The sequence below is a fragment of the Vreelandella nanhaiensis genome, assembly GCF_003990185.1.
Classification (GTDB): domain Bacteria; phylum Pseudomonadota; class Gammaproteobacteria; order Pseudomonadales; family Halomonadaceae; genus Vreelandella; species Vreelandella nanhaiensis.
This window is the reverse complement of sequence record NZ_RZHF01000008.1, coordinates 57,498-114,521: the sequence shown is the minus strand read 5'-3', so window position 1 is coordinate 114,521 and position 57,024 is coordinate 57,498. Positions and strand designations below refer to the sequence as shown.

The window sequence follows — 57,024 nt, the reverse complement described above, 5'->3', positions numbered from 1 at the left end:
CCCGGTTGATCCTATTGGTGATGAAGTGGTTGGCCCTGCTGGTCCGACCACAGCCACCCGTATGGATAAATTTACCCGCACCATGCTCGAACAGACGGGCCTTCTGGGAATGGTTGGTAAAGCAGAACGCGGTTTGGAAGCTATTGAAGCCATTCGTGATAACGAAGCCGTTTATTTAATGGCGGTGGGCGGCTCGGCTTACCTTGTGGCACAGGCAATTAAAAAATCTCGTGTGGTGGGTTTTGAGGACCTGGGCATGGAAGCCATTTATGAGTTTGAAGTTGAAGATATGCCGGTGACGGTAGCAGTTGATAGTCTTGGAACATCAGTGCACCAAACTGGGCCCGCGAAGTGGAAAGAGATCATTGCTCAAACGGCGTAACGGCGTTTGTGCTGTGAGATGAACCCACAGAAGCCCCGCCAATACGGGGCTTTTGTGTATTTTTATCAGTCACAAACGCTGTTGGAATATTAATACGCTTGATGGGGAGTGGGTATGGCCTCTTGGTTGCTAGGGACGGGCATTATGCTGATACACCTTCTGGGGATTGTATCGGCCATTATGGCGCTGATGTCGAGTCGGACATCGCAAGGCGCCATCGCATGGATTATCTCGCTTTTCACCTTTCCTTATGTGGCATTACCTGCCTATTGGTTTTTTGGGCGGCCGCGTTTTTACGGCTATGTGATGGCCAGAGGAGAGCGCGACAATGTGCTTAGGCGTGTATTAGCCCGCTACCAGGAGAGCGCACGGCCATTCCTGGCGCCTCCTGTGAATTCTGATATTCAGGCAGTTGAACAGCTGGCCATGATGCCGTTGACGCGAGGCAATAACGCCACACTGTTAATTGACGGTGAAGCCACCTTCATGAGTCTGTTCGAAGGTATTGACAGGGCAGAGCACTACTTGTTGCTGCAATTCTTTATTGTCCGTGATGATGCACTTGGCCGTAGACTTCATCAGCACCTTTTAAAAGCTGCTCGCCGTGGTGTGCGTGTGTATTTTTTGTATGACGAAGTGGGTAGCCGCAAACTTAACGAAGGCTATTTGAAAGAGCTGGCCGCTGAAGATGTTGCCGTTAGTCCGTTTCGCTCTTCACGTGGATTTAAACATCGGTTTCAACTGAATTTTCGCAACCACCGTAAAATTGCCGTGATTGATGGCAAGCAAGGGTGGCTGGGCGGGTTCAATGTAGGCGTAGAATACCTGGGGCAGGACCCAAGACATGGCCCTTGGCGGGATACTCATTTGATGCTGGAAGGGCCTAGCGTACTAGGTCTGCAGGAAGCATTCTGGCAGGACTGGCACTGGGCAACGGGTGAGGTGGCTAGCCTGAATTGGCGGACCGAAAGCCATTCCGATATTGATCATCATGTCGTTATCGTGCCATCAGGACCAGCGGATAAACAAGATACCGCCAGTCTGTTAATTCAGCAGCTGATTCACAGCGCAACCCATCGATTATGGGTAACCAGCCCTTATTTTGTGCCGGATCAGGGGGTTCAGGACGCATTACGGCTAGCTGCCATGCGTGGGCTTGACGTTCGAGTCATGATTCCTGAGCGCCCTGATCATCTGCTGGTGTTTCTCTCAGCCTTTTCATTCTTGCCTGATATGTTAAAAGCAGGAGTAAAAATATACCGTTATCTTCCTGGGTTTCTACATCAAAAAGTGATCCTGATCGACAATGAAGCAGCGACAGTAGGTACGGTAAACTTAGATAATCGTTCGTTCAGGCTGAACTTTGAAATTACTGCGTTTATTCCCAGCCCTGCTTTTGCAGAACAGGTATATCAAATGTTGGAAGAGGATTTCGCTCAGTGCCGCCGCATTACTATTGATGAAATCCAGCAGCGGCCTTTATGGAAAAAAGTGATATCCCGGGCGGCTTATTTAATGTCACCTATACAGTAAGTAAAGTTAACCGAATAAAGCATAGTTAAATTAGTAGGCAGAGGAGTGTGGGGTGAATCTTGAAACAAAATGGCTTGAAGATTTTGTTGCGCTTGCAAATACACGCAGCTTTTCTGCATCCGCCCGTCAGCGTCATGTCACGCAGCCAGCATTTAGTCGACGCATTCGAGCATTAGAACAAGCCGTTGGGGTAACACTTGTAGACCGCTCCACCACACCCGTAGGACTTACCTCGGAAGGGCAGCTGTTCTTGGTAACCGCGCGCAATCTGGTCGAGCAGCTCAATGAATCGTTGGGCCATTTGCGCGGGCTTTCGATCGCCAATGAGGCACTTGATATTGTGGCTGCCCACTCGCTGGCACTGAGTTTTTTCCCTCCTTGGATATCGCGTTTACAAAAAGGTCTTGGTGAGCTGCCTACTCGCTTGGTAGCCATGAATGTCGGGGAAGCTATTCATGTACTGCGCGAGGGTAATTGCGACCTCATGCTTGCCTATTACGATCCCTTCGCCACCATGCAGCTGGATGCTGAAGTGTTTCCCTCATTTTCGATAGGCAAGGTTAAGATGCTGCCGGTTTCACTTCCTGATGAAACAGGTAAGCCGTGTTTTTCGCTGCAAAACGATACTTCGATTCCTTATCTGGCCTATACCCAAGGTGCATTTTTAGGTCGCAGCGTACGTATGCTGCTTAAAAACGACCCATTACGGATGAAATTACGCACCGTTTATGAAACCGCCATGGCGGAAGGCTTGAAAGGCATGGTGCTTCAGGGTATTGGGGCCGCATGGATCCCGGATTTCTGTATCCGAGAGGAGCTTAAAAGTGGGCGCTTGGTAAGAGCAGGGGATGAAAGCTGGGATATACCGCTTGAAATTCGCCTTTACCGCTGTTCTTTGGTACATAAGCCTGGCGTTGAGAAGCTCTGGCGGCAAATGATGAAGCTTCCACGAGATTTTTTACAAGCATGATCGCTAGGGCTAAGTACCAAAGTCGGCGGGCAAGCCCAGAAAGTTCTGAATGATAAAAAAATGATCTTCAAACAAGCTCTCGGGTTCCAGATCTGCCAATGCAACCCAGCGTGCATGGTCACCGCCCTTGGCTGGCTTAAGGCGCGGCAACTGCTGATCCGGCCGTAATGCAAAGTAAAAAGCTTCTGCGAGCGTGCGGCCCCGCCAACTGCGGTGGGGCTCGTCGAAAAGCCGCTGTCCGCGCAGTGAGCCTTTTAGCACCGGTTCGGGTACTTTTAGGCGCAGCCGCTCTCTCAGCTCGCGCATACACGCATCCAGTAAACGCTCATGAGGATTGATAAATCCGCCCGGAAGTGCGAATAGCCCTTTTCCTGGAGCCGCATTACGCCGCACCAAAAGCACATGACCTGACTGAACGACAACCGCATTTACGGTAACAAAGATCGGGGGATAGGGCGCCTGAGCCCAGGCTCGGTGATACTGCTCAAGTAGTTGCTGCTCTTCAAGCAGCTGAGTATAAGCATCACCTTGGCAAAAATTACTGACGCTATCAACTACGCTCGGGGGTAAGTTGTGGTATGCCCCAGTACTCAAATAGTCATCGGCTGAGCTGGTCGAGCGAAACAGCCTCTCACGGATCTGGCTGGCCGATATTCCCTCCACCAAGGGAACGCTAACGGACTCCCACTGGGGAAAAAGCGCCAAATAGTAGCTGGATTGCCCCCGGCTTGCGCCAATCAGACCAATCCTTGGCAACCTTGCACTGGTAGGCACTGCCAAGTCGCGCACTTTACGCTGTACATCTCTTACCCATACATCGTCATTATATAATGCATCAAGTAGCGGCGTTATTTCCAACCGCTGATTGTCGGAATCATCAAACCCCGAGCGAATCATTGCTTGGCGCTCTTCAAACCTCCAGGGATTACGCAGTGAACGCGCCTGCCACGCCGAGCCAACCAGTACAATCACCTGCCGTGCCTGTTTAAGTGCCTCGCGGATAACGGCTAAATGGCCCAGGTGAGCAGGCTGAAAGCGTCCAATAAATACCAAACAGTCAAAGGCATAGGTAGGCATAGAGCGTTTAGCATCAAAAGCCATGGTACTTCCTTGGGCGTTTGGTTAATAAAAAACTATTATGAATGGGGAGGTTATAGCGTGCAATGTGATCAATACTGCGCACTGCGCTCGCATTCAATATGCTGATAAGCTGATTCATATACAGAAATCGTTAAATTAACTCAAGGGAATGAATATGATTAAAAGCGCCCTCACGTTTTGGCGAAAGGTAATACAGGATGCAATAGCGCTCTGGCTTGAGCGCAATGCATTTAGCTATGCTGGCTCGCTGGCTTTTTATACGTTGTTCTCGCTGGCCCCCACGATCATTATTGCTGTGACGGTGATTGGTGTTGTACTAGGGGAAGACGCAGCGCAAGGGCAAATTGTTGCTCAATTACAAGGCTCACTAGGCGTTGACGTGGCTTCTGCTATTGAAGATGCGGTTGCCCAATCACGAATCGAAGAATCGGGTTTACTGCCAACCTTATTGGGTTTTGGTGCGCTTTTAATCGGTGCCACAACAGTTTTTGCACAAATGCAGTTTTCGCTGAACACCATCTGGGGAGTGACCGCTAAACCTACCAGCAACAGCATGTTTATATTTATTAAAACCCGGTTGCTATCGCTCACCGTTGTGCTTTCTATTGGCTTTATTTTGCTGGTTTCACTCGTGTTGGGCGTGGTATTGCGGAGTATGCTCCAAATGGCCAACGATATTGTTCCATTGGCGAGCTATTTCACGACAACTCTGGAATCGCTTATTTCATTAGGTGTTGTAACCCTGTTGTTTGCAACCATTTTCAAGGTATTGCCAGATGTAGTACTGCGCTGGCAAGACGTATTTATTGGCGCTGTTGTCACCGCCGTATTGTTTACTATCGGTCGCAACGTGATTGCGGTTTATCTGGCCTATACCGCGACTGCATCGACGTACGGCGCAGCTGGGTCGGTCGTCATGGTATTGCTGTGGGTTTATTACTCATCTCTTATTTTATTATTTGGTGCAGCGTTTACACGCTCTCTTCTATTGTGTCGAGGCAGAAAGCTTATTCCTCGCAATAGCGCCGTGCTGGTCAAACAGGAGTTGCTGGAGATTGAACCACGTGGACCCAAGCACCATACGCACCAAGATTCAGGTGAGCTGTGATGACAAGCTACTATCTACGTGCATTGGTAACAGGAAAAGTGCAGGGCGTAGGCTACCGCCGCGCCACACAGAAACAGGCCCTACAAGCCAATATAACCGGTTATGCCAAAAACCTTGCTGATGGGCGGGTTGAAGTGTTGATGTGCGGCGATAGAGAGAAGGTTAAAACACTAAGCGAATGGCTGTGGCAGGGGCCCGCGAATGCGCGGGTCACCCATGTTGAGTACGAAACGCTAGCCCAAGACCATGCGCCAGATACCTTTTCTACTCAGTAGTTGCGCTCTGCTTTTCCCACTCGGCAATATTATTGGCAGTTAGTGCAATAATGTTCTGGCGTGCTTCCGGCGTTATCCAGGCATTATGTGGCGTCACGATAAGATTAAGCGGCTCTGACAAGGCATCAAGCAACGGGTGGCCATCACGAGGAGGTTCTACGGGCAGTACATCAACAGCTAAGCCGCCGATAGTGCCCTGGCGCAGCGCCTCAAGGGCTGCGGTTTCATCGATAATGCCCCCGCGAGCGCAGTTGACCACTAGAAGTGATGATTTGGCAGCCGCTAAACGTTGGCGATTAATAAGATGCTGAGTATCAGCATTTAACGGGCAATGCAGGCTGATAATATCGGCCCCGGGCAGTAGAGCATCTAATGGGGGGCGAGAATCATTCGCCTCATTGCCGGGTCGGGCCGCAAACGTGACCTGCATGCCAAATGCCTCTGCCAAGCGGGCCACTTCCGTGCCCAACTCGCCCTGGCCAACCATCACCAACCGTTTGCCAGCCAGCTGCAGCGTCGGGTGGTCCTGCAGGCAAAAGAAGTCGCTACGTTGCCAAGCGCCGTTTGCCACCTCACGCTGATACTGCGGCAACCTATTTGCCAATGTCAGCATCAGCATTAACGTATGCTGGGAAACGCTTGCAGTGCCATAGGCAGTCACGTTCTTGACGCTGATGTTAAGTGCCTTGGCAGCGTCTAGGTCAATATTGTTAAGACCTGTCGCCATCACGCATATCAAGCGAAGCGAGGGCAGCTGTTGCAGGGTTTCTGCGTCGAGTACGACCTTGTTAACTAGAGCAATGTCAGCATTAGCCAAGCGCTCTTTAGCTTGCTGGGTAGAGCTTTGATCAAATACATCAAGTTGGGTAACCGCATCACGAATTGCGCTTAAATCGATCTGCGGACCGAGGCTTTTAGCATCTAGCATCACTGCATGAGGCATTTTGTTCTCTCCAATGACTGCCGAGCAGCAGTTAGCCTTGCTCGGCAGGGGGCACAAAAGGGTATAATATTGCCGCTTGATCAACCGCAGCCTTGGATTTTATCTCGGCAGGCCACATATTCGCAGCTGGCTGCGTTTATATACGCCAATATCCTGTCGTCGTTGAGCTTTTCAGGAGTTATCAACATGCCTATCTATGAATATGAGTGCAAGGCCTGCGGCCATCGCATGGAAAAATTGCAGAAAATTAGCGCAGACCCGCTAAAAGAGTGTCCTGCATGTAACCAGAATGATCTGGAGCGGCTAGTATCCGCAGCTGGCTTCCGCCTTGCAGGCGGTGGTTGGTATGAAACCGATTTCAAAACGGGAAGTAAGAAGAACCTGGCAGCTGATGCAAACGGAACATCTTCCAGTACCAGCGCCAAAAGTGACACTACTTCCAAGTCAAAAGGCGCCGCAGCCTAAGTTGCGGCTGTCTGAGCCTATAATGGCTCGTGACACCTTATTTGCCACGTAACAGAACAGGATTTGACATGCGCAGCCATTATTGCGGCCAGCTAAACGAGACATTGGTAGATCAAACGATCACCGTTTGCGGATGGGTACACCGTCGTCGCGATCACGGTGGGGTAATTTTCCTCGATATGCGCGACCGCGATGGCATCGCTCAGTTTGTGGTAGACCCCGATACTGCCGATGCGTTTGCTAATGCCGACCGCGCTCGCGGTGAGTATGTCCTGCGTATTACCGGCCGTGTAAGACTGCGCCCTGAAGGCACCCAGAATCCCAATATGCCGACAGGCATGATTGAGGTGCTGGCGAAAGAGGTAGAAGTACTTAACACTGCGGCAACACCGCCGTTCCAGCTTGATGAGCATGGCAAGGTAGGCGAAGAAGTGCGCTTGAAGCACCGCTACATCGACCTGCGTCGTCCTGACATGATCGAAAAGCTGCGCCTGCGCTCACGTATTTCCCACAGCGTTCGCGCGTTTTTAGAAAACCAAGGTTTTCTGGATATTGAAACGCCCATTCTTACCCGGGCCACCCCAGAAGGCGCCCGTGACTACTTGGTGCCTAGCCGTACTCATGCTGGCAGTTTCTTTGCACTGCCGCAGTCGCCGCAGCTTTTCAAGCAGCTGTTAATGGTGGCGGGTTTCGATCGTTACTATCAGATCGCCAAATGTTTCCGTGATGAAGACCTGCGCGCCGACCGTCAGCCTGAGTTTACTCAGATTGATATCGAAGCCTCTTTCGTGGAAGAAGACGACATCATGGGCATTACCGAAGCCATGATCCGTCAGCTGTTCCAGGAAGTGCTGAATGTCGAACTTCCGGAATTCCCACGCATGACCTGGCAAGAAGCCATGGACCGCTTTGGCTCAGATAAGCCGGATCTACGCATTCCGCTTGAACTGACCGACGTTGATGACCTTATGCAACAGGTCGATTTCAAGGTCTTCTCTGGCCCCGCCAGTGCTGAAGATGGTCGGGTAGCTGCGCTTAAAGTACCGGGTGGTGCCAAGCTTTCGCGCAAGGAGATCGATGAATACACCAAGTTCGTGGGTATCTACGGCGCCAAGGGGTTGGCCTGGATCAAGGTCAATGAGCGTGCCAAAGGACTTGACGGGCTTCAGTCGCCTATCGTCAAGTTCATGGAAAACATCGTTGAAGAGCTTCTTGACCGTCTGGGTGCAGAAGATGGCGATATCATCTTCTTCGGAGCGGATAAAACGCGTATCGTCAACGAAGCTATTGGCGCGTTACGCGTTAAGCTGGGTGCAGATCTGGATCTGTACACCCAAGCCTGGGCGCCGCTATGGGTTGTCGACTTCCCGATGTTCGAAGCCGATGATAACGGTCGCTTGAGTCCGCTGCACCATCCATTTACTGCACCATCCTGTACGCCGGAAGAGCTCAAGGCCGATCCAGCGAAGGCGCTTTCACGCGCTTACGATATGGTGCTTAACGGTACTGAGCTTGGTGGCGGTTCCATCCGTATCCATAATCAGAACATGCAGAGCACCGTGTTTGAGATTCTGGGCATCGGTGAAGAAGAAGCGCAGGAAAAATTTGGCTTCCTGCTGGATGCGCTTCAGTACGGCGCGCCGCCCCATGGCGGCCTGGCATTCGGCCTGGATCGTCTAGTCATGCTGATGGTTGGTGCCAAGACTATCCGTGAAGTTATCGCTTTCCCGAAAACCCAGAGCGCGGCCTGCTTGATGACCGACGCGCCAGGCGAAGTCAGCCCAGATCAGCTGAAAGATCTAAATATTCGCTTACGCCAGAAAGTGAAGCCTGAGGCGGCAACCGAGTAACACGTCGACGACTGATCGGATAGCCGCAGAGCCCAATGGCTATCTGACACTCCATCGCTCAAAAACACCGACGCCGAAGCGTCGGTGTTTTTGTTTAAGAAAGAGAGTATAAGCGTCATGGATCGAGCACAAACAGGATTGCCGGTGCGAATTCTCGGGATAGACCCAGGCTCACGTATTACCGGCTACGGTGTTATTGACCTGAAGGGCGGCAAGCCAAGCTACGTTGCCAGCGGTTGTATCCGCACTTCGGATGGCCCCCTTGAGCAGCGTTTGGCACAGATTTATGCTGGGTTGAGTGAGGTTGTCGGGTTGTATTCGCCTACGGATACGGCCATTGAGCGCGTTTTCGTGTCGAAAAATGTCGACTCGGCGCTCAAGCTTGGCCAGGCGCGGGGAGCAGCACTGGTATGCATGGCAAACCATGGATTGAGCGTTGCCGAATATGCCGCGCGGCGTATCAAGGAAGCGGTTACCGGGCAGGGCGGGGCCGATAAACTACAGGTACAGCATATGGTTACGACGCTGTTAAAACTTTCCGCCACACCCCAGGCAGATGCCGCCGATGCCCTGGCCATTGCGCTTACCCACGCCTATTCGCGTAATAGCTTGCCTGTTGCTTCCAGTGGACGCAGCCGGCGGGCTTCCACCGGGCGTTGGCGGCTGTAACACTACTGGTCACATGTACAGAGTAGCATTATAGTAAACGCCTGTTTTTACTATCGAGAGCGTATTTATGATTGGACGTCTAAGTGGCTATCTGCTGGAAAAACAACCGCCCTGGATTGTCATTGATGTCCATGGTGTGGGTTACGAGCTTGAGACTTCAATGAATACGCTGGTATCGCTACCTTCCTTGGGTGAGAGCACGTCACTGTATACTCATTTGACCATTCGCGACGACGCCCATCTGCTTTACGGGTTTGCCCGTGAGCATGAGCGCGCGCTGTTCCGAGCGCTTATCAAGGTCAATGGTGTTGGTCCGAAACTGGCACTTGCGATCCTTTCAGGTATGGATGAAGACGCCTTTATGCGCTGCGTCCGTGATGACGACAGCAAGGCGCTCACCAAGCTGCCGGGCGTAGGTAAAAAAACTGCTGAGCGGCTTATTATTGAAATGCGTGATCGTTTCCCAGAGTGGGAAAATGGCTCTTACGCGCCTCTTCCCTTGGAAGCAGCCAATGGCCAACCTGTCCGCAATAGCCTGGCTGATGCGGAATCCGCCTTGGTAAGCCTGGGATATAAGCTGACAGAAGCCAGCAAAATGTTGGCAGATCTTGATCCTCAGCAGCCAACCGAAGCCTTGATCAAGGCAGCACTAACACGCCGCATGATCGGTTGATAATAGCGTGATCTTGGTCACAGTGCTGCTTAAGCGTACGTCAGGTAGACCGCCGGATATTCAAGAAGAGCCCCTATGTTAGAACATGATCGATTGATAACTGCCGAACCAGAGCAAGGAGAGGGGCGCATTGACCATGCCATTCGCCCTAAGCGACTGGATGACTATATTGGCCAGCCACGGGTCCGTGAGCAGCTGGAAATATTTATCGGCGCGGCCCGGCTCCGCGAGGAAAGCCTTGATCATACCCTCGTGTTTGGCCCCCCGGGGCTGGGTAAAACAACGCTGGCCAATATCATCGCCACCGAGATGGGCGTTGGACTCAAGTCCACCTCGGGACCGGTACTGGAGCGCGCAGGGGATCTGGCGGCCATGTTGACCAATCTTGAACCTGGCGACGTGCTGTTTATTGATGAAATACATCGACTATCGCCTGCAATTGAGGAAGTCCTCTATCCAGCCATGGAGGACTTTCAGCTCGATATCATGATCGGTGAAGGGCCCGCTGCTAGGTCAATCAAACTGGATTTGCCCCGATTCACCCTGGTAGGGGCGACAACGCGGGCCGGGCTTTTAACCTCGCCGCTGCGTGACCGCTTTGGGATTGTTCAACGCCTTGAGTTTTATAGCCTTGAAGAGCTTACCGAAATCGTCACCCGCTCGGCACGCCTGCTGGGCGTGGAAACCAGCCACGAGGGTGCTATTGAAGTGGCCCGCCGTTCACGCGGTACGCCACGTATTGCCAACCGCCTATTACGCCGTGTGCGCGACTATGCGGAAATAAAAGGTAACGGCACGGTAGATGTTGATCTGGCAGATGCAGCGCTAAACATGCTCAATGTGGACCACTACGGGCTGGACCATATGGACCGGCGCCTGCTGCTTGCTATGATTGACAAGTTCGAGGGTGGCCCGGTAGGGGTGGATTCACTCTCCGCTGCTATTGGTGAGGAGCGTAATACGATTGAAGACGTCATCGAGCCATACCTCATTCAGCAGGGTTTGATGATGCGTACACCCAGAGGCCGCACGGTAACGCGACAGGCCTGGCTGCATTTCAATCGTGTTCCCAATGAGCACTCAGTCGATATGGAAGGAGAGCGTCGGCCATGAGTGCTTTGTCCATGAGTGCTTCGTTCTCGATCCCCATACGTGTTTATATGGAAGATACTGACGCGGGTGGTATTGTCTACTACGTTAACTACTTGAAGTTTATGGAACGGGCGCGCAGTGAATGGCTTCGTGCCCAAGGTCTAGATCAGCAAACGTTGCTAGACGAAGGCACGCAGCTAGTGGTATATCGCTTAGCCTGTCACTATGCAAAACCAGCATGCCTGGATGAGGCTTTGGAAGTTACCGCAAGCATTACTGACGTAGGCCGTTGCCGTGTAACGTTTGAACAGCGTGTAAAGCGTGGCCAGGAACTCCTTTGCAGCGCGACAGTCGAGATAGCCTGCCTGGATGCGAAGCGCCTTCGGCCCAAAGCCTGGCCTGCAAACTTTAAGGCAGGACTGGATACTTAACGACGGTTGAGTAACCTTAAAACCACCACTTTGTCGGTAATGACCGACGTAAATAGATTGATGAGGGCACCTGTGAACGATAACACCATGTCCATCCCACACCTGATAATGAATGCCAGCGTCGTTGTACAGCTGGTGATGCTGCTGCTGATGGTGGGGTCAATTCTCTCTTGGGTGGTGATCTTTCAGCGCAGCATTGCGCTGCGCCGTGCCAAACAGGAATACAACCAATTCGAAGAGTCGTTTTGGTCGGGCGTTGATTTAAACGAACTTTATCGGGAAATTCCTGCTGATGATCCACGTCACGGCGCCGAGCATATGTTTCAGTCCGGCTTTCGTGAGTTTAACCGTTTGATGCCTAAAACCCGCAATGCCGATACGGTGCTGGAGGGCGTACAGCGCAGCATGCGTGTGGCCTGGTCCCGCGAGGAAGACCGCTTGACCCAGCATCTGGTGTTTTTGGCAACCGTTGCCTCAGCCAGCCCTTATATCGGACTGTTTGGTACGGTATGGGGCATCATGGGTTCTTTCCAATCACTTTCCATGACACAGCAGGCAACACTGGCAACCGTTGCTCCCTGGATTGCCGAAGCGTTGATTGCCACTGCGATGGGCCTTTTTGCAGCGATTCCAGCCGTTATCTTCTATAACCGTCTTTCCAACAATGCGTCTCGCTTACTCGGTAAATACGAGGACTTCGCCGAAGAGTTTCATGCGATCCTGCACCGTAATCTGCAAGGTCGTGACGGCAAGCCTAGCGCCAGTTAAGGGAGTTCGTCATGCAAGGTCCATTTAATCGCAGCGGCAAAAAAAAGCCGATGGGGGAGATTAACGTCGTCCCCTTTATTGATGTCATGTTGGTGCTGCTGGTCATCTTCATGATCACTGCTCCCATGCTGACGCAAGGTGTCCAGGTTGACTTGCCTCAGGTGTCATCTGAGCCGATCGACACTCAGGATAGCGATCCGATCATTATTTCGGTTGATCGCGAGGGAGGTTACTTCATTACACTGGGTGAGGATTCGACATCGGTATCACTTGAGCAAATGTCGGAGCGTGTTGCGGCCATCTTGCAGCGTCGTCCAGGCACACCGGTAATGGTACGCGGTGACCGCAGCGTGCAGTATGGTCAGATCGTCTTGCTGATGAGCACACTTCAGCGCTCCGGCGTTGCCAATGTCGGCCTGCTTTCAGAGCCGCCGCAAGATGGCTAAGGGCAAACCACTGATGGCAACTGATACACCCAGGGACCCGCAGGATGTTGGCTATACATTGCCTGCTATCCTCGCGGTAGCCGTGCATTTGGCTATTATCATTTTTAGTTTGATTAACTGGCCGAGCAGCTCAGCGGAACCTGATTCATCATCCATTGTGCAAGCCACTTTGGTCAGTACAGAAACCTTTACGGATCAAGCTCAGCAGGTAACCGAGCAGCAGGCAGCCATGAACACTGCGGCTGAACCTGTGGAGGCGCCAGACACAAGCGAGCCCGAAGCCGCCGAGCCGGAGCCGGACACTCAGGCAGCCGAACAACAGCAGGCCGCTGAAGAGGCTGCCCGACAGGAGGCCCAGGCGCTTGTAGAGGCCCAGGCGGCCGCCGAGGCAGAGGCTCAACGGCGTGCTGAAGAAGCTGAGCGTATAGCTCAGGAACAAGCAGCCCAGGCTGAGGCACGTGAGGCCGAGGCTCAGCGTCAGCGCGAAGCCGAAGCGCAGCGGGCTCGAGAGCAGGCAGAAGCCGAACGCCAACGTGAAGCAGAGGCGCAACGCGCTCGAGAAGAGGCCGAAGCGAAAGCTCAGCGGGAAAAAGAAGCGCAAGAGCAGCGTGAGCGTGAGGCTGAAGCTCAACGCCAACGCGAGGCAGAAGCTGCCGCCGAAGCAGAGCGGGCTCGAAAAGAGGCTGAAGCCGAAGCACAACGCGCGCGGGAAATAGAAGCGCAGAAACAGCGTGAAGCTGAGGCACAACGCGAACGAGAGGCAGCCGCGCAGCGGGAAGCGGAAGCACAGCGCCAGCGCGAAGCCGAAGCCGAACGCCAACGACAGGCGGCAGCAGAAGCTGCTGAGGCGGCCATGCAGCGTCAGTTAGCTGGTGAAGCTGAAGCGGCGGCCAATGCGCAGCAGGCACAACAGGCAGCTAACAGCTTTATCAATATTGTACGTCGTGCTGTCGAACAGGCATGGCTGATACCGCCTGGAGCAAGCGATTCATTGAGTGCTACGCTTCAAATACGCTTAGGCCCATCGGGAGAGCTGCTTGCAGCGTCGATTGCGACATCAAGTGGCGATAGTGCTTTTGATCGGTCTGCTATTCAAGCTGTTGAACAGGCTGCTCCGTTTAGCGAATTGAGAGATTTGCCAGCGGACCAGCAACGAAACTTACGTCAAATCAATTTGCGATTTACCCCGGGGGATGTTCGCTGATGCAAATACTGAGCAAAGTGTGGTTATTCTGCGCGCTGCTATTCATTAGCAGTGCGGCCAGTGCCCAACTGACCATTGAAATTACGCGGGGGAGCGACCAAGCCCTACCGATCGGGGTAGTGCCTTTTGCAGGCAACGAGGGCATGTCAGAAGATATTGCCCAGATTGTACAGGATGATCTTGAACGCAGCGGGCTGTTTGATCCGCTTGAGCGCAGCGCCATGTTTGAAAAGCCAAGCCAGGCCGATGACGTTGAATTTGGCACTTGGCGCTCGCTTGATGTGCGCTATCTGGTAGTGGGGCGCGTCCAGCAAACGGGTAACAGTTACCAGCTGCAATTTGACTTGATGGATATCAGCGGTCAACGTCAAATGATCGGTGAAACGGTTACCGCGAATGCCAACGACTTGCGGGGTGCCGCCCACTATATCAGTGATCAGATTTTTGAAGCGATTACCGATATTCGTGGTGCTTTCTCGACCAGTATCGCTTACATCACAGCACAGGGCCTTGGCGATAATATGCAGTTCGGTCTTTATGTTGCCGATGCTGATGGGCACAACAGCCAACAGGTATTAACGTCTGATCAACCAATCATGTCGCCCGCCTGGTCACCTGATGGGCGCAAGCTTGCCTATGTATCCTTTGAAAGCGAGCGTCCGGCTATCTATATTCAGGATGTGGCAACGGGGCAGCGCGTGCAGGCAACGTCTTTTGATGGCATCAATGGAGCGCCAAGCTGGTCGCCGGACGGCCGCCGCATTGCCATGTCGTTATCTAAAGATGGGCAGCCTGAAATCTACATCATGGATATCGCCAACCGTTCCATTGAGCGTATTACCAATAGCAACAGTATTGATACTGAACCCGCGTGGTCGCCGGATGGACGCAGTCTGCTGTTCACCTCTGACCGTAGCGGTGGCCCCCAGATCTACCAGCACACGTTAGGCACTGGTGAAACAAAACGTTTAACGTTTACAGGTAATTACAACGCGCGGGCACGCTATTCACCCGAAGGCGATCAGATCTTTTTAGTACACCGCTCAAGCCGCGGTTATCAGGTAGCGCGCCAGGACCTAGATGGTGGCCGTCTAGTCGTACTAAGTGATTCAACAAGAGATGAATCTCCTAGTGTTGCGCCGAACGGGACCATGGTAATCTTCGCTACCCAACAGGGTAACAACGGGGTGCTGAGTGCCGTTTCTGCCGATGGGCGGTCGTCATTCCGGCTTCCTGCAGCACAAGGTGATGTGCGCGATCCCGCATGGTCACCATTTTTAAATTGATGATAAATAGTATTAATTTTCTTTCAGGCAAGGAGTCTGATTATGCAACTTAAGCCGTTGGCTCGCTCATTGGCAGTAGCGTTATCTATCGTTGTAATCGCTGGCTGTTCCAGCACCGGCGGAACCCAGGATGGTGATTCTTACGGAAGCCAGGATGGTAGTAGCATGGGCGCAGGCACGTCAGGCGCAGGTACCGGTGGTCAGTACGGTTCTACCACAGGTTCTGGTTCAAGTGCTGGTCAGCAAGCTGATTCTCGTATTCCTGAAGTACGTACCATTTACTTCGATTACGACCGTGACACCATCAAAAGCGAATATGAATCTGCGGTAATGGCGCATGCACGGTACCTGCGCGCCAACCCAAATGCACAGGTTGTATTGCACGGACATACCGACGAGCGCGGTACCCGTGAATACAACATGGCTCTGGGCGAGCGTCGTGCTCGTGCCGTTCAGCGTTTCCTGAACATTCAGGGCGTTTCCAATTCACAAATGAGCGTTGTGAGCTACGGCGAAGAGCGTCCTGCGGCCAGCGGCCAAACGGAAAGTGCTTACTCTCAAAACCGTCGCGTTGTATTTAATTACTGATACCGTTGGCGTGCCTGATCTGCTGGCACGCCGATGTTATCTACGGAGTTGTCATGATTCACAGTCTCAAACGCTATTTTGAGAGGCTGTGCGGTGCGGGAGCCTTAGTGCTCCCGCTGTCCGTATTGCCACTCACGGCGGTTGCCCAACAGCCGCTCGTTCAAGATCTTTCTTCGGGTAATTCCAGCGGCTTCTATCAACAGACCCAGCGTCAGGAGTCTACTGGCGGTAATCTTGTACTGTTTAATCAGGTACAAGAGCACCAGCAGGAAATCCAGCAACTGCGTGGGCAGATTGAAGAGTTGCGCCACCAGCTTGAACAGTTGAAGCGTCAATCCCAGCAGCAATATCTAGATATCGAAGACCGCCTGATGAACAGCGGGCCAACGCAACTTGAGCAGGCGACACCTCAGGTCGAGCCAGAAGCCGCTCAGGAAGTGATTAACGCCCCCTCAACGCGTAATATCAGTGAAGATGCCCAAGCAGACTATCAGGCCGCTTTCGCTCATGTTCAGGCGCGCCAGTTTGATCAAGCCATCAAAGCATTTGAAGAATTTGTAGCGGCGCATCCTGATAGCAGCCTTGCTGCCAATGGCCACTACTGGCTGGGTGAGCTTTACGCCGCAGAAGGCCAGCTAAGCGAAGCTGATGCTGCCTTTGGCCGTGTTATTGAACAGTTTGGCAGCAGCAGTAAAGTACCCGATGCGCTTTACAAGCTTGGGCTGGTTAAAGCTCGTCAGGGGGAAGCCGAGAAAAGCCGCGAGCTGCTAGAGCAGGTACGTGATGACTACCCGCAAAGTAGTGCGGCAGGGCTGGCCAATGATTTTCTTCGCCAATCCGCTGGCTAACGGCGCATTGATTGTTTGTATTCAGGAAATTTCATGAGCTGTAAAATCGACTATCAAGCACCGCCTGATCTGCTTGAAAACCGAGTCATTCTGGTAACAGGGGCTGGCGATGGTATCGGCCGTGCGGCCGCTTTAAGTTACGCACGTCATGGTGCGACCGTTATTTTGCTGGGTCGTACCATTAAAAAGCTGGAGCGGGTCTACGACGAAATTGAAGCGGCGGGTGGGCCACAACCGGCCATTTTTCCGCTTAATTTTGAAGGTGCAACTCTGGCAGATTTTCATGACATGGCCCAAACGCTCGACAATGAGTTTGGCCGCCTGGATGGGCTCCTGCACAACGCCAGCTTGCTAGGCCGAATCACGCCGTTTTCGCAATATGATCCAGAGTTGTGGGAACAGGTAATGCAGGTAAACATCAACGGCCCGATTTGGATGACGCAGGCATTGCTGCCTTTGCTGGAAAAATCTGAAGACGCTTCGGTTATTTTCACCTCATCAAGCGTTGGCCGGAAAGGGCGGGCTTACTGGGGGGCCTACTCGGTTTCCAAGTTTGCCACAGAAGGGTTTATGGAAGTACTGGCTGACGAACTTGAAAGTCAGACCCATTTGCGCGTTAACACCTTAAACCCAGGCGCTACACGTACACAGATGCGGCGCAGTGCTTATCCAGGTGAAGATCCTGCCACGCTGCGTACCCCTGCAGACATCATGCCGACTTACTTATGGCTGATGGGGCCTGAAAGTGCAGGTGTCAGCGGGCAAAAGTTTGATGCTCAGCCACCGCGTGTCAGTGCATAGAGTAACCGTGCATACTCAGGCCATTAGACCTGAGTACTTAAGCCTTATTTCGCGAGGTTAAAGGCCCTAAGCGCTTCCACTAGCGTCGAGCATGTCTCAAACCATAGATCGGCTGGCCACTGCTGGTAATCATCCTCCTCACTGATATACCCATAGCCAACGGCTACGGCGGTCATCCCGGCCGCTTTGGCCGCCTGCATATCCCGCACGTGATCACCTACGTACCAGCACTCGCTAGGCGCTACGCCTAACCGGCGCGCGGCCTCCCATAAGGGTTCGGGATGGGGCTTCTTGACGCTCAGGTCGTCTGCACAGAGCAGCGCCCCAGGCGCCAGCGCCAGCGCTTCAAGTAACGGTTCTGTGTATATCCGAGGCTTGTTGGTCACAATTCCCCAGGGTCGTTGGCTTCCATGCCAATCCATCAGCCACTGATCCAGTGGATCAAATATCCGACTATCAACGGCCACGGCCTCTGCGTAGCTATTCAGCAAGAACTGCCGCGCAGTATCATGTTCAGGCGTGCCATGCTCAAGCGCCAGTGCCAGCGTTACCAGTGCACTGCCACCATTGGAAACCTGCCGACGGATCTGTTCGTAAGGCAGTGGCGCCAACCCATAGTGAGTACGCAAAGCATTGGTTGCTCGTGCAAGATCAGGGGCGGTATCCACCAAGGTGCCATCAAGGTCAAACAATACCGCAAGCGGTGCAGTCTTTGACATTATTGGCTCACTTTACGGCAATACATCATGTAGTTGACCGACACATCATTGGCTACCAGACGATAGCGGCGGGTGAGGGGGTTGTAAGTCAGGCCCGTTTGCTCGCGCACTTCCAGCCCAACGTCACGTGACCAAGCAGCCATTTCAGAAGGACGAATGAACTTGGCGTAGTCGTGGGTGCCACGTGGTAATAGCTTAAGCACATACTCAGCACCCAGGATCGCAAAGGCGTAGGATTTTGGGGTGCGGTTAAGTGTCGAGAAAAACACATATCCACCGGGCCTTACCAGCGCGCAGCAGGCACGAATAACCGAAGCTGGGTCGGGCACGTGTTCAAGCATTTCCATACAGGTCACTACATCAAAGTGACCTGGCTGCTTGGCCGCCAGTGCTTCAACGCTGATATGCTGATAATCAACGGATACGCCGCTCTCTTCAGCATGCAGTCGGGCAACGGCCAGTGGCGCCTCACCCAAGTCAACGCCAGTCACGTGCGCACCGCGATGCGCCATGGACTCACTTAATATGCCGCCACCACAGCCAACATCGAGTACCTTTTTGCCGGCCAGCCCCGCGCGGGCGTCAATAAAGTTAAGGCGTAGAGGATTGATCTCATGCAGCGGCTTGAATTCGCTTTTTGGATCCCACCAGCGGCTAGCAAGTGCTTCAAATTTAGCAACTTCTGCTACATCGACATTGTCTTGGTAGCGGCCAGCAGTGCTATCCTGAGGTGTCGCTTGCATGTGTTGACTCCCATGGTCAGTAAGCCGTAGATAGAAATTTTCCATCCAGTCTGGCTATTGGTGTCAAGTGACGAGTGGCATCCACTCAATCGTTCAGTATTATGGGCATTCTAACCACTCCTGGGTCAGAACGCATAAAAAGGACCATTGTATGAATTTTATAGCGATATCTTTTCGCATTTCCGCCGCACAAGGAGTTTGGTAGATGCGCGTATTACTCTATGGCAGCGAGCTAAGTGCCGTGACGGCCGCCGCCGCTCTGGCATGGGTAGGTCACCAGGTTGAATGGTTGCTTCATGAAAGCGCACCCTGGGCGACGCTTTCCCAGGCGGATTGGCTGCGCCGGGAGCCTGAATTGATGCCGCACATCCAGCAGGCGCTGACCGATGGAACGCTGCGTCTAATTGATCAGGTCAATGAGGCTTCAACAGCGGATATTATCTGGCTTGCTCTTTCTCCCAGCCAGCGCCAATCTGCCAGCGCGTTACTTCAAGCGCCTCAGCTGCCCATACAGCATGGCGTGGTATTAATTAACAACTCAACATTCCCAGTGGGTGAGACAGAGCGCCTGCACGACCTCATGAGAGAGCAGCACAGTAGCGTTGCCTTGCCCGATACCTTGGAAGAAGGCCGTGCCTGGGCGTCCTTCACTCGGCCCACACGTTGGCTGCTGGGTTGTGATGATGCTCATGGGGAGCAGGTTGTGCGCGAACTTCTACGCGCCTTCAATCGCCGTCAGGAAGTTTTTCAGCCCATGCCACGCCGAGCGGCCGAGCTGACCAAGCTGGCCATCAACGGCATGCTGGCCACACGCATCAGCTATATGAATGAAATCGCTGGTCTGGCCGATACGCTAGGAGTGGATGTCGAGCATGTCCGCCAGGGAATGGGCGCCGATACCCGTATTGGCTTTGAATACCTGTACCCAGGCTGTGGGTTTGGCGGCCCCAATTTTTCGCGCGACTTGATGCGCCTGGCCGATGTGCAATCCAAAAGCGGGCGCTACTCTGCACTGCTTGAGCAGGTGATGGATATTAACGAGCACAAAAAAGAGACCCTCTTTCGTAAGTTATGGGCTCATTTCGAGGGTGAGCTTGCCGGTAAGACAGTGGCTATCTGGGGGGCAGCCTTCAAGCCAGGAACAGCACGCATCGACCACGCTCCGGTACTAACGCTTTTGGAAGCCCTATGGGCACAGGGTGCCAAGGTTAGACTCCACGATCCAGCGGCTACCAGTGCGCTGCATCAGCTCGTGGGTCAGCGGGAAGACCTGCAAACCTTCGATCAGGATCCCTATCAAGCATGTGAAGGTGCCGATGCACTCATGCTGGTAACCGAATGGAAGTCATACTGGAACCCCGATTGGCATCGTCTGGCTTCAATGTTAAGCGCTAAACTCGTGCTAGATGGCAGAAATATCTACGATCCTACCTTTGTTGCCAGCTGCGGGTTAAAGTACCGCGGTATTGGTCGTCGCGCCGATCCCACGTCTTTTTGAGGAAACGTCATGCCCAATTCGACGCCATCTCAACGCATTGTTCCGGATGTGGACCAAAGCTTAGCGGCCCAGCATTTACGCCATCGAAAGGGGCCGCGTGTGTGGCCGCTATGGCTCGCGGTGTTCATCCTTTTTGTATTACTAGTAGCCGTCTCTGCGGCGGCATGGTTGGAGCGTGAGGAGCTACTCTCTGAAATTCATCGGATTAGCGGCGAAACCTCCAATGTTCATGCCCGGCTCGATTCAGGCGATCTGGATGTACAGGATACAATAGCGTTTATGCAAGCGCAGATGACGACGCTGTTTCAAGAGCAAGAGCAGCTATCCATCGCGTTAACCAATACACGTGAAGAAATATACGGCGTGCTTACCGATAATAACGAAGAGCAGGTATCAAGCGACGCACTCGCGTCGTTCACTGAGCGCCTTGGCACCTTTGAGGAGCACGCCGAGCTGCGTGATCGCCAGCTGGCTGCACTGCGTACTTCGCTTGATGCCTTGGAGCAGACAGGCGTTTCAGCTAGGCAGGGGCTGGTTGAAGAGGTCGACTATTTAAAACAGAACACTACCCAGCAGCTAACGTCACTAGAAGAGCAGTCGGCCGAATTGCGCCGTACGCTTGAAGAGCAGTTGACTGCCCAAAATGATGCGGTTGTCGAGCGCTTTAATATGCTGGAAACCGAGTTAAATACGCTACAGTTAGAGTCAGTATCCTCTTATGAAGAACAAGTGGCGAACTTTGAGCAGCAGTGGAACCAGCGCATAACGGCGCTTGAAAGTGATATACGCCAGCTGCGTCAGGCTCAATTAGCATTCAGCGCCCAAATCGAGATGCTTAGATAATTGGTTATGTTATAAGACGGCCATCTAGTCGCTGATTTAAAAGGGATTTTATGTATGGGAAGACAACAGCGATGGCGTTCAGCTGCTTACGCGGCTTGTTTTATGGCACTCCCCCTATACGTTGCCAGCGTGCCAGCTGCTTGCGCGCTAACCGCCGAAATTAACGGCGTAGAAGGGGATATTGAGGAGAATATCAGTGCTTACCTGGAAAGTATTGATGAAAAGCAGTACACCGACGTCCGGTTGGAGGGTGAGATCCGTAGCCGTACCCAGGAAGCCATGCGGGTGTATGGCTACTACGAACCGGATATCAAGATTGAGCTCAAGCCAGCCGTCAGGTTAGCCATCGAGCCTGGCCCGCGCATTGAGATAGAAGTACTTTCGATTAATGTCGAAGGCGATGCCAAAGACGATCCTCCGTTCAAGGATGCGCTGGACGACTTTCCTTTGCGTGAAGGCGAGCCATTGCGTCATGCTCCTTGGGATAGCCTACGATCACAGTTTTCCGGGTTAGCGATAGAGCGCGGCTACTTTGATTGGAGCTTTACTGACCGACGCATGGAGGTCCGCCCATACCTGCAAAGCGCCAGGCTTTATATGGACTTCGATAGCGGCCCCCGCTACCGGTTTGGCAATACCTATATTACAGGTAGCCATATCGATCCTGAGCGTTTGCAGAATTTACAAACCTACGAAGATGACGAGCCGTATCTTGCCGAATCGCTGGCCACTTACAATCAGCGTTTGGCTGAGACAGGCTGGTTCAGATCCGTTACCGTTCGCCCCCGATTGGAAACCGCTCAAGAACTTACCATCACGCCCCAGGGCGGCGGCGACCCATGGTTTAGTGAAGCTACTGCGACCCAGCCAACGAGGCCATTAATCAGCAGTGCAGCCCTTGCCAGCGTGCTCATGCTCAACAAGCGTGATAATACTCGTCTGCCTATTGATGTAAACGTTGAGCCTGCCGACCGCCATCAGTTCGAAGTCGGTATTGGTTATGCTACCGATGTGGGCCCGCGGTTACGGTTTAGCTGGCATCAACCATGGATCAATAGTTATGGTCATAGTCTGGACCACGACCTATATCTTTCAGCGCCGGAGCAGCGCTTCACCGGCGTCTACAATATTCCCCTTGAAGATCCACTGCGCGACAGTTACCGGCTACAATACGGGATTCGTAATATTGATGACAGCGACACCCGGTCCCTGGAAGCTGGGGTTGAGCTTGGCCGTCGTTGGCTGTTTGACAATGATTGGGTGCAGACTATCTATTTTCGCACCACCTATGAAGACTTTACCCAGGGCGGCGAGGCGGACCAGGTATGGCTCTTTTACCCGGGAATACAGTGGTCAAGAGCGCGAACTCGTCCTCAGCGCTTTCCGCTCTGGGGGGATCGCCAGCAGCTTTCGGTGGAGTACTCAGACAGAGTTTGGGGCTCAGACGCCAAGTTTACCCGCTTAACCGGGGATACCGAGTGGATACGTACTATTGGTAATGACAATCGTTTTTCGACGCGTTTGAGCGTTGGGGCCATTGAAACGGATGATTTTTCCAAACTGCCACCTTCACTGCGTTTCTTCGCGGGCGGTGATCGGAGCGTTCGTGGCTACTCATACGAAAGTCTTTCACCCCGCAATGCCGAAGGCCGCTTGCGAGGCGGCCAACAGATGCTTACCTCAAGCCTTGAGTATCAACGCCGTGTCAAAGATAACTGGTGGGGAGCCACGTTTATTGATGTCGGTGATGCCTTTGATAACTGGGGGCCTAATGATTTAAAAACCGGGGCAGGGGTTGGGGTCCGCTGGATATCTCCCGTGGGACCGATTCGCCTGGATGTAGCACATCCCTTCGATCACGAAGATGCTTTTCGCCTGCATTTCTCCATTGGCCCGGAATTCTAGGAGCACGCCTTGTCCCAGGTTAAGTCTTCCGCTACCACGACGCGTCAGCCATATTCATCGCGAAAACGCGCATGGCTGTTGGTGTGGAGCTTGGTACGTCTGATTATTGTATTGCCCTTATGGATATTGGGCTTAGTCGCGCTTCTGCTGGGGGTAGCGCTGTCACCTTGGGGTACGGGCTTTTTATTCTCTCAGGGTGAGCAGCGTGGCTATTTTACGTTCGAGCATCAAGAAGGTGCGCTACTCGATGAATTTACGCTTCAGGGCTTCCGCCTCGAGCTTGGCAATATCCGTGTCGCGATAGACGATCTGGAGTTAGCTTGGGCAGATAACTGCGTTCTTTCCAAACGGCTTTGCCTGGATACGTTGCACATTGATGGGGCAGATATTCGTCTGGGAGCCAGCAATGGTGAAGAAGAGCCGCCCAATAATGGCGATCCTTTCAGGCTGCATCTGCCGTTTCCCATTGAGCTTCGTTCTGTCCTCTTGAATAACGTAGTGGTTCAACTTGCCGATGGCACGCGTATCAATTGGACGGTCTTTGAAACGTCGGCAACGGCTGAGCAGAGCCGTGTAGCATTCGCCCCCAGTCGGCTTGAGCAGGTAACGGTTTATCTGCCGCCTTCGCCCGGCGTTCAACTTACCCAAGAAGTACGGACCCCGCTGATGGCGGAAGGGATCGATGGTGCCATTCTGCTAACGCAACCTCATGATGAAGCTCTCCAAGCTGTATCACCGGAGGAGCAGCTAGCGGCGCGCGAGCGTATCGAGTTACCTGAAATCGTGCTTCCGGTCGATCTTGCAGTGAGCGATCTGACCGCCACGGATATTAACCTGACCGGCGCTTTTGAATACGATGTTGAACGTCTGCAAGTAGGGCTACATACCCAGGAAAGTCAGGTAGAGATTACTTCGCTTGAGGTGACTACCGACGATGTACAGGCAAACCTTGTGGCAAATGTGGATATGGCCGGCAATTATCCCCTTGAAGCCCGCCTGGAAGCCGTGCTGTTTCTGCCTGAACTGTTCCCGGAGCTAAATGGCGAAGAGCTTGTTCTGGAGCTTTCCGGCTCGCTGGGTGATCTGCAGGTAGAGTTGACTACCTCAGGCATAGTGGCAGCATCCCTTAATGCTCAGGTAGATGCCTTGGCCCCCAATGTGCCTTTTCAGGCACGCTTGCAAAGCGAGCGTTTGCAGTGGCCGCTGGTGGAAGAGCCGCAGGTGGAGGAAGGGGATCAGACTCCGCCTTATGTGATAGAAGCAGTTGATGCTTCTGTCGCCGGCAGCCTGAAAGCTTATCAGGCTGACATACAGTTGATAGCCCAGGGGCCAGAGCTGCCGTCTACTCAGGTAGCGCTAAGTGGCGAAGGGGATTTTAGCCACTTCCGTTGGCAGCCTTTAACGCTGCAGGTAGAGGATAGCAGGCTACGTAGCGAAGGACGTATCGACTGGCTGGCACCGCTAACCATTGATACCCATATCCGATTAGACCAGTTTGATCCAGCGCACTTTATCGATCAAATGGATGGCCGCTTAACGGGGGATATTGAATTAAACGTACACCAGCTGGGCGATCTCTGGTCAGTAAGCATCGCCAATATCGATATCAATGGTCAGTTGCGTGATTACCCGCTAACGCTTCAGGCGGCTCTGGATGCCAACAGCAATCTTGAAGTGGATATTCATGAGCTGCTATTTACGCAGGGCAACAACCGGCTGCAGGCCTCAGGTCAGGTAAGCCAACAGGCCATGTCGTTAAATGCTGATATTGCTCTTCGTGAACTCCGTACACTTTCCCCTGAACTGGCAGGAACCCTGACAGGCAATATAAAAGCCACGGGTAGCTTTGAGCAGCCCGAGATTCTTGCCGACCTGGCAGGTCGCGATCTGCGTTTTGCGGATAACCGGGTAGAGCAATTAGAGTTAGATGCTACGGTGCAGGGGCTTGAAGACCCAAGACTTAACGTTCAGCTTGGCCTACAGCAAATTTTAGCGGGAGGCCAGCGGCTCTCAACGGCGAATGTAGGCATGACGGGGCGTCTTTCCCAGCACCGCCTAGAGCTACGTTTACAAGGCGATCCCAATAGTCCGTTACAGCGAGCGCTACTCTCTCTGGACGGTCGTTTCGATCAACAGCGCCAGCAGTACCAGGGCCGATTAATACCATTTGAAATTGATTCTGAGGCAGGCAATATTCGTTTGGAAGCGCCGCTTGAGCTCAGCTATAACCTGGCAAATAGTCAGGCGCGCCTCTCGCCGTTCTGCCTGCGCCGTGAAGAGGGCGGTCTGGTCTGCTCACAGGAGCCAATCAATGCTTCGGCCAACCAAGGGCGCGCCGTACTGACCGTGCGCGAAGTTCCCATGGAAATGCTTGAGCCGTTCCTGCCCGATGAGTGGTCATTAGAAGGGGCTACCACTGCGGATGCAACGGTCGCCTGGCGGCAAGGCGGGGCGAGATGGCAAGCTGATGTACAAGTGCTTAGCGAGCTTGCGATTACTGCCATCAACGACTACGGACAGCCGGTTCAATTGCCTGGGATTAATCTGGATGCCCAGATACAGGCCAGTCAATCGCAGGCAGATACCAACGTGGTGCTATCGTTTTCAGAAGCAGGCGATTTAACGCTTAACCTGTCTCTTAACGACCCGCTGGGCCAGGGCCAGCTGAATGGCGAGCTTTTAGCCAACAATCTGTCGCTGGAACCTTATCGTCCCATGGTTATAAATATGGACCGCCTGGAAGGCGCGATTGATGGGCGCGTGCAGATTGGTGGCACCACCCGCCAACCTGATTTGCAGGGGGGGCTGGCACTGCGCGGCTTACGCCTGCACGGGCCGGATATCCCACTGGACGTGCGCGATGGCGAGCTGACCATTTCGTTTGACGGTGAGCAGGGAGATATCAATGGCTTTTTAGCGGCAGAGCGTGGTCGTCTGAATATTACCGGGGACACCTACTGGCCCGGAGCCGACGACTGGCGTATCGGTGTAGACCTGAATGCTACCCAGGACCCGCTTCTGCTCGTACTGCCGCAGTTTGGGCGCCTGGAAGCCGCACCCGATATTCGCGTGCGTATTACCCCGGAGCGCCTGCAGGTACGCGGTAATGTGGATCTACCCTGGGCTCGGCTGGAAATCGGTTCCAGGTCTTCATCAGCCATCGAGCCAAGCTCTGATGAAATCATTATTACCGAACGCGATGATCGCGAGGCAGAAGAAGCGGCGCTTCGTGCAGCAGAACGCGGTGAGCCAAGTGCATCCGACGAGCTGGCCCAGACGGGTATGGAAATTGATGTATTGATTACCCTGACGCTTGGGCAAGATATGCTGATCTCCGCTTACGGGCTTGAGTCAGGGTTGGGCGGCACACTGGAAATTCGTCAAGATAGCGGCGGACTTCAGCTGTTTGGCGACGTGAACTTGGTCGATGGCCGTTTCCAGGCATTTGGGCAGGACCTACTTATTCGGCGTGGCCAACTCCTGTTTAGCGGCCCACCGTCACTGCCTACACTCGATTTCGAAGCCATACGCAATCCTGATGTGACAGAAGATGATGTCATCGCTGGCTTGCGCGTCACCGGTAATGCCGAGGAGCCTAACGTGATGATTTTCTCAGAACCGCCCATGGGTGAAACTCAGGCGCTATCCTATCTGCTTCGCGGCCGGGCGCCGGACTCAAGTGGCGGCATGGATAGTGCGCTTACGACGGCATTGATCGGCATGTCATTAGGGCGTACAGGTGGGGCGGTAGGCTCAATTGGTGAGGCCTTTGGTATTGATGACCTGGCACTGGATACCACAGGAGCAGGAGACGAGAGCCAGGTGGCCTTGAGCGGGCAGCTAACCGACGATATTAGGATCAGCTACGGCGTGGGAATTTTCTCTCCCATTGCAGAACTAACCTTACGTTACACGCTATGGCGTAACCTTTATGTTCAGGCGGTGTCAGGTGCTAACCAAGCGGTGGATTTAGTTTATACCTTCTCCCGCCGGGGTAACCCCGTAATTTATAAGCAGCAGTAGAATGAGGCTGATATGACACGTTTAAGTGATGACAACGCTGCGCGCACGCCTGTTGAAACATGTGAGCTGCATACCATTAGTGGCCACTCGCTACAGGGTCCTTACCCGGAAAACTTTGAAGAAATCGTATTAGGAATGGGGTGTTTTTGGGGCGTAGAGCGCCTGTTGTGGCAACAGCCCGGTGTCTACGTAACTGCTGCAGGCTACGCTGGCGGCCTGACCCAGCACCCAAGCTATAAAGAAGTCTGTTCCGGGAGTACGGGGCATGCTGAAGTTGTTCGGGTCATCTATGACCCGAGCAAAATCGACATTGAAACCTTGCTACAGATTTTCTGGGAACAGCATGATCCCACTCAAGGAAATCGTCAGGGCAATGATATTGGCTCGCAGTATCGCTCGGTCATTTATACCACAACCCAGGCACAGCAAAAGGCAGCTGAACAAAGTGCCAAGGTTTACCAGGAGGCGTTACGCGCTGCAGGGCGAGGTACCATCACAACCGAGATCAAGCCGTTGGAGCGCTTCTATTTCGCAGAGGCGTATCACCAGCAATACCTGGATAAGAATCCTAACGGCTACTGCGGCTTGAAAGGGACTGGCGTTACGTGCCCAATTGGTGAGTAAGCGGCAACGATTGTAGCGGGAAGTGCTTTAAAGACGACTACCGCATGGCGGTAGTCGTTGAAAGCTGCCGCTAGACGGTTTAATCGCTTGGCTGTATGCGATCAATGCGGTAGAGCGTTTCTACCTGATCAAGCCCAGTTACGGTGCATTTCAGGTCTTTAACACGGCCATCGCTCAGGCCATAGACCCAACCGTGTACTGAAATCGACTGTCCACGCTGCCAGGCACGCTGCAAAATTTTAGTACGGCATAAGCTGTTAACCTGTGCTTTAACATTAAGCTCACACATGCGATCAATCTGATCATCAAGAGGTAAGTGATCAAGCGAATGGCGATGATGGTTGTACTGTTCACGCACCGAGTGCAGCCAGTAGTCAACGACGCCGCATTCACCGCCGGTTACCGCAGCCCTGATGCCACCGCATCCATAATGGCCCACAATCATGATATGGCTGACTTTCAATACGTCCACGGCATACTGAACCACAGACAAGGCGTTCATATCAGTGTGATGCAGAAGGTTGGCAACGTTGCGGTGAACAAATACTTCACCTGGGGGCAGGGCAATAATCTGGTTGGCAGGAACCCGGCTATCCGAGCAGCCTATCCATAAATAGTCTGGATTTTGCTGATCAGAGAGGCGCTTGAAATACTCGGGATCCTCTTCGCACATGCGCTCAGCCCAGGCGCGATTGTTGTCAAGGAGCGTCGCAATAGGGTCAGACATTGAGTCTCCGTTTCGTTACATCGTCAAGTTAACGTGGAATGAAGTAAGCGGAGAAGGTTTTAACCTTCCCTGCGACTAAGGTCAATAAGCATGCGTGGCTTACACTATGCCGCGGATGAACACTGATAGGAGTAAATAATGGTAGCCGATTCTGACTATGAATATGATTTTTTAGTGATTGGCGCCGGTTCAGGCGGTGTCCGTGCCGCCCGCATGGCAGCAGCAGCCGGTGCCAAGGTGGCTATCGCCGAAGACCGCTATCTGGGCGGTACCTGTGTCAACGTGGGCTGCGTGCCTAAAAAGCTCTATGCCTATGCGGCACATTTTCATGACAGCTTCGATGATGCTGCTGGTTTTGGTTGGCAGCTTTCTGAACCCGCGACCTTTGACTGGGCCACATTAAGAGACAATAAGACCAGTGAAATTAAACGGTTGAATGGAATTTACCAGCGCATGCTGGAAAGCACAGGGGTTAAGTTGCTTAACGCTCGCGCAGAGCTTGTTGACAGCCATACGATAGCACTGAAGGACACCAATGGAGTTAGCTACGCTCGCGCCAGAAAAATCCTGGTGGCCACAGGTGGCTGGCCATGGGTTCCCGATTTTCCTGGCAAAGAGCATGCTCTGGATTCAAATCAGGTATTTGATCTAGATACCTTCCCTAAACGCTTTCTGGTGCTGGGAGGTGGCTATATAGCCGTTGAGTTTGCGAGCATTTTTAACGGCCTGGGGAGCGAAACACATCTGATTTACCGGGGCGATCTTTTCCTCAAACAGTTTGATCACGAAGTGCGTGAATTCACCCGTACTGAAATGGAAAAGAAGGGCGTTAACCTGCATTTCAATGCCAATATCGAACGTATAGAAACCGCCGGGACGAGCTATAACGTACACCTGACAACCGGTGAAGTGTTAGAGGTGGATGCTGTACTGGCGGCAACGGGGCGCAAAGCCAACATACAGGGCCTGGGTCTTGAAGCGCTTGGCATTCAACTAGATGGTGACGGCAAAATCCCCGTTAATGAACGCTATGAAACCTTGGTTCCCTCAGTGTTGGCATTAGGCGATTTAACGGCAGGGCCTGAGCTGACACCGGTGGCCATTGCCGAAGCCATGCAGCTGGTTGATTATCATTTCAAGGATGCAACACCCCCGCCCCTCGATTACACGACGGTACCTACCGCCGTCTTCTGCCAGCCCAACATTGGTACTGTCGGGCTTTCGGAAGAGGGCGCGCGTCAGAAGCTTGCCAAGATTCGTGTGTATTCAACTCAGTTTCGTGCAATGAAGCATACGCTGTCAGGAAGCCAGGAGCGCACGCTGATGAAGCTGGTCGTGGATGATGCAACCGATGTAGTGGTCGGTGCTCACATGGTGGGAGAAGATGCGGGCGAGATTATTCAAGGCATCGCGATTGCAGTAAGAGCAGGGCTTACCAAGCAGGATTTTGATTTGACGGTGGGCATCCACCCAACTGGTGCCGAAGAATTTGTCACGCTTAGAACGCTGACAAGACACTAATTTGCCCCTTAATTATATAGGCGAGCTTCGGCTCGCCTTTTTTATCACCGCTTTGGAATAGTTAGACTAAACTCATATCGTTCACTTCTGCCTGTTGCGGTCAGCATCTCCGGACAGGCTGTCTATAATTAAAAATTATGGAAAACAGGTTGGTGGATAATATGGTTTTTGAATTGGTAATAATCAGCTGTTATAATGAATATCAAATTCGCTACAGCGAAGCATAACCATGAGCATGCCTATACAACCTTTTACATCCTCATCCGAACTAGCACGCCCCACGGTCGCCGATGCCGTAGTGGGGTTTTCAGAAACGCCACTGTTCATCCGTAAACCGAATGCAGATGATGGGTGGGGTATATTCGAGTTAGTTAAAGCGTGCCCCCCCTTGGACGTTAATTCTGCTTATGCTTATCTGCTTCTCGCTACCCAATTCCGTGATACTTGTGCCATAGCAACCAATGAGGAGGGTGAAATCGTCGGGGTTGTATCGGGTTATGTGAAGGATAACGCGCCGGATACCTATTTCTTATGGCAAGTTGCAGTGGGTGAAAAAGCGCGAGGTACGGGACTTGCCCGTAGACTGGTTGAAGCCATTCTGTCGCGCCCCGAGTTAGCGGATGTCCATCATCTGGAAACGACAATCACCCCTGACAACCAGGCTTCCTGGGGTCTTTTCCGCCGCTTAGCCGCGCGTTGGCAGGCGCCTCTTAACAGTCGCGAGTACTTCTCTACTGAGCAGCTTGGTGGAGAGCACGACCCCGAGAACCTGGTTCGCATTGGCCCATTTAAGACTGATCATATTTAGCGCTTTTCTAGAAGAACTACTGCCGTAACCAGCAATTTTTTCTACTTAATAATGATGATACATGGAGGTCATTAATGAAGACTCAAACATTTGAACGCATGGAATCCAACGTGCGTACCTATTCGCGCTCCTTTCCTGTCGTATTTACCAAGGCGCAAAATGCTCGTCTAACAGACGAAAACGGCCGTGAATATATAGATTTTCTAGCCGGTGCTGGCACGCTTAACTATGGACACAATAATCCCCATCTCAAGCAGGCAATGATTGATTACCTGTCAACAGACGGCGTCGTTCATGGCCTTGATATGTGGACCGCAGCTAAGCGGGATTATCTTGAGACGCTTGAGAACGTCATTTTCAAACCGCGTGGGCTGGATTATAAAGTGCATCTGCCGGGCCCAACCGGTACTAATGCGGTGGAAGCCGCCATTCGCCTGGCACGCGTTGCCAAGGGCCGCCATAACATCGTGACATTCACCAATGGTTTCCATGGCGTGACCATGGGCGCGTTGGCCACCACCGGTAATCGTAAATTCCGCGAAGCAACGGGGGGGATTCCAACCCAGGGAGCCAGCTTTTTGCCCTACGATGGCTATATGGGCGAGCACGCTGACACCCTGGACTATTTCGAAAAGCTCCTTAAAGACAACTCTGGTGGCCTGGATATTCCCGCTGGCGTTATTGTTGAAACCGTGCAAGGCGAGGGCGGTATCAATGTTGCCGGCATTGAGTGGCTGAAGCGTCTTGAAGCGATTTGCCGCGATTACGACATCCTATTAATCGTTGATGATATTCAAGCAGGTTGCGGGCGTACCGGTAAATTCTTTAGCTTTGAGCATGCAGGGATTACGCCTGATATCGTGACGAATTCAAAGTCGCTTTCCGGGTTTGGTCTGCCATTTGCCCATGTATTGATGCGTCCAGAACTGGATAAATGGAAACCAGGTCAGTACAACGGTACGTTCCGCGGTTTTAATTTGGCCATGGTTACTGCCACCGCGGCTCTAAAAAAATACTGGGCCAATGACACATTTGAGCGCGATGTCCAGCGCAAGGCGCGCATCGTCGAAGAGCGTTTTCAAAAGCTGGCAACACTGCTTACTGAAAATGGTATACCTGCCACAGAGCGTGGCCGCGGCTTGATGCGCGGTATTGATGTTGTGTCAGGCGATATCGCAGACAAAATTACCAGCAAAGCGTTTGAAAATGGCCTGATCATTGAAACCAGCGGCCCGGAAGGCGAAGTGGTTAAGTGCCTTTGCCCACTAACCATTACCGATGAAGACCTACTTGAAGCGCTGGATATTCTAGAAACGTCTGTCACGTCTGTTGTGAATGGCTAATACACCGTTAGGCTTGGGCCTTTCACTTGCTTTGTTAATTAATTCCTAATTATCGACCCGGCGGCTGGCAAAATCAGCCGCTTTATAAAGGAGTACATGATGATTGTTCGTAATCTTGAAGAAGCAAGGAAGACAGATCGTCTAGTAACCGCTGAAAACGGCAACTGGGATAGTACGCGCCTGGTGCTGGCCGAAGATAACGCAGGCTTCTCATTTCATATTACACGTATCTTTCCAGGTACTGAAACTCACATTCAGTACAAGCACCATTATGAAGCCGTCTTTTGTTACGAAGGTGAAGGCGAAGTAGAAACTGTTGCAGATGGTAAAATCTGGCCGATCAAGGCAGGCGATATTTACCTGCTTGACCAACATGACGAACACCTGCTGCGTGGCAAAGAGAAAGGTATGACAGTTGCTTGTGTTTTCACGCCTGCGTTAAGTGGTAAAGAAGTGCATCGTGAAGATGGCTCCTATGCACCTGCCGACGATTAAGCGTTAAGGGTCGTACCGTTTATAAAAGCAGCCTGGAGTAAGGGCTGCTTTTTTGTATGCGTAGTCAGGGCAGTACCGCGCTAGAATTTAGTCTGATACATGAAGCAGAAGTATTACGCCAAGAAATATGCCAGGATTGGGAGCTTGAGGTACTAGTAATTTATTGAAAATGCACAGTTTGCGAGAATGCTTGCGTTAATGGGTGAGTGTCCAGTAGTCTGCCGAATCGCTTGCAGATCAATTCAAGCTCCAGGTGTTCGCATAATATATATTATGTTAAATCAAGTGGTGGTTAATCTTTAAAAAAGATGTCATCACGTTGGACAACCGGACTAGCTTCTCCTTATCATTCCTTTTTAATTTTCAAGGATGTCACTCGTTATGCGCCCAGGTGTTTTGTGGCTGATGGCTGGTTTATCACTTTTATTCTCCGGCTGTGCCCTACAGCAGCCTGAGCCCAATGAGCCTCCACCGTTAAGTGAAGCGTCGTTCAATACGCGAATACTCGAACTGCAAGATGCCTTATCGCAGCAGTGTGACGCGCAAACACAGTACCAAGAACAACAACTTAATCGACAGCAATCCCTGACCGCGGATGTTCGTGAAGTGGGCAGCCTTCTTCGCCTGTTGCGCAGCGACGTCCAGGCTTTGGAAGCTCGCGGTGAAGAGCCGATTATCATTCGTGAAGAGTGCGAAGTTGATAATACGCTGGAGAGCAAAACCATTGTGGGTCGAAGTGAATGGGTAGGTTTACCAGGAATCGGTACGTATCTAAAGGCGCGGGTTGATTCCGGCGCGAACACTTCTTCATTGTCAGCATCCGATATTACCCGTTTTGAGCGGGACGGCGAAGACTGGGTTCGTTTTAAGCTTGCGCTTAACGAAGACGACGTGGTGGTTGAGTCATTGCGCAATGAGTGGATTGAAGCACCGGTTGAACGTCGCGTGCGCATCATTCAAGCATCAGGCGAAGCTACGCGTCCCGTTATTTCTCTGTTGATGACTCTGGGGCCTATCCGTGAAAATGTTCAATTTACCCTGAATGATCGTACTCATCTGGATTTCCCCGTGCTGCTTGGGCGGCGTTTCATGATGGATATTGCGATTATTGATGTAGCCCAAGCCTATTTACATGAACGCCCTGAATTCCCCGGCGGTGAACCCGCTGAACAGGCCGCTGAAGACGAAGTGGCCGACCAAGACGATACCGAAGAGTAATCGCGCTCCCCTGCCGCTTTTCGCTAAAAGGAATTTTCATGTCCCGGCTCCCTTTTTATGTAATTGTTGGATTACTTCTGGTGGCAGGTATTGCCACCAGTGTGCACCGGCATCTTCAATTTGAGATACCTTGGGTACCGGGCGAACAGCGCCAGGTGTGGGAAATTGAAGCCGTTATTAACTTCAATGCCCAAAACGGTCCGGTTCAGGTTGACCTTGCCTTGCCATCGCATCAAAACGGCTTTCGTGTCTTAACCGAAAATACCGCCTCTTCGGGATATGGATTAGCATACAAAGCCGACGAGCTGGGCCGTCAGGCACAGTGGACAACACGTGATGCGGCCGGCAGTCAGCAGCTTTACTACTCTGTACAGATGCTGGTTTCACCCGACGCCCGCCCACCGATACAGACGCCACCCGGGCTAGCCTCGACAACGCCCTGGGAAAGCCCCTATGACTCGGCCGCCAGCCAGCTAATTGACAGAGCATGGGCGCGCAGCGCCAATAACGCTACCTTCACGCGCGAGCTGATTTTAGATGTAAATGGGGAACGCCAGGGCGAAAGCGCCCGCTTGCTGCTTACTCAGGAAACGCCTTCGGCACTAATTGTCCGCTTACTTAATCAAGCAGGCGTTCAAGCCCGAGAAGTGAGCGGGCTGGTGCTTGAAGATGGGCGCCGCCGCCAGTCGTTAAGCAGCTGGATTCAAGTGTTCGATGAGTCTGCCAATCAGTGGTCACTGTTTAACCCCATAACGGGCGAACAGGGACAGCCAGATAACCTGCTGCTATGGGAAACCGGTGGGCGTGCGGTGCTTGAAGTCCAGGGCGGCACCAATTCGCGGGTATCGTTTTCCATGCTGACGCATCATCAGCCAGCTTCAGCCGCGGTACGCAACCACTACTCAGAAGACACGCTACTCAATTTTTCCATCCACAGCTTGCCGCTGGAAGAACAGGCGCTTTTCCAGACCATTCTGCTGATCCCGATTGGCGCATTGGTAGTGGTATTTCTACGCGTGCTGGTGGGTATTAAGACATCGGGCACCTTTATGCCGGTGCTCATTGCCCTCGCCTTTATTCAAACCACCCTGCCCACTGGTTTGATCGGCTTTCTGCTGATTGTCGCCGTTGGTCTGATTATCCGTAATTATCTCTCTTACCTGAATCTACTACTTGTAGCCAGGGTTTCCGCGGTCATCATAACGGTCATCGCCATTATCTCCATCTTCACCGTTCTGGCGTACCGTATGGGGCTAAGCGCCGGGCTTACGGTCACGTTCTTCCCGATGATCATCCTGGCCTGGACCATTGAGCGGATGTCGATTCTCTGGGAAGAAGAAGGTCCTAAACAGGTACTGATTCAGGGCGGCGGCAGCCTGTTGACTGCGGTACTCGCCTACCTGGCCATGAACAATCCCTGGGTACGCCATATTACTTTCAACTTCCTGGGCGTTCAGCTGATCCTGATGGCTCTGATTTTGCTGCTGGGTAACTACACGGGCTACCGTTTGCTGGAGCTGCGCCGCTTCAAACCGATCACCGATGACGAGAAGCCGTCATGAGCTGGTTCAAGGACTGGGCATGGCCGGGCCGCCTTCGGGATAAAGGCATCATCGGCATGAACCGGCGTAACATCCGGTACATCGGCCGCTACAATTCGCGCCGTCTCTATCCGCTGGTAGATGACAAGCTGAAAACCAAGCTGCTTGCCCAACAGTACGGGATTACCACGCCCGAACTGATTGGCACGGTGACCACACAGTTTGGCGTCAAACATATTGGCGACATGCTAACTGGCCACAATGGCTTTGTGATCAAGCCCGCCAAAGGCAGCGGCGGCAAGGGCATTCTGGTTATTGAAAAAGTCGTCGATAACCAGTTTGTGAAGCCCAGTGGCGCGCATCTGACTCTTGAGGATGTGGAGCGCCATGTTTCTAACATCCTCTCAGGACTTTACTCACTGGGTGGCTCTCCGGATGTTGCCCTGATCGAGACACTGATCAATTTTGATGAAAGCTTGATGGCCTATACCTATGAAGGCGTGCCGGATATCCGGGTCATTGTTTTCAAGGGTTATCCGGTGATGGCCATGATGCGTTTATCTACGGCGGCCTCTGATGGTAAAGCCAATCTGCACCAAGGGGCTGTAGGCGTTGGGTTAAACATCGCCACCGGTGAGGCTTTGCGTGGCGTACAGTTTGACCGACCGTGCTTTAGTCACCCCGATACGGGCCATGACCTTGCAAGCTTGGTGGTCCCTCAATGGGATACCTTGCTTAATCTGGCGGCAGGCTGTTATGAAATGACCGGCTTGGGTTATCTGGGGACAGATATGGTGCTTGATCGTCAGCATGGCCCCATGCTGTTGGAACTCAATGCTCGCCCGGGCCTTGCCATTCAGATGACAAACGGCGAAGGCCTGCGCCGCCGACTCGATTTGATTGAGCGTCAGCCTGAGGGGGTATCGGTTGCCAAACGTGTAGCCTTTGCCCAGTACCACTTTGCGCGTAAGAGTGAGCTGGCCGAAACCCCTGACACAACTACTGCAAGCGCGTAGACTAAGGCTTATGACGTTCAACGAGTGCACCAATGACTGAAGCGAATACGCTACTTCAACAAGCGGAATCACAGTGCCATAGCCGCGGCGTTCGATTTACGCCCATTCGGCGTCGAGTGCTGGAACTGATTGCCAAGAATGGTGGTGGTCTTAAGGCCTATGACCTGCTTGATAAGCTTTCCACAGAGCACGCGGCTGCGCGCCCGCCAACTGTGTATAGAGCCCTCGAATTCTTAATTGACCAGGGCCTTGTGCATCGGATTGAATCGCAAAATGCTTACGTGGCATGCGCCTGCCCTGAGCATATCCATGGCTTTCAGTTACTTATCTGCCGCCAGTGTGGGTACGTAGAGGAGTTGCATTTGGATGAAGTAAGCGACCAGTTAGCCGCTTTCGCCAAGCGTCAGGGGTTTAGTGTTGAACGCCAAACCATCGAGTTACAAGGGCTGTGTCAGAACTGCAGAGCCAAGAGCGAGTAAATAGCATGTCCCGTTTTAGCCAACTACCCTCAAACGAGCTTTTCAAAGCGCTTGAGTCGGCCGCTTCCAAAGATACCTTACCTGACACGATGACGCTTCTCGATGCTGTGCGCTTCAATGCTGAAGGTTTGTTACCCGCCATTGCTCAGCAGCACGACACCAAAGAAGTGCTGATGATGGCATGGATGAACCGAGAAGCGCTCGAAGAGACGCTGGCGACCCACCGCGTCTGCTACTATTCGCGCTCGCGTAAAAAGCTATGGCGCAAAGGCGAATCATCAGGCCAGCAGCAACATCTCAAATCGGCAGCATTAGATTGCGATGGCGACACACTGCTTTTAGAGGTTGAGCAAACCGGCCCTGCCTGTCATACCGGCCGCCGCAGTTGTTTCTACCTTTCGCTAAACGATAAGCAGGCGCACATCAACAGTGAACCACTGATCGACCCGGCTGAGCTATACGGTAACCAATAATGGCACAGTGGTGGCGTACAGGCTTCAGCGTAGCCAGCCGTCTTGTGGGCTATTTGCTGATAGCCGCTGTACGCCTTTATCAGTATGCCATCAGCCCCCTGCTTGGCCCGCGCTGCCGTTTCTGGCCCAGCTGTTCTTCCTATACCATTGAAGCCATCCAGGTCCATGGGCCTGTTAAAGGCGGCTGGATGGCCCTCAAGCGGATCACCAAGTGCCACCCGGGTAATCCCGGCGGCATGGATCCAGTGCCCGGCGGGCGCAGCGAGCAGCTTTGCCGCGAGGATAGTGAGCGGCCATCGTATGGCGATAACCACTCTCCTCACTAAAGCCAGCCTTTCAGTAAAGCTTTTCTTTAGTAAAACCCTTAGGCTGTCTTATTCTCGAATAAGATTCGTATGCTCAACTCTGTTTGGCGACTTGATAGATTCGCTCAAGCATGGCATGCAGGCCGTTACTGCGCGTGGGAGAGAGGTGCTTATCCAACCCTAGGTCGGCCATGAAGTGAGGCTCGGTCGTGCTGATTTCAGCCGCCGAGCGCCCGCTGTAAATCCGCAGGAGTACCGCGATAAGCCCAGAGACAATGGCCGCATCAGAGGTGGCCTTGAAAATTAGTTGATTGTCCCGCTCCTCATGGCACATCCAAACATTTGACTGACAGCCCTGAATTTTATACTGATCGGTTTTCAGCGCCTCAGGAAAATCAGGCAACTGCTTGCCCATATCAATAATGTATTGATATCGGTCCATCCAATTATCAAACATCTCGAACTCTTCAATCAGCTCTTGCTGAGCCTGTTCGGCGCCGGAAGTGCTCATGGAAATTCCTTTCGTATACGTATTTAAAAAATCAGTGACTCAGTATACCAATTCAGCCTGCTTTAAAGGGGTATTATGGCGTAAGCCGGTGGCGTTGCTGTTCGCGGTGCCACTCGTCATCCTCTGTATGCAGGTAGCGAGACGTGGTATCCAATCGTGCATGCCGTGCGCTCTCGGCCAAATGACGCAAACTAATACCGGCCTGCGCCTGGTGGGTAATGGATGTGTGACGCAACCAGTGCGGGGTAGCTTTACGCAACGCGGCTATATAGGCTGGCAGCCCGCCCTCGTTCTCAAGCGCGTCGGCCGCCTGTAAAAAGGTGTCACGAATCAATCGATAAAGCTGGTTATGGCCAATGCCCCGGCAGCCATCAAGCGCCCTTATCACCGGGCTTTCATCTGCATGGTCTGGCCAAGCGTTGAGCCCCAGGTATTTTCGCCACCGGGCCAGGCACTCCTGCATATCTTCAGGCAGCGGTACACGGGCTATTTTACTGCCCTTGCCTACCACAGACCACCACCAGCGCCCTTCTACCATCTGGAAATCTCCCATTCGGGCATCGGCCATTTCGCTTATACGCGGGGCGAGTAGATAGGCAAAACTAAAAATAAACTGGCGCCTGATTTGCTCATACTCGGCGCGGCTACTCTGGCCTAGCGCTAGCGGCCTATTTAGCCATTGCCAAAACCACTCCCATAAACCGCGTTCAAGGTAACGCTCGATGCGTTGTGAATGGTTACTCAAGCGACGTGATTTATCACGCATTAACCTAAACGGGTTATGACTAACCCACCCTGCTTCTACCAGCCAGCTAAAAAGCCCCTGCAGAATAATCAGGCTCTGACGGCGGCTAGCAGGCGAAAGCCCGCCTCTAAAGGGGCGCCACTGGGGATGATGGCGAGGCTTGGAAGGCCCAACCCAGTGTTCGTAAGGCTGAGGATCAGCCAGAAAAAGCTCAAACTGACGCAACATTTCCCGGTCCAGGGCGCCAAGCGTTAGCTGCTTGCTTTCAAGCCATAGCAGCAGGCGCTCCGTTTCACGGCGATAGCTCTTTAAGGTTTGCGGGCTGTCCTGGTACTCGACCAGCCACGCTGCTACGGCTTCAGCATCCGTACCGGCACTAATTCGTGCTCCGGCCGGTTTGATAGCACGCTCGACCACCAGTGGTGCAACCGGCAGCACTTCTCGCTGAACGCCTCCTCTGATGTTGACCAAGCCGCTCTCTTTACTTTCATTTATATGAATCATTACCCGCCTTGAACATTAATAACACATTGAATTAACTAATAAATAAACACAAGTCACTGAATATTATTATACGCATAAGTATCTACCTACCTATAAGCAAAGCAGTAGGCGGTTTGAGGCCTAAAAGTATGATGCTACAGCTCACAAAACTCAAGATAATATGGGTAATCTTGATTTTATGGTATTTAAGATAAATATAATTACGTAATACATATAACGTAATTATTGTGTTAAAAACTAAATCAGCGGATAATAGGCCATCAATCGTTCGCGCAAGAAGGCACTTAACATGGCACGCAGTGGTATTCAGTACAGTGATGTTCAGCAGGCAATCGATACACTATTGAGCCGTGGAGATACACCTAGCGTGCAGCGCATCCGCGAGGTGCTGGGTACCGGTAGTTTTACGACCATTAGTGAGCACTTTCGCCTATGGCGCACTGAGCGCGAGCAAAACCGCGACGTCCCTCCGCCCAAGGGTGTTCCCGAAGTCGTCGTTAATGTTGCAAGCGAGTTATGGCGTGAAGCTCAGGAAGTTGCTAATCAGGCACTTATTCATTACCGCGAAGAAGCCAACAGGCAGGTAGAAGAGGCGCAGCGGGCGGCCATGGAGGCAGCCCAGAAGACAGCCAATGCCGAACAGCGCGAAAGCGCTTTGGCTGAACATCTACGACATACCGAGCAGCGCCTGGAAGCACTCAATCGCGAACTGGCAGCAAGCCAGGCCAGTGAGCAGCACCTTCAACAAGCTGCTAATGAGGCGCGACAAGAGAATCAGCAGCTTAAAAATGCCAATCAGGAAATGCAGCAGCAGCACACGGCTATTGCTGAACAGCACAGCCAGGCTTTGAAAGAACAGCAAAGCGGCTGGGAAAAGCGCCTAGCTCAAGAAGAACAGCGTAACGAAGCCGCCGAAGGACGCCTAATGGCGATGCTGGACGAAGCACGCCAAGAACGCGCCCAGGAAGAGAAAGCTTTCCAGAAACGGCTACAGCAGAAGCAACAGCGGATTGAAGCGTTGAATGAAGAGCTGAAATCAAGCCGTAGCGAGCTACGCCAGCAACAGGTTGAAACGGCCAATTCAGCGCAACAGGTTAAAGATCTCGAACAGCAGATCGTAACACTAAAGCAGCAATATGAGTCTGTTACTCAGCAGCTGAGCCAAGCGCAGAACGCTTACCAGCAGCAAAGTGAAAAGGCTCGGCATGAGCGTGAGTGGCAAGCGCAAATGGCTCAACAAATGCTAACGTTACAGCAGCAACTTGCTGAACTACCCGCCTCAATTAGCATCAAAGAAAAACCGTCGAAAAGTGACTAGAAAGCTCCCTGAACAGGCAATGAAAAGTCTACGCTTAATTACCGATGAGCAATCCAGCATTGAGATGAACCCAAGCTGTTCTGCTCTTTTAACCACTCAATGTATTTCTTAGTTGAATCATACTAGCCAGCAATACGTGCTCACTGGCAGGAGATATCACCATGCTGATTAAAATTGCCAAGCCAAGCGATTTACACGAATCGGAGGTTACCCCCGAGTCAGCATATCTATCTCGCCGACGCTTTATGGGTGGGCTTGCCGGCCTGGGGGCTGGCTTGGCATTTGCAGGCAGCGCCCATGCATCAGAGCAGCGGCCTGACTACAAAGACGTACCCAGTAGTGACGCCCCCGAATGGTTTAAGGAAAAGCGTGATGCCGCCGAGTGGCAAGCCGTGGTGCCGAGCGATCCTGCCCAGGACAAAACGGCCCCTTTTGCGGATGCCAGTGGCTATAACAACTTTTTTGAATTCGGAACGGGAAAAAGCGACCCTGCACGTAAGGCCGGCACGTTGGTAACGCAGCCCTGGAGCGTGGTGATTGATGGCGAGGTCAATAATGGTGGTCGCTTTTCCCTTGAAGATATTGCGTCACCCTCTAAGTTTGAAGAGCGTATTTATCGCCTGCGCTGCGTTGAGGCCTGGTCAATGGTGATTCCCTGGCTGGGCATTTCCCTTGCCGATGTCATACAGCGCGCAGAGCCCACGTCAAAAGCCAAGTACGTGCGTTTTGAAACCCTGGTAGACCCTGAGCAAATGCCCGGTCAGCGCTCTTCGTTTGCCCTCATCGATTGGCCATACGTTGAGGGCTTGAGGCTTGATGAGGCCATGCATCCATTAAGCTTTCTGGCCATGGGCATGTATGGCCGGGAGCTGCCCAACCAGAACGGCGCCCCCCTGCGCCTGGTTGTGCCCTGGAAATACGGCTTCAAAAGTATCAAATCCATTGTGCGTATATCGCTGGTCGAAGAAGAGCCGCTCAATTCGTGGCAGAAGATCGCTGCCAATGAGTACGGGTTCTACGCTAATGTGAATCCTGAGGTTGATCATCCTCGCTGGAGCCAGGCAACGGAGCGCCGCCTGCCTAACAGCCTTTTCAATACCAATATCATCGACACGCGTATGTTTAATGGCTATGCCGATGAAGTCGCCAGCCTCTATTCCGGAATGGACCTGCGGGTTAATTACTAATGCCAATGCCCGCTTGTTTTTTGTCGCTCTGGCGAGTTGGTGTCTTTATTGCTGCCCTAATGCCCTTAATTTGGTGGGGATGGCAGATAGCCAATAACATGGCCGGGCCAGAGCCCGGACGCTACCTGCTGCTTAATATCGGCCAAGGCGCACTTTGGTTGCTGCTGCTGACGCTAAGCTTGACGCCGCTAACAAAACTGACCCGCTGGAAGGGGTTTAGCCTTATTCGCCGCCAGTTGGGGCTCTGGGCGCTTGCCTACGCGGCTATGCACCTACTCTGCTACGTGTTGTTTATTCTGGGCCTCAACTGGGCTCAGCTAGGCAGTGAAATTGTCAACCGGCCCTATATCATTGTCGGCATGCTGGCTCTTCTGGGCTTGATTGCCTTAGGCATCACCTCCAACCGCTGGTCAATGCGCAAGCTTGGGAAACGCTGGAAAACCTTGCATAAAGCCAACTATGCAATCCTTGGGCTAGTACTCCTGCATTTCTTGTGGGTAGTGCGCGCAGATATGCAAGAGTGGCTTATATATGCCGCTATAGGCGCCCTATTGATGTGTCTGAGGATCCCCCCTATATCTCGCACTCTCCCCAAGCTTCGCCAGCGAATAAAACATTCGGCGTAAATAAATAGGCCACCCAGAAATAGCAGCGACATAGGTAGAAGCGAAAGCATGAACGCCATTAACAGACGATGCCTCTTGGGAGAATCGTTTTAGCAAAACGAAAAGAACCCAGCCATTGGCTGGGTTCTAGCAACGCAAGCAGTATTATCTAGCGGTAATAGGCGTTTGTGTTGTCTGTATGGTCGGTGACATCACGAATGCCTGCAAGCTCAGGAATACGCTCCATCAAGGTTTTTTCAACGCCATCCTTCAGGGTCAAATCAACCGCCGCGCAGCCCTGACAGCCGCCACCAAAGGCCAGGATGGCCATTTTCTGTTCGGTTAGTTCAACCAGTTTGATCTCTCCCCCATGAGCCGCCAGGCCAGGGTTGATTTCACTGTACAGAACATAATTGATACGGTCTTCCAAGGGGCTGTCAGCATTAACCTTGGGCATTTTGGCATTGGGCGCCTTGATCGTTAACTGTCCACCCATGCGATCTGCGTTAAAATCGACCACCGCTTCTTCCAAAAACGCCAAGCTGTTTTTATCAAGATAAACGTTGATCTTTTCAAGCTCGAGCTTGACGTCGGTGGGCTCTTCCTCGCCCGGGCGACAGTAGGCTAGGCAGGTTTCCGCGTAAGGCGTGCCGGGCTGGGTAATAAAAATACGCACGGCAATACCTTCAACGTTCTGCTTTTCAAGCAGCTCCGCAAGGTACTCCTGGGCGCTATCGGTAATGTCGATACCGGGTGCTTCGATAGTCGTGGTCATGAGGCTATTTCCCTCTCGTGAACTGTGGCAATACCACTTCACATGTCATTTTGACACTATGGTATGCAAAACAGCGCGTCGACACAATCCTGACTGTTTTAGTAGGCTATTAAAATGTGCCAAATGACTGGATTGCTTAACAGTTGCATTGCATAGCTGCCCTGCTTGGCGGCCTTTGGTATGATACTTGCCTGTTTCGTTATCGTTATGACATTAACCGACGCCTAAATCCCTTTTCGATAACATATTTTGATAACCGTTTTCGATTAAGACGCTGGAGAATTCCCCCTGTTATGGCCGCTAGTGACTTGAACGCCTCTCTCGCCCAACGCCTTGCCCAACGCATCCTGATTCTGGATGGTGGAATGGGGACCATGCTGCAAAATGCCCAACTGAGCGAGGAAGACTTTCGTAGCGAACGCTTCAGCGAATGGCCGTCGGATTTAAAAGGCAATAATGACCTTTTGGCATTGACCTGTCCCGACGTGGTCTCGCGTATCCATCGCGACTACCTGGAAGCAGGCGCCGATATCATTGAAACCAATACCTTTAACAGCACGCGCCTGTCGCAGGCCGATTACGGTATGGAAGAGCTCGTTGTAGAGCTCAACCGCGAGTCGGCTCGATTGGCGCGCGAAGTGTGCGACGCCGTGGGGGCAGAAACCGGCGTGCCGCGGTATGTAGCAGGTGTACTCGGTCCAACATCGCGCACCGCATCGCTATCGCCAGATGTAAACGACCCTGCCAAGCGTAACGTGACATTCGATGAGTTGCGTGAGAACTATTACGAAGCTGCTCAAGCACTTATCGATGGCGGCGCCGATCTGATCATGATCGAAACCATCTTCGATACGCTCAATGCCAAAGCGGCTATCTATGCGCTTGAAGAGCTGTTTGAAGCTCTTGGCAGGCGCCTGCCGGTAATGATCTCGGGCACGATCACCGATGCTTCGGGCCGCACGCTTTCAGGCCAGACCACTGAAGCTTTCTGGAACTCGGTACGCCATGCACAGCCGCTCTCAGTCGGCCTTAACTGTGCATTAGGGGCTGAAGAGCTGCGCCCCTATCTGGAAGAGCTGTCTACCAAAGCGGACACCTTTGTATCGGCACACCCTAACGCAGGTTTACCTAACGAATTTGGCGAATATGATCAGACGCCGGAGGAAATGGCGTCCATTGTCAGTGAGTTCGCGCAAAGTGGTCTTGTCAATATCATTGGCGGCTGCTGCGGTTCGACGCCTGAACATATCCGCGCGATAGCTGAAGCGGTAAGCTCAATGGAACCTCGTCAAATTCCGGTTCGAAGCCCTGCCTGTCGCCTTTCAGGCCTTGAACCCTACAATATTGATGGTGATTCGCTGTTCGTCAACGTAGGTGAGCGTACCAACGTGACAGGCTCGGCACGCTTCAAGCGGCTTATCGTGGAAGAGGATTTTACCACTGCCCTAGAAGTTGCCTTGGAGCAAGTAGAGAGCGGTGCCCAGATCATCGATATCAATATGGATGAAGGCATGCTGGAGTCCAAGGAAGCCATGGTGCGCTTTCTTAACCTGATCGCTGGCGAGCCGGATATTGCCCGCGTACCGATCATGATTGACTCCTCCAAGTGGGACATCATTGAAGCAGGTCTGAAGTGTGTTCAAGGTAAGGCCGTGGTTAACTCGATTTCGCTGAAGGAAGGCGAAGCGGCGTTTCGTGAGCAGGCAACCAAGTGTCGCCGTTTTGGCGCCGCTATCGTGGTCATGGCGTTTGACGAAGAGGGCCAGGCCGATACGTTCGCGCGAAAAACGGAAATCTGTGAACGTGCCTATCGCCTGCTGGTCGATGAAATCGGTTTTCCGCCGGAAGATATCATCTTCGACCCCAACATCTTTGCCATCGCCACGGGTATCGATGAGCACAATAACTACGCGGTTGATTTTATCGAAGCCGCCCAGTGGATTCGTGAAAACCTGCCACATGCCATGATCTCCGGGGGGGTTTCCAACGTTTCCTTCTCTTTCCGCGGCAATAACCCGGTACGTGAAGCCATTCACTCTGTGTTTCTGTATCACGCCATCCGCGCCGGTCTTTCCATGGGTATTGTCAACGCGGGGCAGCTGGCGGTATATGACGACTTGCCTGCTGAACTTCGTGAAGCAGTTGAGGACGTGGTGCTTAACCGTCGCAGCGACGGTACCGAGCGTCTTCTGGATATCGCTGACAAATACAAGGGTGATGGCAGTGGCCCGGCCAAAAAGGAAGATCTTGAGTGGCGCGGCTGGCCGGTTAACAAGCGCATTGAGCATGCCCTGGTAAAAGGCATCACGGCCTATATTGAAGATGACACCGAAGAAGCCCGCCTCCAGGCTGAGCGCCCTATCGAGGTCATCGAAGGACCGTTGATGGATGGCATGAACGTGGTCGGCGACCTGTTTGGTGCCGGCAAGATGTTCCTGCCTCAGGTGGTTAAATCTGCGCGTGTCATGAAGCAGGCTGTTGCCTACCTGATTCCGTATATCGAAGCTGAAAAAAGCGAAGGTACTCAGGCCAAGGGCAAGATTGTCATGGCCACGGTTAAGGGCGATGTTCACGATATCGGCAAAAATATCGTTGGCGTGGTGCTGCAGTGTAATAACTACGAGGTTATCGACCTTGGCGTGATGGTGCCCGCTGAAAAAATATTGCAGGCCGCAATCGACCATAACGCCGATATCATTGGCCTCTCAGGTCTGATTACGCCGTCACTTGATGAAATGGTTCACGTTGCCAAGGAAATGCAACGTCGGGGCATGAATCTGCCGCTGCTTATCGGTGGAGCCACAACTTCCAAAGCGCATACCGCGGTCAAGATAGAGCCACAATATGAGCATCCGGTGATTTACGTGACTGATGCCTCGCGTGCGGTCGGCGTGGCCGGGCGCTTGCTGGCGCCGAACCTTAAAACGGCGTATGTCGCAGAGATTCGCGAGGAGTACGAAAAGGTCCGCGAGCGTAACGCTAAACGTCGTCCCAAAGCAGCGGACCTGGATTACACCCAGGCGCGCAAACGGCGCTTTCGTACAGATTGGAACAGCGTGACACCGATTGAGCCCAAGTTCCTGGGTCTCAAGACATTTGATGACTATGACCTGGAAGAGCTAATCGAGCGTATCGATTGGACACCCTTCTTCATGAGCTGGCAATTGGCGGGTAAGTACCCCAAGATTCTTGACGATGAAATCGTGGGTGAAGCCGCGCGCAGCCTGTTTGCCGATGCCCAGGCAATGCTGCGTAAACTGCTTGATGAAAAGCGTATTCAGGCGCGTGGTGTGATTGGCTTATGGCCTGCCAATAGCGTTGATGATGACGTGATTGAAGTGTATGCCGACGAATCGCGCAGCGAAGTGGTTGAACGGCTTCACCATATTCGACAGCAAACCACCAAGGGTCGCGACGGCATCTGCTATAGCCTGGCAGATTTCATCGCCCCTAAAGAGAGCGGCAAGGCGGATTGGATTGGCGGCTTTGCCGTGACCACAGGCCATGGCGTTGACGAGCTGACCAAGGCCTATGAAGCGGCGGGTGATGATTATAACGCTATTCTGGTGCAGGCCCTGACTGATCGCCTCGCGGAAGCTTTTGCAGAGCGCATTCACGAACGGGTGCGTAAAGAGTTTTGGGGCTACGTGCCTGAAGAAACCCTGGATAACGACGCGCTTATCGCCGAAAAGTATCAGGGCATACGCCCTGCCCCCGGCTACCCTGCGTGTCCGGACCACACCGAGAAAGGTACACTGTTCAAGCTGCTGAACGCCACGGAGAATACCGGCCTGGCGCTTACCGAAAGCTACGCCATGTGGCCCGCCGCTGCCGTCGCGGGCTGGTACTTTGCGCACCCGCAGTCCAAGTACTTCTCAACCGGCAAGATTACCCGTGACCAGGTGGAAGCCATCGCCCTGCGCAAGCAGATGCCGCTTGAGGAAATGGAGCGCTGGCTATCGCCAGTACTCTCTTACGACCCCAGCTGATATGGCGTTAGTAGCTCGCCGTCACGGCAAGGTGATGCGCCTGGCGTTACCCATCATGTTGGGCATGCTCTCCCAAAGTATGCTCAACATCATTGATGCGGCTCTGGTCGGGCACCTGGGGCAGGTAGCGCTGGCGGGCGTCGGGGTTGGCGGTTATGCCATGTTCATGATAACCGCGCTGGTATTCGGACTCTCCTCAAGCGTCCAATCGCAAACATCTCAACGTCTTGGGGCAAGCAATCAATATCTAAGCCAACCGTTGCAGGCAGGTGCCGTCATTGGCTTGGCAACAGGGCTTCCGCTGTCGTTACTTGCCTGGTGGCTGGCACCGGCCCTGCTGCATTTAATAACCCAGGCACCGGAAGTACAGCACGTCGCGGTTGATTACTTCCGTTGGCGCGTTATCGCACTTACTGCCATTGCATTAACTCTCTGTTTTCGCGGCTACTGGAACGGCCGTCAGCAAACGCACCTTTATCTGCGCATCATCATGATTGTTCAGGTGTTTAATGTGGCAGCCAGTTGCGGGCTTATCTATGGCCTATTTGGTCTACCCCGGCTGGGAGCCAGCGGCGCAGGTGTTGGCACGACCCTCTCGATGTTTTTAGGCCTTTTCATCTGGCTTTGGGTAACCGTAAGCCAGCGTCACCAAAATGGCCTTCTATCAAGTCTGCCATCGCTTGATACACTGCGCACCACTTTGGCTCTCGCCCTTCCTCACTCGCTGCAACAGGTATGTTTTGCGGCGGGCTATGTAGTGCTTTTCTGGCTGTTAAGCCGCCTGGGCACGGCAAGCGTTGCTGTTGGTCATGTTCTGGTCAACCTGTCGCTACTGCTGATATTGCCTGGCGTAGGCGTTGGCGTTGCCGTAATGAGCCTGGTGGGCGAAGCGCTGGGCCGCGACGATCAGCACTCCGCCCACAGGTGGGGGCTAGATGCGCTACGCGTGGCGGGCGTGCTGTTGACCGTTCTGGCGCTGCCCATGCTGGTACTTCCCACCCAGGTGCTCGGTATTTTCTTTTCAAGCCATGAGCTTGTGGCGCTGGGTACGCTACCCTTGCAGATTACCGGCGTGATGATTGTGCTGGATGCGGCTGCTCTGGTACTTGCCCAGGCATTGATGGGCGCCGGGGCGCAGCGTACGGTAATGGTGTTAACCCTTGGTATGCAATGGCTGCTATTTCTGCCTCTTGCTTGGTGGGTGGGCGTTGGCTTGGAGCAGGGACTTCTTGGCGTTTGGCTCGTACAGCTTTTTTACCGTCTGGCCAACTCAGCGGGATTTCTTTGGATATGGCAGCGCAGGCGCTGGCTAGCGCCCAGCGTTTTAAATAGCATTTAACGATAAAAAGATAATTATATATTCTTTTGTAGAATATGACACACGCGTTAAGGTAACACTATATTATTGTCCGCCTTGACGTGACCACTTCGCTTTTAGCAGGATCGTGCCACATGTACCGTTATGATATTCATGACCAGACGCTTGTCGATGAGCGCGTTGCCCAGTTTCGCGACCAGATGGATCGCTACCTGGCGGGACGCCTGGGAGAAGAAGAGTTTCGTCCGCTACGCCTGCAAAATGGCTTGTATATCCAGCGGCATGCGCCGATGCTTCGCATCGCCATCCCGTACGGCATGCTTGCCAGCTATCAGCTGCGCTCGCTTGCGGATATCACACGGCGCTATGACCGCGGCTATGGGCACTTTACTACTCGGCAGAACCTTCAGCTGAACTGGCCAGCTCAGGAAGACGTACCGGATATTCTGGCTGAACTTGCGAAAGTACAGATGCACGCCATTCAAACCAGCGGCAACTGTATTCGCAACACCACCAGTGACCAGTTTGCAGGTATTGCCAACGACGAAGTAGAAGACCCGCGCCCCTGGTGCGAGCTAATCCGCCAGTGGTCGACGCTGCACCCGGAATTTGCCTACTTGCCACGCAAGTTCAAGATTGCCGTGACCGGTGCGGCCAAGGATCGTGCGGCGATTCAGGTCCACGACATCGGCCTTCGCCTGTGGCGTAACGAGGAAGGCGAGCTACGCGTTAAGGTACTGGCGGGTGGCGGCCTTGGCCGTACGCCGATGATTGCCGAAGTAGTCCGTGAAGACCTTCCTTGGCAGCACCTACTGACCTACCTGGAAGCCTGCGTACGTGTTTATAACCAGTTTGGCCGTCGGGACAACAAGTTCAAGGCGCGTATCAAGATTCTGGTCAAGGCGTTGGGTATCGAAGAGTACCGCCGGCGCGTTGATGAAGAATGGGCGCATTTGAAAGATGGCCCGCAGACACTAAACCAGGCGGCGGTTGATGCGGCCAAGCGTCACTTCCCTGAACCCGAGCGTCGCCCGGTAGCCGAAAGCGCGATTGCTGACTTTGAACGTCTGCGTACCGAAAATCGCAGTTTTGCACGCTTTGTCACCAACAACGTCACCGACCATAAGGTGCCGGGCTACAAGGCGGTCACGCTGTCGCTCAAGCGCCGTGAACACGCCCCGGGCGATGTCACTGCAGACCAGATGGACGCCGTGGCGGACCTGGCCGATCGCTACAGCTTTAGCGAAATACGCGTGACCCACGAGCAGAACCTAGTGCTCTCCGACGTACCGGTTGATGAAATCGAAGCGCTCTGGAACGAGCTGGAAGCGTTGGGTATGGCCAACCCCACCGTGGGTACGCTGAACGATATCATCTGCTGCCCGGGCGGTGACTACTGCAGCTTGGCCAATGCAGTGTCGATCCCCATTGCCCAAGCCCTGCAGGAGCGCTTTGAGGACTTGGACTTCCTGTACGACCTGGGCCCGCTCGATCTTAATATTTCCGGTTGCATGAACGCCTGCGGACACCACCACGTGGGCCATATCGGCATCCTGGGTGTCGATAAGAAAGGCGAAGAGTTTTACCAGATATCGATTGGCGGCAATTCCACCGACGACGTATCGCTGGGCAAGATTCTGGGCCCTTCTTTCTTCCGTCAGGACGTTCCAGAAGTGGTCGAAAAAGTGCTGCAGGTTTATGTTGCCGAGCGTCATGAAGATGAGCACTTCCTGGACACCTATCGCCGGATTGGCTTGAAACCCTTTAAAGAGCGTGTGTATGCCAAATAACGTGGATACCCCGACTGAAGAAGCACTGGCCAACAACCCGGTGCACGTTGATCATCTTCTGCTTGACGGCGAACTGGCAGCTGAAAATGCTTGGTGCGTTTCTTACGATGCCGCCAACCTGCCCGAGCAGCGCCCGGCCTTTGTGCCGCTGGCACTGTGGCAGGCAAATAAGCAGGATGAAGAGCTTGCTCCGTTACTTTTGAGTGACACCGAGCTTACCGCTGAGCTGGCGGCTGAACTGAATCCACTGCCCGCCGTGGCGATCGACTTCCCCAGTTTTACCGATGGCCGTGGCTACTCGCTTGCCCGCCTGCTGCGCGAGCGCTTTGAGTATGCTGGTGAAGTACGCGCAGTGGGTGATGTACTGGTTGACCAGCTCGACTACATGCGCCGCTGTGGCTTCAATGCTATGGCCCTGCGCGACGACCAGCATCCTGAAGACGCTCTGCGCCTGCTTAACTCGTTCAGCGTACGCTATCAGACGGATGTAGAAGAGCGCCGGGCACTTTTCGAACGCCGCTTAACAACCAGCGAGTAACCCGACAAGCATTCAGAAACATAAAAGGGCAGCTTTCGCTGCCCTTTTTACTATTTTGGCTTTACACATACTGCTTGTGCGCTGGGCTATGCGATGGACTACGCCTACCCGCGCCTTTTCTGCTGGCGCTCGCGGTTATTGGCTTTTGCGCGCTCGCTTTTACGCAGCATCACCCAGGTGGCGCCAAGGCCGCCTTCTGAGGGCTGCGCCGATACATAAGCCTGCACCTCTTCAAACTGGCTCAGCCACTTGGCTAGGTATGAGCGCAGCACATTGGCTGGACTGTCCAGTTCACGCCCTCTTCCATGAACAATCATCACCGAGCGCAGATCGTTAGCGTAAGCCTCCTGAATAAAGGGAAATAGCATCCGACGGCATTCTGCCAATGGGCGGCGCAGTAAATGAAGCTGAGCCTGAACGCTATATCCGCCGTGCCTTAGCTTATCGACAACGCCTTGCTGGATACCTTCGCGCCGATATTCAATGGGATCAAACGGGGCTATAAGATCTACAAAGTCATCGGATAGAAAATTGCGCTCACCAAGCGCTTCCTGAGCGCTTTCCCTGCGTGCCAGCTGCGCCTCTGATGGACGTGTTCGATGGCTGCCTGCATCCGCACGGTTGCTGTGTGTCAGTGGCTTAACATCGCCAATAAACGCTCGAAAATCCATGTCGTCACGAAGTGGCTGGTTCATTACAGGCTCCTCCGATGGGGTCTAGTGTTTATCCTAGCAAACCCTGAGCCATTGCTTAAATAATTCATGCTCCCTTGCCCGAGCGCACGACTCACGCCAAGCTGTAGGGCTAATCATACGTAAGGAAGCTTCATGGTATGGATTAAGAAGTTATTACAAATAACGGGGGTGATAGTACTGGGATTGGCTACCTGGCTATGGTTAACCATGCTCAGCCCGTGGTTCTACTCACCACTCGACGAGATATCTTCTATTGAGAAACGCACACACAACGTGTTTGTTTACGGCACGCTGCGCTATACCGCCATTCGTTGGGTAGTGATGGGCGGTTCAGGCAATCCACAAGCGGCGGCACTTGATGGCTACCAGCGCAATGGGCTTGACCTTTCCCCTCAGCCAGGTAGCCGCGTTGAAGGACTAAAGCTTGAGGTAAGCACTGAACAGCTTGAACGACTTGATCGCTATGAGCGTTTGGGCGTTCGCTATGAACGGGTGAAGAAAAGGCTCATCGATGGCAGCTCAGCCTGGGTATATGTCAGGCTGCCTGCAACCAGCCAACTTCTTACGCCATTTCCTGCCGGGGAGATAGCTCTGATACCATAGACTCAGGCATGGCTTTGGTAACCCTTCTTCCAGGATGAAGGAAACATGATGAGTGATACCCCTTACGTTTTGGTTCTTTACTACTCCCGCTCGGGGGCAACGGCAGAAATGGCGCGGCAGATGGCAGCAGGCATCGAAAGCATTGCAGGCATTGAAGCCCGCTTGCGCACAGTGCCACCGGTATCGCCCACCTGCGAAGCGGTTGCTCCGGATATCCCTGAAGAGGGCGCGGTATATGTGGAACTTGACGACCTGCGCAACTGTAGCGCTCTTGCACTAGGTAGCCCTACCCGTTTTGGCAATATGGCCGCGCCGTTGAAATACTTTCTGGACACCACCAGCAGCTTATGGATGAATGGCGCCCTGGTGGATAAACCCGCTTGCGCCTTTACTTCGACATCAAGCCTACACGGTGGCCAGGAAAGTACACTGCTTACCATGCTGGTGCCCTTACTGCACCACGGCATGGTGTATGCTGGCATTCCTTACAGCGAAACGGCCCTGCTGAGCACTCAAGCCGGCGGCACGCCTTATGGGGCTAGCCATCTGGCGGGCGCGCGCAGCGATCGCCCTGTCGATGAACAAGAGCGCGCGTTATGCGTGGCTCAGGGAAAACGCCTTGCCAAGCTGGCCCTGGCGCTTAATAACATGCGCCGGGAGGCGTTATGAAGCAGTGGCTCACCGAGTTTGAACAGCATCACGGGCTAGACAGGCTAACCCAGCGCTCGCGTCAGTGCGTTATAACAAGCTTTACCATTTTGCTACTGCTGGTTATTTATCGCGGTTTCTTGATTCAAGACGAAGAACTTGATTGGCGGCCCGTCCTTGCGTTTGTTCTTCCACTGATTCTTTTCCTGCCCTCGATTATTGGCCAGCGCGCCCGCGGCCATGCATGGCTTGCTTTTGTAAGCCTGCTATACGTTATCCAAGGCGTCATGCTGGCGGCTCTGCCGGGGCAAACGGGACATGGCATCCTCGAGGCACTCGTATCCTTGCTGCTCTTTGCAAGCTGCATGGCCTATGCACGCTTTCGCAGCCGACAGCAACGCCAGGCAGGCCATTAGTAACCGTACTTGAGCTTTACTCATAGAGCAGCGAACATTATCAAAACGTTTAGGGAGAATTCGCTAATGACCCGCAATATTGCCGACATTCGGCGCGATTACGAAGGCGGTCGGCTTGATGAAGCGCATGCCAACCAGGGTCCTCTTGTGCTGTTCGATGAGTGGTTCAGCCTTGCCATGGAAAAAGAGGGCAAAGACGCCAATGCCATGACGCTTGCTACCGTCGATAGCCAGGGGCGCCCCCATGCTCGCGTGGTACTACTGAAAGGGTTTGACGAGCGCGGCATGGTATTTTTTACCAATTACCATAGCCATAAAGGCAGCGAGCTCAATAACGTTCCGTTTGCGGCGATGACCTTCTGGTGGCCCTCTCTAGCCCGCCAGGTGCGTATCGAAGGCCCTGTGGAACAAGTAGCCACAGATGAGTCCGATGAGTATTTCGCCAGCCGCCCCCGCAGCAGCCAGCTGGGTGCTTGGATTGCTACACAAAGCGTGGTCATCCCTGACCGCAACTGGATCGAAGAACGTCAGAAACGCTTTGAGCAGGCCTACGAAGGCCAGGATATTCCACGGCCGATACATTGGGGTGGATATCGTCTCAAGCCGGAGATGATTGAGTTCTGGCAGGGCCAGCCCAGCCGCCTGCATGACCGGATCCGATTCGAGCGGCGTGATGGCGGTGAATGGGGCCAGTTCCGGCTGGCCCCCTGACAAGTCAAAAACTCGTCCGGCCTGCTCATCGAGCAGGCCGTTTATTATGGGCGTCTATTTCACCAATATGCTAATCCGGCAGACTTTCCAGGCGGTGACGCTGCCACTCGCTTTCAGGTTCGTTCAAGCGCAGCACCGCATCAATCACCTGCTCTTCCATATTGTACCGGCATGTAAAGCCTAGGTGTTTCAATAACCCCCGCATGGGGTGATTGTCCACCATGATCTTGCCGATCATTTCCAAGGTGCCAATGTGGGTACAGTAATCAATCATTTTCTTCATCAGCAAGCTGCCAATTCCTAGGCCCTGCAAGTCGTCGCGAATAATCACCGAAAACTCGGTACGGATATTGTCGGGATCGTTCCATACCCTAACGACACCCAACATTTCCTTACTGCCGTCCGCATGCTGATGTTCGGCAATAAATGCCATTTGTCGGTCATAGTTGATATGCGAAAGAATTGATAGATCGCGCTGGGTAAGGTTGGATTTATTGTGGAAGTAGCGAAAGCGAATGCTCTCTTCGGATAGCTGGCGGTGAAATGTAGTGATCAACGGCGCATCTTCGGCACGAATAGGCCGCACTTCTACCTGCCAGCCGTTCTTGAGCGTTACCCATTCTCGCAGCTCTTCAGGATAAGGCATGATGGCAAACCGGGCCGGAGCGCCTAGATCCATTGCAAAATCCACTGCGAGGACACCATCACGATTGAGTAACAGCGGATTGATCTCAAGACCACGCAAATCGACTAAATCCGATGCCATCTGTGAAAGCTTGACCAGCAGCTGACATAGCCGTGCAATATCGCGTTCAGGCTCTGCGGAGTGCTCACGGATTAATGAAGCGGCATGGGTCCTGCCTACTACATCAGCGGCCAGGCTCATGTTCAAGGGCGGCAATGCCACCTGACGGTCGGCCAGCACGTTAACCTTGTAGCCACCGATGCCGAAGACAATCAGCGGGCCGAAAACCGGATCGCGGGTAATACCCGCACAAATTTGCATGGAGTGCTTGCCACGCTGCATAGGCTGCAGGCAATACTCCCGGATGGCGTACTGAGGAAACTTTTCCTGCACCTTGTCACCCAACTGTCGCACGCCGTCGGCAACCTGCTCAGGCGTTGTCAAATCCTGAAGCAATCCAGCAGAAATCTTGTGAGGATGTTTACGGTAGCGATAAGGCCGGCAGTTCCCTTCATGAATCACCTTCAGGGCCATCGGCCCCTGAATTTGCTGCGCTGCCTTTTCGGCCTCTTCAGGGAGTGTCAGGTAGACGCTCGGTGCGGTAGGTATTCCATACGCCTCGAGCACCTGTGCTGTTTCTGAATGGGTAAGGGTTTGCCTGCCCTGCTCCTTGGCCTTGGCAATCAATGCCCGGCATTCGGCGCGGATATCGCTGCTGGTTGAGAACGGCAGGCTTGGAGGAATTTCGTGCAGTAAGGCCTGTACCCGCTGGTAGTCCACCATATGCATAAACGCCTTGACGGCTTTTTCCGGCGAGATATAGGTGGGAATGCCCGCCACGTTACACAGATGCCGTGCATTGAGTGCTTCTTTCAGCCCCATCCAACTGGTCAGCAGATTGCGCCGAAACTTCTTGCGGTTATCAATCAGCGCTTGGGCAGTTAGGGCTGAAGGTGCCATACGGGTAGGCGCATGCACGACCAGCACTGCATCAACGTTGGGGTCGGCGGCCACTATTTCCAGCGCTTCGACAAATTTCTCAGACGAGGCGTTGCCCCCAAGGTCGACCGGGTTTTCGCCGGGCTTGCTCATATCCACCTGGCTTTTATGCAAGGCAGCCTGGGTCTCCTCGCTGAACACAGCCAGTTTGCCACCTGCGCTGATCAGCTTGTCGATCGCTAGCATTGCTGGCCCCAAGCCATTAGATACAATCGCCAACCGGTCACCCCGCAGCGGCTTCACCCGAGATAATGTTTCAAGGGCGTCCAGCAGTTCATCTGAATCATTAACGCGGACTACCCCTGCGCGTGCAAACGCGGCGTCAAACACCACATCTCGATTGGCGATGCCTGGGGTTGGTGCCATACCTGAAATATCGGATTGTGGCGTACGACCGCTTTTGATCGCCACTACCAGTCGGTTACGCGAAGCATCACGCAAAGAAGTCATGAAATGCTGCGCATCAGTAACCCGTTCCAGGTGAAGCAAAATGGCTTGAGCGGGTGAAAATTGATTAACGTAATCGATTAAATCGGGTAACAGGACGTCAACGCTGTCACCGACCGTGATCAAATGGGAGAAGCCCACGCCTCGCCCGGCTGCCCAGTCAATCATGCCGTTGGCTAGCATGCCCGACTGGCCCAGGTAAGCGACCCGGCCGGCTTTGACAGGCTGGCTGGCATAGGAGGCGTTAAGATGTTTACCGGGAACAATCAGCCCCATGCACTCCGGGCCAAGCACCCTGATACCCGATGCTATCGCGGCCTTGAGCATTCGCTCGCGAATCGATCCCTTATTATCGTGATCGCGGTCCAGGTAGGCACCGCCGGAAAGTACCAGCGCCGCTTTAACGCCAAACTGCCCCAGGCGCTCTATAAGCGTAGGTACACCGTCGATAGGTGAACAGACCACGGCTAAATCCGGCACTTCAGGTAAATCCACTACACTTTTGAAACAGGGCACGCCAAACACTTGATCATACCCCTTAGGATTGACAGCCCACAGCGTACCTTTAAAGCTGCCTTCCTGTAGGTTGGCAAGCACTAGCCCACCCAGCGAGGCCGATTTTTCAGAGGCGCCGAACACCGCAAGCGTTCGAGGCTCAAAAAAATGATGCAAAAAGCGCGTACTCACGGGTGCAGCTCCTTAAAAATTAATAACGACTGTGTACGACTTATGGACACTGTCGCATAAGCCCCCAAGACGATTAAGGTGGCCTCAATAGAATGGAGCGCCTGAATGATCACTGCCTACCTTACCCATCCAGACTGTT

The 57,024-nt window shown here is 53.1% G+C and carries 55 protein-coding genes (2 of these 55 running past the window's edge); 45 read left to right on the top strand and 10 right to left on the bottom strand.

Features of this window, described 5'->3' with window-relative positions:
* The 3 genes from ELY38_RS07280 to ELY38_RS07270 all read left to right on the top strand — a co-directional run.
* Positions 1–382: the 3' end of a fumarate hydratase gene (locus ELY38_RS07280; RefSeq protein ID WP_127060944.1), read on the top strand. Its footprint begins 1,124 nt before the window's first position; the window shows 382 of its 1,506 coding nt (coding positions 1,125–1,506); its start codon lies off the left edge, out of view; it ends in the stop codon at positions 380–382.
* A 114-nt stretch (positions 383–496) separates the two neighbouring features.
* Positions 497–1,915: a cardiolipin synthase gene (gene cls, locus ELY38_RS07275; protein WP_127060942.1), complete on the top strand. Its 1,419-nt coding sequence runs from the start codon at positions 497–499 to the stop codon at positions 1,913–1,915.
* Between the two features lie 52 nt (positions 1,916–1,967).
* Positions 1,968–2,885 carry a LysR substrate-binding domain-containing protein gene (locus ELY38_RS07270; protein WP_127060940.1) on the top strand — a complete coding sequence of 306 codons (918 nt, stop codon included), beginning with the start codon at positions 1,968–1,970 and terminating at the stop codon, positions 2,883–2,885.
* Positions 2,886–2,894: 9 nt separating this feature from the next.
* Here the strand turns inward: ELY38_RS07270 and ELY38_RS07265 are convergent, their stop codons facing one another.
* Positions 2,895–3,986 (bottom strand): bifunctional nicotinamide-nucleotide adenylyltransferase/Nudix hydroxylase, encoded by a 1,092-nt coding sequence (locus ELY38_RS07265; RefSeq protein ID WP_127060939.1) that lies wholly within the window; start codon positions 3,984–3,986, stop codon positions 2,895–2,897.
* Between the two features lie 154 nt (positions 3,987–4,140).
* Here ELY38_RS07265 and ELY38_RS07260 point away from each other — a divergent pair, with 154 nt between their 5' ends.
* Positions 4,141–5,094: a YihY/virulence factor BrkB family protein gene (locus ELY38_RS07260; protein ID WP_127060938.1), complete on the top strand. Its 954-nt coding sequence runs from the start codon at positions 4,141–4,143 to the stop codon at positions 5,092–5,094.
* Entirely contained in the window at positions 5,094–5,369 is a 276-nt protein-coding gene (gene yccX, locus ELY38_RS07255) for an acylphosphatase (protein ID WP_127060936.1), read from the top strand. The genes ELY38_RS07260 and yccX overlap by 1 nt, the downstream gene beginning before the upstream one ends.
* Here the strand turns inward: yccX and ELY38_RS07250 are convergent.
* Positions 5,359–6,312, bottom strand: a complete 954-nt coding sequence (locus ELY38_RS07250; RefSeq protein ID WP_127060934.1) for a D-2-hydroxyacid dehydrogenase — start codon at positions 6,310–6,312, stop codon at positions 5,359–5,361. The two genes, yccX and ELY38_RS07250, sit on opposite strands and share 11 nt — an antisense overlap.
* Positions 6,313–6,498: 186 nt before the next feature.
* Here ELY38_RS07250 and ELY38_RS07245 point away from each other — a divergent pair, with 186 nt between their 5' ends.
* From ELY38_RS07245 to ELY38_RS07185, 13 genes are all read left to right on the top strand, one after another.
* On the top strand, positions 6,499–6,777 hold the full coding sequence (locus ELY38_RS07245) for an FmdB family zinc ribbon protein (protein WP_127061134.1): 279 nt from the start codon (positions 6,499–6,501) through the stop codon (positions 6,775–6,777).
* 68 nt (positions 6,778–6,845) lie between these two features.
* Positions 6,846–8,627 carry an aspartate--tRNA ligase gene (gene aspS, locus ELY38_RS07240; protein WP_127060933.1) on the top strand — a complete coding sequence of 594 codons (1,782 nt, stop codon included), beginning with the start codon at positions 6,846–6,848 and terminating at the stop codon, positions 8,625–8,627.
* 117 nt (positions 8,628–8,744) lie between these two features.
* Positions 8,745–9,296: a crossover junction endodeoxyribonuclease RuvC gene (ruvC, locus tag ELY38_RS07235; protein WP_127060931.1), complete on the top strand. Its 552-nt coding sequence runs from the start codon at positions 8,745–8,747 to the stop codon at positions 9,294–9,296.
* Between the two features lie 67 nt (positions 9,297–9,363).
* On the top strand, positions 9,364–9,969 hold the full coding sequence (ruvA, locus tag ELY38_RS07230) for a Holliday junction branch migration protein RuvA (protein WP_127060929.1): 606 nt from the start codon (positions 9,364–9,366) through the stop codon (positions 9,967–9,969).
* A 75-nt stretch (positions 9,970–10,044) separates the two neighbouring features.
* Entirely contained in the window at positions 10,045–11,082 is a 1,038-nt protein-coding gene (gene ruvB, locus ELY38_RS07225) for a Holliday junction branch migration DNA helicase RuvB (RefSeq protein WP_127060927.1), read from the top strand.
* An 11-nt stretch (positions 11,083–11,093) separates the two neighbouring features.
* The gene (ybgC, locus tag ELY38_RS07220; RefSeq protein WP_127061132.1) at positions 11,094–11,492 is read left to right on the top strand and encodes a tol-pal system-associated acyl-CoA thioesterase; all 399 of its coding nucleotides are present in this window, start codon (positions 11,094–11,096) and stop codon (positions 11,490–11,492) included.
* A gap of 87 nt (positions 11,493–11,579) precedes the next feature.
* On the top strand, positions 11,580–12,260 hold the full coding sequence (tolQ, locus tag ELY38_RS07215) for a protein TolQ (RefSeq protein WP_246009085.1): 681 nt from the start codon (positions 11,580–11,582) through the stop codon (positions 12,258–12,260).
* 11 nt (positions 12,261–12,271) lie between these two features.
* Positions 12,272–12,706 (top strand): protein TolR, encoded by a 435-nt coding sequence (gene tolR, locus ELY38_RS07210; protein WP_127060923.1) that lies wholly within the window; start codon positions 12,272–12,274, stop codon positions 12,704–12,706.
* 13 nt (positions 12,707–12,719) lie between these two features.
* Complete coding sequence (gene tolA, locus ELY38_RS07205) at positions 12,720–13,910, top strand: cell envelope integrity protein TolA (RefSeq protein ID WP_127060921.1); 1,191 nt, start codon at positions 12,720–12,722, stop codon at positions 13,908–13,910.
* Positions 13,910–15,196, top strand: coding sequence for a Tol-Pal system beta propeller repeat protein TolB (gene tolB, locus ELY38_RS07200; protein WP_127060919.1), 1,287 nt, complete (start codon positions 13,910–13,912; stop codon positions 15,194–15,196). Before tolA ends, tolB begins: the two co-directional genes overlap by 1 nt.
* Positions 15,197–15,238: 42 nt before the next feature.
* Positions 15,239–15,784 carry a peptidoglycan-associated lipoprotein Pal gene (gene pal / locus ELY38_RS07195; protein ID WP_127060917.1) on the top strand — a complete coding sequence of 182 codons (546 nt, stop codon included), beginning with the start codon at positions 15,239–15,241 and terminating at the stop codon, positions 15,782–15,784.
* A gap of 53 nt (positions 15,785–15,837) precedes the next feature.
* Positions 15,838–16,632 carry a tol-pal system protein YbgF gene (gene ybgF / locus ELY38_RS07190; RefSeq protein ID WP_127060915.1) on the top strand — a complete coding sequence of 265 codons (795 nt, stop codon included), beginning with the start codon at positions 15,838–15,840 and terminating at the stop codon, positions 16,630–16,632.
* A gap of 33 nt (positions 16,633–16,665) precedes the next feature.
* Positions 16,666–17,433, top strand: coding sequence for a YciK family oxidoreductase (locus ELY38_RS07185; RefSeq protein WP_127060913.1), 768 nt, complete (start codon positions 16,666–16,668; stop codon positions 17,431–17,433).
* A gap of 44 nt (positions 17,434–17,477) precedes the next feature.
* Here ELY38_RS07185 and ELY38_RS07180 read toward each other — a convergent pair whose 3' ends face one another.
* Together ELY38_RS07180 and ubiG are read right to left on the bottom strand one after the other, a co-directional pair.
* A complete protein-coding gene (locus ELY38_RS07180) occupies positions 17,478–18,152 on the bottom strand; it encodes an HAD-IA family hydrolase (RefSeq protein WP_127060911.1) in 675 nt (224 codons plus the stop codon).
* Positions 18,152–18,895, bottom strand: a complete 744-nt coding sequence (ubiG, locus tag ELY38_RS07175) for a bifunctional 2-polyprenyl-6-hydroxyphenol methylase/3-demethylubiquinol 3-O-methyltransferase UbiG (RefSeq protein WP_127060909.1) — start codon at positions 18,893–18,895, stop codon at positions 18,152–18,154. Before ubiG ends, ELY38_RS07180 begins: the two co-directional genes overlap by 1 nt.
* Before the next feature lie 205 nt (positions 18,896–19,100).
* On the opposite strand from ubiG, the gene ELY38_RS07170 reads away from it, so the two are divergent.
* From ELY38_RS07170 to msrA, 5 genes are read left to right on the top strand one after another with little or no spacing between them, the layout of a single operon-like run.
* Positions 19,101–20,393, top strand: coding sequence for a nucleotide sugar dehydrogenase (locus ELY38_RS07170; protein ID WP_127060906.1), 1,293 nt, complete (start codon positions 19,101–19,103; stop codon positions 20,391–20,393).
* 9 nt (positions 20,394–20,402) lie between these two features.
* On the top strand, positions 20,403–21,236 hold the full coding sequence (locus ELY38_RS07165; protein WP_127060904.1) for a hypothetical protein: 834 nt from the start codon (positions 20,403–20,405) through the stop codon (positions 21,234–21,236).
* A 54-nt stretch (positions 21,237–21,290) separates the two neighbouring features.
* The gene (tamA, locus tag ELY38_RS07160; protein ID WP_127060902.1) at positions 21,291–23,141 is read left to right on the top strand and encodes an autotransporter assembly complex protein TamA; all 1,851 of its coding nucleotides are present in this window, start codon (positions 21,291–21,293) and stop codon (positions 23,139–23,141) included.
* A 9-nt stretch (positions 23,142–23,150) separates the two neighbouring features.
* Positions 23,151–27,164, top strand: a complete 4,014-nt coding sequence (gene tamB / locus ELY38_RS07155) for an autotransporter assembly complex protein TamB (protein WP_127060900.1) — start codon at positions 23,151–23,153, stop codon at positions 27,162–27,164.
* A gap of 12 nt (positions 27,165–27,176) precedes the next feature.
* Positions 27,177–27,788: a peptide-methionine (S)-S-oxide reductase MsrA gene (gene msrA, locus ELY38_RS07150; RefSeq protein WP_127060898.1), complete on the top strand. Its 612-nt coding sequence runs from the start codon at positions 27,177–27,179 to the stop codon at positions 27,786–27,788.
* A 79-nt stretch (positions 27,789–27,867) separates the two neighbouring features.
* On the opposite strand, the gene can is transcribed toward msrA, so the two are convergent.
* On the bottom strand, positions 27,868–28,515 hold the full coding sequence (can, locus tag ELY38_RS07145) for a carbonate dehydratase (protein ID WP_127060896.1): 648 nt from the start codon (positions 28,513–28,515) through the stop codon (positions 27,868–27,870).
* Positions 28,516–28,653: 138 nt separating this feature from the next.
* Between can and gorA the strand changes: the two genes are divergently transcribed.
* The 10 genes from gorA to yidD all read left to right on the top strand — a co-directional run bounded on the left by gorA (position 28,654) and on the right by yidD (position 37,735).
* Entirely contained in the window at positions 28,654–30,036 is a 1,383-nt protein-coding gene (gorA, locus tag ELY38_RS07140; protein WP_127060894.1) for a glutathione-disulfide reductase, read from the top strand.
* Between the two features lie 229 nt (positions 30,037–30,265).
* Positions 30,266–30,844: a diaminobutyrate acetyltransferase gene (gene ectA, locus ELY38_RS07135; protein WP_127060892.1), complete on the top strand. Its 579-nt coding sequence runs from the start codon at positions 30,266–30,268 to the stop codon at positions 30,842–30,844.
* Positions 30,845–30,918: 74 nt separating this feature from the next.
* Positions 30,919–32,187, top strand: a complete 1,269-nt coding sequence (ectB, locus tag ELY38_RS07130) for a diaminobutyrate--2-oxoglutarate transaminase (protein ID WP_127060890.1) — start codon at positions 30,919–30,921, stop codon at positions 32,185–32,187.
* 99 nt (positions 32,188–32,286) lie between these two features.
* Positions 32,287–32,682 carry an ectoine synthase gene (locus tag ELY38_RS07125; RefSeq protein ID WP_127061130.1) on the top strand — a complete coding sequence of 132 codons (396 nt, stop codon included), beginning with the start codon at positions 32,287–32,289 and terminating at the stop codon, positions 32,680–32,682.
* 381 nt (positions 32,683–33,063) lie between these two features.
* Positions 33,064–33,900 (top strand): ATP-dependent zinc protease family protein, encoded by an 837-nt coding sequence (locus ELY38_RS07120; RefSeq protein ID WP_127060889.1) that lies wholly within the window; start codon positions 33,064–33,066, stop codon positions 33,898–33,900.
* A gap of 38 nt (positions 33,901–33,938) precedes the next feature.
* On the top strand, positions 33,939–35,462 hold the full coding sequence (locus tag ELY38_RS07115; RefSeq protein WP_127060887.1) for an inactive transglutaminase family protein: 1,524 nt from the start codon (positions 33,939–33,941) through the stop codon (positions 35,460–35,462).
* Positions 35,459–36,457: an alpha-L-glutamate ligase-like protein gene (locus ELY38_RS07110; RefSeq protein ID WP_127060885.1), complete on the top strand. Its 999-nt coding sequence runs from the start codon at positions 35,459–35,461 to the stop codon at positions 36,455–36,457. The genes ELY38_RS07115 and ELY38_RS07110 overlap by 4 nt, the downstream gene beginning before the upstream one ends.
* A gap of 32 nt (positions 36,458–36,489) precedes the next feature.
* The gene (locus ELY38_RS07105; RefSeq protein ID WP_127060884.1) at positions 36,490–36,936 is read left to right on the top strand and encodes a Fur family transcriptional regulator; all 447 of its coding nucleotides are present in this window, start codon (positions 36,490–36,492) and stop codon (positions 36,934–36,936) included.
* 5 nt (positions 36,937–36,941) lie between these two features.
* Positions 36,942–37,409 (top strand): phosphoribosyl-AMP cyclohydrolase, encoded by a 468-nt coding sequence (hisI, locus tag ELY38_RS07100; protein WP_127060882.1) that lies wholly within the window; start codon positions 36,942–36,944, stop codon positions 37,407–37,409.
* On the top strand, positions 37,409–37,735 hold the full coding sequence (gene yidD, locus ELY38_RS07095) for a membrane protein insertion efficiency factor YidD (protein WP_127060880.1): 327 nt from the start codon (positions 37,409–37,411) through the stop codon (positions 37,733–37,735). The genes hisI and yidD overlap by 1 nt, the downstream gene beginning before the upstream one ends.
* Before the next feature lie 73 nt (positions 37,736–37,808).
* Here yidD and ELY38_RS07090 read toward each other — a convergent pair whose 3' ends face one another.
* Together ELY38_RS07090 and ELY38_RS07085 are read right to left on the bottom strand one after the other, a co-directional pair.
* Positions 37,809–38,225, bottom strand: a complete 417-nt coding sequence (locus ELY38_RS07090; protein WP_127060878.1) for a SufE family protein — start codon at positions 38,223–38,225, stop codon at positions 37,809–37,811.
* 73 nt (positions 38,226–38,298) lie between these two features.
* Positions 38,299–39,474: a tyrosine-type recombinase/integrase gene (locus ELY38_RS07085; RefSeq protein WP_127060876.1), complete on the bottom strand. Its 1,176-nt coding sequence runs from the start codon at positions 39,472–39,474 to the stop codon at positions 38,299–38,301.
* Positions 39,475–39,763: 289 nt separating this feature from the next.
* On the opposite strand from ELY38_RS07085, the gene ELY38_RS07080 reads away from it, so the two are divergent.
* From ELY38_RS07080 to msrQ, 3 genes are all read left to right on the top strand, one after another.
* Positions 39,764–40,792 carry a DNA-binding protein gene (locus ELY38_RS07080; protein ID WP_127060874.1) on the top strand — a complete coding sequence of 343 codons (1,029 nt, stop codon included), beginning with the start codon at positions 39,764–39,766 and terminating at the stop codon, positions 40,790–40,792.
* 161 nt (positions 40,793–40,953) lie between these two features.
* Positions 40,954–41,979 carry a protein-methionine-sulfoxide reductase catalytic subunit MsrP gene (msrP, locus tag ELY38_RS07075; RefSeq protein WP_127060872.1) on the top strand — a complete coding sequence of 342 codons (1,026 nt, stop codon included), beginning with the start codon at positions 40,954–40,956 and terminating at the stop codon, positions 41,977–41,979.
* The gene (gene msrQ, locus ELY38_RS07070; RefSeq protein ID WP_127060871.1) at positions 41,979–42,605 is read left to right on the top strand and encodes a protein-methionine-sulfoxide reductase heme-binding subunit MsrQ; all 627 of its coding nucleotides are present in this window, start codon (positions 41,979–41,981) and stop codon (positions 42,603–42,605) included. Before msrP ends, msrQ begins: the two co-directional genes overlap by 1 nt.
* A 148-nt stretch (positions 42,606–42,753) precedes the next feature.
* Here msrQ and nfuA read toward each other — a convergent pair whose 3' ends face one another.
* Positions 42,754–43,359: a Fe-S biogenesis protein NfuA gene (gene nfuA, locus ELY38_RS07065; RefSeq protein WP_127060869.1), complete on the bottom strand. Its 606-nt coding sequence runs from the start codon at positions 43,357–43,359 to the stop codon at positions 42,754–42,756.
* Positions 43,360–43,652: 293 nt separating this feature from the next.
* Here nfuA and metH point away from each other — a divergent pair, with 293 nt between their 5' ends.
* From metH to ELY38_RS07045, 4 genes are all read left to right on the top strand, one after another.
* On the top strand, positions 43,653–47,348 hold the full coding sequence (gene metH, locus ELY38_RS07060) for a methionine synthase (protein ID WP_127060868.1): 3,696 nt from the start codon (positions 43,653–43,655) through the stop codon (positions 47,346–47,348).
* Position 47,349: 1 nt separating this feature from the next.
* On the top strand, positions 47,350–48,687 hold the full coding sequence (locus tag ELY38_RS07055; RefSeq protein WP_127060866.1) for an MATE family efflux transporter: 1,338 nt from the start codon (positions 47,350–47,352) through the stop codon (positions 48,685–48,687).
* A 113-nt stretch (positions 48,688–48,800) separates the two neighbouring features.
* Positions 48,801–50,456 (top strand): nitrite/sulfite reductase, encoded by a 1,656-nt coding sequence (locus tag ELY38_RS07050; protein WP_127060864.1) that lies wholly within the window; start codon positions 48,801–48,803, stop codon positions 50,454–50,456.
* Positions 50,446–50,994: a DUF934 domain-containing protein gene (locus ELY38_RS07045; protein ID WP_127060863.1), complete on the top strand. Its 549-nt coding sequence runs from the start codon at positions 50,446–50,448 to the stop codon at positions 50,992–50,994. Before ELY38_RS07050 ends, ELY38_RS07045 begins: the two co-directional genes overlap by 11 nt.
* Positions 50,995–51,098: 104 nt before the next feature.
* Here the strand turns inward: ELY38_RS07045 and smrA are convergent, their stop codons facing one another.
* Entirely contained in the window at positions 51,099–51,689 is a 591-nt protein-coding gene (smrA, locus tag ELY38_RS07040) for a DNA endonuclease SmrA (RefSeq protein WP_127060861.1), read from the bottom strand.
* A 132-nt stretch (positions 51,690–51,821) separates the two neighbouring features.
* On the opposite strand from smrA, the gene ELY38_RS07035 reads away from it, so the two are divergent.
* The 4 genes from ELY38_RS07035 (at position 51,822) to pdxH (ending at position 54,067) form a co-directional block, all read left to right on the top strand.
* Complete coding sequence (locus ELY38_RS07035) at positions 51,822–52,292, top strand: gamma-glutamylcyclotransferase family protein (protein WP_127060860.1); 471 nt, start codon at positions 51,822–51,824, stop codon at positions 52,290–52,292.
* Between the two features lie 45 nt (positions 52,293–52,337).
* Positions 52,338–52,961, top strand: coding sequence for an NAD(P)H:quinone oxidoreductase (wrbA, locus tag ELY38_RS07030; RefSeq protein WP_127060858.1), 624 nt, complete (start codon positions 52,338–52,340; stop codon positions 52,959–52,961).
* Complete coding sequence (locus tag ELY38_RS07025) at positions 52,958–53,356, top strand: DUF2069 domain-containing protein (protein ID WP_127060857.1); 399 nt, start codon at positions 52,958–52,960, stop codon at positions 53,354–53,356. Before wrbA ends, ELY38_RS07025 begins: the two co-directional genes overlap by 4 nt.
* A 66-nt stretch (positions 53,357–53,422) precedes the next feature.
* Complete coding sequence (gene pdxH, locus ELY38_RS07020; protein WP_127060855.1) at positions 53,423–54,067, top strand: pyridoxamine 5'-phosphate oxidase; 645 nt, start codon at positions 53,423–53,425, stop codon at positions 54,065–54,067.
* A gap of 70 nt (positions 54,068–54,137) precedes the next feature.
* Here the strand turns inward: pdxH and ELY38_RS07015 are convergent, their stop codons facing one another.
* On the bottom strand, positions 54,138–56,885 hold the full coding sequence (locus ELY38_RS07015; RefSeq protein WP_127060853.1) for a bifunctional acetate--CoA ligase family protein/GNAT family N-acetyltransferase: 2,748 nt from the start codon (positions 56,883–56,885) through the stop codon (positions 54,138–54,140).
* A 105-nt stretch (positions 56,886–56,990) separates the two neighbouring features.
* Here ELY38_RS07015 and ELY38_RS07010 point away from each other — a divergent pair, with 105 nt between their 5' ends.
* Positions 56,991–57,024: the 5' end (the start) of a histone deacetylase family protein gene (locus tag ELY38_RS07010; RefSeq protein WP_127060851.1), read on the top strand. Its footprint extends 908 nt past the window's final position; 34 of the gene's 942 nt are visible here — the first part of the coding sequence; its start codon is at positions 56,991–56,993; its stop codon lies beyond the right edge, outside the window.

What these genes read in the sequence shown, in the direction of transcription:
- cls (WP_127060942.1), top strand. Translation starts at nt 497, where the DNA reads ATGGCCTCTTGGTTGCTAGGGACGGGCATTATGCTGATACACCTTCTG.
- ELY38_RS07265 (WP_127060939.1), bottom strand. Translation starts at nt 3,986, where the DNA reads ATGGCTTTTGATGCTAAACGCTCTATGCCTACCTATGCCTTTGACTGT.
- ELY38_RS07260 (WP_127060938.1), top strand. Translation starts at nt 4,141, where the DNA reads ATGATTAAAAGCGCCCTCACGTTTTGGCGAAAGGTAATACAGGATGCA.
- yccX (WP_127060936.1), top strand. Translation starts at nt 5,094, where the DNA reads ATGACAAGCTACTATCTACGTGCATTGGTAACAGGAAAAGTGCAGGGC.
- ELY38_RS07250 (WP_127060934.1), bottom strand. Translation starts at nt 6,312, where the DNA reads ATGCCTCATGCAGTGATGCTAGATGCTAAAAGCCTCGGTCCGCAGATC.
- ELY38_RS07245 (WP_127061134.1), top strand. Translation starts at nt 6,499, where the DNA reads ATGCCTATCTATGAATATGAGTGCAAGGCCTGCGGCCATCGCATGGAA.
- aspS (WP_127060933.1), top strand. Translation starts at nt 6,846, where the DNA reads ATGCGCAGCCATTATTGCGGCCAGCTAAACGAGACATTGGTAGATCAA.
- ruvC (WP_127060931.1), top strand. Translation starts at nt 8,745, where the DNA reads ATGGATCGAGCACAAACAGGATTGCCGGTGCGAATTCTCGGGATAGAC.
- ruvA (WP_127060929.1), top strand. Translation starts at nt 9,364, where the DNA reads ATGATTGGACGTCTAAGTGGCTATCTGCTGGAAAAACAACCGCCCTGG.
- ruvB (WP_127060927.1), top strand. Translation starts at nt 10,045, where the DNA reads ATGTTAGAACATGATCGATTGATAACTGCCGAACCAGAGCAAGGAGAG.
- ybgC (WP_127061132.1), top strand. Translation starts at nt 11,094, where the DNA reads ATGAGTGCTTCGTTCTCGATCCCCATACGTGTTTATATGGAAGATACT.
- tolQ (WP_246009085.1), top strand. Translation starts at nt 11,580, where the DNA reads ATGTCCATCCCACACCTGATAATGAATGCCAGCGTCGTTGTACAGCTG.
- tolR (WP_127060923.1), top strand. Translation starts at nt 12,272, where the DNA reads ATGCAAGGTCCATTTAATCGCAGCGGCAAAAAAAAGCCGATGGGGGAG.
- tolA (WP_127060921.1), top strand. Translation starts at nt 12,720, where the DNA reads ATGGCAACTGATACACCCAGGGACCCGCAGGATGTTGGCTATACATTG.
- tolB (WP_127060919.1), top strand. Translation starts at nt 13,910, where the DNA reads ATGCAAATACTGAGCAAAGTGTGGTTATTCTGCGCGCTGCTATTCATT.
- pal (WP_127060917.1), top strand. Translation starts at nt 15,239, where the DNA reads ATGCAACTTAAGCCGTTGGCTCGCTCATTGGCAGTAGCGTTATCTATC.
- ybgF (WP_127060915.1), top strand. Translation starts at nt 15,838, where the DNA reads ATGATTCACAGTCTCAAACGCTATTTTGAGAGGCTGTGCGGTGCGGGA.
- ELY38_RS07185 (WP_127060913.1), top strand. Translation starts at nt 16,666, where the DNA reads ATGAGCTGTAAAATCGACTATCAAGCACCGCCTGATCTGCTTGAAAAC.
- ELY38_RS07180 (WP_127060911.1), bottom strand. Translation starts at nt 18,152, where the DNA reads ATGTCAAAGACTGCACCGCTTGCGGTATTGTTTGACCTTGATGGCACC.
- ubiG (WP_127060909.1), bottom strand. Translation starts at nt 18,895, where the DNA reads ATGCAAGCGACACCTCAGGATAGCACTGCTGGCCGCTACCAAGACAAT.
- ELY38_RS07170 (WP_127060906.1), top strand. Translation starts at nt 19,101, where the DNA reads ATGCGCGTATTACTCTATGGCAGCGAGCTAAGTGCCGTGACGGCCGCC.
- ELY38_RS07165 (WP_127060904.1), top strand. Translation starts at nt 20,403, where the DNA reads ATGCCCAATTCGACGCCATCTCAACGCATTGTTCCGGATGTGGACCAA.
- tamA (WP_127060902.1), top strand. Translation starts at nt 21,291, where the DNA reads ATGGGAAGACAACAGCGATGGCGTTCAGCTGCTTACGCGGCTTGTTTT.
- msrA (WP_127060898.1), top strand. Translation starts at nt 27,177, where the DNA reads ATGACACGTTTAAGTGATGACAACGCTGCGCGCACGCCTGTTGAAACA.
- can (WP_127060896.1), bottom strand. Translation starts at nt 28,515, where the DNA reads ATGTCTGACCCTATTGCGACGCTCCTTGACAACAATCGCGCCTGGGCT.
- gorA (WP_127060894.1), top strand. Translation starts at nt 28,654, where the DNA reads ATGGTAGCCGATTCTGACTATGAATATGATTTTTTAGTGATTGGCGCC.
- ectA (WP_127060892.1), top strand. Translation starts at nt 30,266, where the DNA reads ATGAGCATGCCTATACAACCTTTTACATCCTCATCCGAACTAGCACGC.
- ectB (WP_127060890.1), top strand. Translation starts at nt 30,919, where the DNA reads ATGAAGACTCAAACATTTGAACGCATGGAATCCAACGTGCGTACCTAT.
- ELY38_RS07125 (WP_127061130.1), top strand. Translation starts at nt 32,287, where the DNA reads ATGATTGTTCGTAATCTTGAAGAAGCAAGGAAGACAGATCGTCTAGTA.
- ELY38_RS07120 (WP_127060889.1), top strand. Translation starts at nt 33,064, where the DNA reads ATGCGCCCAGGTGTTTTGTGGCTGATGGCTGGTTTATCACTTTTATTC.
- ELY38_RS07115 (WP_127060887.1), top strand. Translation starts at nt 33,939, where the DNA reads ATGTCCCGGCTCCCTTTTTATGTAATTGTTGGATTACTTCTGGTGGCA.
- ELY38_RS07110 (WP_127060885.1), top strand. Translation starts at nt 35,459, where the DNA reads ATGAGCTGGTTCAAGGACTGGGCATGGCCGGGCCGCCTTCGGGATAAA.
- ELY38_RS07105 (WP_127060884.1), top strand. Translation starts at nt 36,490, where the DNA reads ATGACTGAAGCGAATACGCTACTTCAACAAGCGGAATCACAGTGCCAT.
- hisI (WP_127060882.1), top strand. Translation starts at nt 36,942, where the DNA reads ATGTCCCGTTTTAGCCAACTACCCTCAAACGAGCTTTTCAAAGCGCTT.
- yidD (WP_127060880.1), top strand. Translation starts at nt 37,409, where the DNA reads ATGGCACAGTGGTGGCGTACAGGCTTCAGCGTAGCCAGCCGTCTTGTG.
- ELY38_RS07090 (WP_127060878.1), bottom strand. Translation starts at nt 38,225, where the DNA reads ATGAGCACTTCCGGCGCCGAACAGGCTCAGCAAGAGCTGATTGAAGAG.
- ELY38_RS07085 (WP_127060876.1), bottom strand. Translation starts at nt 39,474, where the DNA reads ATGATTCATATAAATGAAAGTAAAGAGAGCGGCTTGGTCAACATCAGA.
- ELY38_RS07080 (WP_127060874.1), top strand. Translation starts at nt 39,764, where the DNA reads ATGGCACGCAGTGGTATTCAGTACAGTGATGTTCAGCAGGCAATCGAT.
- msrP (WP_127060872.1), top strand. Translation starts at nt 40,954, where the DNA reads ATGCTGATTAAAATTGCCAAGCCAAGCGATTTACACGAATCGGAGGTT.
- msrQ (WP_127060871.1), top strand. Translation starts at nt 41,979, where the DNA reads ATGCCAATGCCCGCTTGTTTTTTGTCGCTCTGGCGAGTTGGTGTCTTT.
- nfuA (WP_127060869.1), bottom strand. Translation starts at nt 43,359, where the DNA reads ATGACCACGACTATCGAAGCACCCGGTATCGACATTACCGATAGCGCC.
- metH (WP_127060868.1), top strand. Translation starts at nt 43,653, where the DNA reads ATGGCCGCTAGTGACTTGAACGCCTCTCTCGCCCAACGCCTTGCCCAA.
- ELY38_RS07055 (WP_127060866.1), top strand. Translation starts at nt 47,350, where the DNA reads ATGGCGTTAGTAGCTCGCCGTCACGGCAAGGTGATGCGCCTGGCGTTA.
- ELY38_RS07050 (WP_127060864.1), top strand. Translation starts at nt 48,801, where the DNA reads ATGTACCGTTATGATATTCATGACCAGACGCTTGTCGATGAGCGCGTT.
- ELY38_RS07045 (WP_127060863.1), top strand. Translation starts at nt 50,446, where the DNA reads ATGCCAAATAACGTGGATACCCCGACTGAAGAAGCACTGGCCAACAAC.
- smrA (WP_127060861.1), bottom strand. Translation starts at nt 51,689, where the DNA reads ATGAACCAGCCACTTCGTGACGACATGGATTTTCGAGCGTTTATTGGC.
- ELY38_RS07035 (WP_127060860.1), top strand. Translation starts at nt 51,822, where the DNA reads ATGGTATGGATTAAGAAGTTATTACAAATAACGGGGGTGATAGTACTG.
- wrbA (WP_127060858.1), top strand. Translation starts at nt 52,338, where the DNA reads ATGATGAGTGATACCCCTTACGTTTTGGTTCTTTACTACTCCCGCTCG.
- ELY38_RS07025 (WP_127060857.1), top strand. Translation starts at nt 52,958, where the DNA reads ATGAAGCAGTGGCTCACCGAGTTTGAACAGCATCACGGGCTAGACAGG.
- pdxH (WP_127060855.1), top strand. Translation starts at nt 53,423, where the DNA reads ATGACCCGCAATATTGCCGACATTCGGCGCGATTACGAAGGCGGTCGG.